Consider the following 57,671-nt stretch of genomic DNA (forward strand, 5'->3'; position numbering starts at 1 on the left):
TTTTCGGCTTATTGTAAATTTCTTTCGGCGTTCCAATTTGTTCAATATGTCCTTTATTCATAACGACAATACGATCACTCATGCTCATCGCTTCTTCTTGATCGTGCGTTACGTATATGAATGTAATTCCTAAATTACGTTGTAAGTTTTTCAATTCACGTTGCAAATCTTTTCTTAACTTAAAGTCTAACGCCCCAAGTGGCTCATCTAGTAATAATACACGCGGGTTATTTACAATCGCTCTCGCAATTGCTACACGCTGCTGCTGTCCACCAGAAAGCTTTGCAGGTTTACGATTACGGAACTCAAGTAACTGCGTTAAACGCATTGCCTCTTCAGCACGCTCTTTCTGCTCTGCTGCCGGTACTTTCTGCATTTTCATACCGAAACAAATATTTTTCTCCACATTCATATGTGGGAATAGCGCATAATGTTGGAACACTAAGTTCATATGACGCTTATATGGTGGCAAATCGTTAATCTTTTCATCATCTAATAAAAGATTCCCTTTAGTTGGCGTTTCAAAGCCTGCGATCATGCGAAGTAACGTTGTTTTCCCGCAACCACTCGGCCCTAAAATCGTTAAAAATTCCCCTTCTTTAATGTCTAAAGAAAGAGGTGGGATAATCACTTGATTTCCAAAATGTTTTTCTACTGCTTCAACTTTAATAATCTTTTTCATTTTCCCGTCCTATCTACCTTAAATTTTAATTTTTATATTCATGAATAAATATTTATGTTCTATAGACTATTTTTTGTTTCGATCCAAACAAAAATGGTTGTTTAGCGTTCTCTTCTATTCTTTATGTAGTATGTTTGATTCATTTTTGCATGATACATATGTCGAACAGAAAAACCCCTTCCATTACGAAGGGGCTATTATCATACGGCTACGCCTACTGATAAACACCATCATCATTTTAACAACTTTCGTATGAATTTTAAAGCACTTTTTGTAGAAGAGTAACGAATTTTCATATCGAATGCCGTAGATTGGGCTAAAATGCTTTTATAATGTGAAAAAGTCCGAAAACTTTCTTCCCCATGATAACTACCTAATCCACTACTTCCAACACCACCAAAAGGTAAATATGGCGTTGCAAGATGATAGACAACATCATTAATACAGCCTCCGCCATATGAAATATTACTTGTCACTTTCTTTTGTACTTCTTTATCCTCAGAAAATACATATAACGCTAATGGCTTCGGATGTTGCTGAATTGTTCCAATTACCTCTTCTATGTTGTCGTATTCTACAATTGGTAAGATCGGACCAAAAATTTCATCTTCCATAACAGTACTTTGCCATGTAACATTTGTTAACACTGTTGGTTCTATATGTAAAGTTTCTTTTTTATAGTTCCCGCCGATTACCGTTTTACCATCTTTCAAAAATGAACATAAACGTTCAAAATGACGTTCAGTCACAATTCGTACATAATTGTCATTGTTTAGTGGATCTTTTCCATACTGCTCCGCAATTTCGTGTCGTAATGCCTCGATTAACTGTTCTTTCACCGAAGCATGCACATACATATAATCAGGCGCTACACACGTTTGCCCTGCATTTAAAAACTTACCCCAAACAATTCGTCTTGCTGTTACATCTATTTTTGCATCTTTATGTACAATACATGGGCTTTTTCCCCCAAGTTCTAACGTGAGTGGCGTCAACCGTTTCGCTGCTGCTTCCATCACAACTTTTCCAACACCGACACTACCTGTAAAGAAAATATAATCAAACGGTTCCTTTAACAATTCTGTACTCTTTTCTACACCGCCTTCTACTACCGCTACAAGCTCTTCTTGGAATAATTCCTCTAACATCCTCGTAAGTACTTTGGAAACGTTTGGCGTTAACTCTGACGGCTTTAAAACAATTGTATTTCCAGCCGCCAACGCTCCTACAAGAGGTGCAATTGCTAATTGAAACGGATAGTTCCACGGTGCAATAATAAGTGTCACACCGTACGGTTCAGGAACTACTTTCCCCTTTGATCCAAAATGAGTGAGTGCTGTTCGAACCCGCTTCGGTTTACTCCACGATGAAATATGCTTCAATTGAAAGGAAATTTCTTTTAATACATATCCAACTTCCGTTGTAAACGACTCATGAACTGACTTATTTAAATCTAATTTCAATGCCTGAAATATTTCTTCTTCAAAACGCTGAATGCCTTCATAAAGCTTCTTCAAATTATTCTTTCTCACTTCTACACTTCTCGTATGGCCATTATAAAAATATGCTTTTTGTTTATTTACAATAGAAGAAACACTCATTCATTCACCTTCTCCCACTATTTTTATCCAATTCTTTCATTATTTATATAGACTTCATATATAATAAATTTCTATTCGTAAAGTTACATTATATATAATTTCTTCTTGCATATAAAATTCATTGCTCACAAAAAAACTACCGAAAGAAAATCTTTCGGTAGTTTTACTGTATTAACGATATAAACGAACAGCACCAGCAGAATTATCATCAGCTTGTCCTACTACTTCAAACTTCAGGCCAAGATTCGGTAAAATACGTCCTGCATCTGGAATCTGTTTATTAATATACGTTTTCGAATCATCAAACTTCGGTACGCCTGCTAAGCCATTATACGTATACGTTCCGCGCGTTGGAGATACAACTTTCCAAGCTGGCGTTTTATCAAATGAGAACGCCGCATCAGCGATTTGGAATCGTGTACTACTTGCTACTGTTGGTTTACCATTTAAAGTTCCAACAATTGCTTCTGGATGAGAATCAACTACGCCAAGGAAACCATGTCCTGGATGTAAACCAACCCAGTTATCTGTATAAGCTGAGTCTGCATACCATACAACCATACCTGTGTTGTATTCTGGACCGCGAGCATATTTCAATGCGTTATCCGAACCAGCATAGTTTCTCCACTCTACATAATAGTTATGTTTTTTCTTCTCTGTTCCATTAGATACAGCGAATCCATCTAATTTGAACTGCGGTGTACCTTCTGCATCATCAGAGAATACTACTTTACCGTCTACATTTAGTGATGCATTATCAAGTAGGAAACCGTTTAATGCTAAACCACCATCTGTAATGTACTCAAATGTTAATTTTACTTTCTTACCTTTGAATTGGCTTAAATCGTATGATTTGTCAATCCATTTTCCATTTGTTGAATGTGCATTTCCACTATTTGCTTTCTCACCCAGTTTTTCGATTAATGTTTGCTGACCATCTTCTGTTACAGCATGTACTTCAAGGAAATCATACTCTGCTTCAATTTCATACAATGACTTGAAATCAAATTTCGCAGTCGTTGCATTTGTTAAATCGAACAGTGGCGTCTCCATTTTTGTGTGAAGATTGTCACCTTTTGTGCTGTAGTAATACTGCTTACCAAATGCTGGAGCAATTGTTTTTATATCTTTATCTGGCAAGTTAACACGAATCATACCTGGGCGGTTAGATTTCGTAACACTTTGGTCCAAATATGTTGCTAGACCGATACCTTTATTTAATTTCTCGTAATCTACTTCTACGATATTTGCCCAGTTACCACCGATTGTTTTTTGGAAAAACTCTTTATTTTGTGGTGAGAAACTCGTTGGCGTTGTTCCTGCAATGTTACCAGCCCAGCTTCCGCCACTCATAACAGACCAAGCTTGAATTGGTTCACCGTCACCAGTATAGTCTGTATCATACTCATCTGGAAGACCTAAATCATGACCATATTCATGTGCGAATACACCAACTGCGCCATCTTCTGGTTCAATTGTGTAGTCGAATGCCGCGATCTTTCCCCCCCAATATGGAACTTTCGCTTGTGTGCCTTCAATTGGGAATGGTTTTGGTCCAACAGTCCAGCGATGTGACCAAATTGCATCGTCACCTAATTTACCACCGCCTGCTTCTTGTCCAACACCCGCATGGATAATCATTAAGTGATCAATTAAACCGTCCGGTTGTTTTTGATTTCCATCGCCATTTACATCATATTGATCGAATTGGTCAAACTCTGATAAATCAATACCGCTATCTACAGCTGCTTTTAATGCATCTTTTACTAAATCACGTGGTCCTTTTGGTCCTTTATTATCATGACCTGTCGCACCATCTGCACCGTAATCAGCAGCTTTACCAGGAACTGTTAACCATTTTGTAACTGTTCCGTCTACTGTATAACTACCGCCAGATTGCTCTTCGTAATATTGTTTAAACGTTTCGATTTTGCTGCCATCCTCTAATGCGAATGGCTCATTACCGAATAACATTTTTTCATAATGTTCTTTGTTAAAATCGTCAGTATACATATAACCAGGTTCTTTATCGATATTGTTATGTTTAAAGTCAGCGTACTCTACAAGTAAAACGAGTACTTTATCTTTACGAACTTCACCGTTATATTCTTTTCCCTTTGCTGGAGAAGTTGGTACTTTACCATTTAGACCACCCTTAACTGGGCCTGTCGCTGCAGGTGTTCCTGTTGCTGGTTTGTCTAACTTTTCTTTCGTATCAGCTTTCGCATCTTTCACTTTCTTTAAAAAGTCAGATGCTTCTTTTGTAAGTGGGTCCCCATTTGATACTTCTTTCCCAGGATTTTCACCCTTTTTGTTCTCTACGTATTTTTCGACGGCTTTCTTTGTTTCTGTCTCTGAAGCCTTCGAATCAATTACCCCACGGTTTTTTAGCGCATTTGCTAAACGTTCTTCTGGAATTAAATGATCATCGACTGGACTCGTAGCTGTCTTATTCACAGGTGTTTCAGCATATGCAGACTGGCCACCCGCCCCGAATGAAAGACCTAACACAGCTGTCAAAGCGATTGATGACAAAACTTTGAACGGTTTCTTGTTCATCCCTTATTTCCTCCCCTAATAAAAAATATGTATTACAAATTGAATTTTATTAAAAATTCAATATTTTTTCAATATTTAGTTATATTATGTAATTTTTTTAACATATTTGTAAAAATTCCATAGTTAGCATACGAATATATCACAATTCAACAATGTTTTCTGAAAATATTGAAAATATTTGTCAGAAACTTTATAATCGCCATAGAGGGAATTTAATGGGGATTTTATCTTTGTTTTATCTACAAAATATTTGATAATTCACTATATAAAACACAAAATGCGATTGCATTATCATATATTCTGTAGCAGCAGTTATGACCGATAATTAGGGAGGAATTACATTTGTACAAAGATAAGACTGACGCACTGGACCAAGAATGGATTGATTTAATACTTGAAGCTCTAGACGCTGGTATCGCCCTGCAAGATATCGAACATTTTTTAAGACGTATGAAGCCATCCAGTCAGGCTCAATAGCCTTGTTCTTTTTAACGAAGTTTATGTTATAATAATGACATCATAAGACGACTACATATTGATAGAAAGGTGCGCAAATATGATTGGAGAACGTATAAAACGCCTTCGCTTACAAAAAGGTATTTCATTAACTGAACTTGCCGAAAAAGCTGGTGTTGCTAAATCTTACATTAGTTCTATAGAGCGAAATTTACAAAAAAACCCTTCCATTCAGTTTCTTGAAAAGATCGCAGCAGTTCTACAAATTCCAGTTGATACTTTACTTCATGATGAAACAACAAAGGAAACTAACCTAGACTCCGAATGGACACAGCTTGTTAAAGACGCAATGAACTCTGGTGTCTCCAAAGAACAATTTCGTGAATTTCTTGAATTTACAAAATGGAAGCACGATCAAAAATAATAATAGAAAGAAGTGCTAACAACCAGCACTTCTTTTTCTTTATAAAAAAAAGCGGGGGATACCCGCTTTTTTATTATTTTTCTTCGCCAGCTTCTTGGTTAGCATTGAATGTCCATTCTAAATTCAATGAATCACCTTGGAAGATATTTTGGTCTTTTCCATCATCTACAAATTCAAATTGTACCCATAAATAATCCTCTGTACCAGCTTCTAATCCACCCTTTTCTCCCCACTCAGGAGCAAAGATGTCTTTAGCTAAAAGATCTGGATCAGTTTTTTGTAAATCAGCTAAAGTTGTTTCATATACAGGCTCACTTTGTTTATCCCAGTTCCAAAGGAATTTCACTTTAACGTGCTTACCAAAGTCTTCACCAGCATTATCACCTTTTGCATCTTTCACAGTATACTTTGTTGCTAGTTTAACGTCTTTAATTGTTAATGAACCGCTATTCTTTAATAAGAACTCTTTCTTAACAGAATCCCCTGGTTTTAAATCTTTAATATCTACAAGCGTTTTAGGGTCTAATGTAAGATCTAACGTCCCAGCTGCAAATGTATTATTTGATACTTCTTTATCGCTAAAGTATGCAAACGTTCCTCCACCAATTAAAGATAACCCCAGTGCCGCTGATGCAACTCCCATACCTAATTTCTTTTTCAGACTCACAATCAATTCCCCCTAGCTGTTTTTTATATTTTTCCCCCTATAATTTTTCAATAAGGGACATAAAGAAAACTATATTAGCTTAGCTAATATTCGTTCTCTTTTAAAAACCTTAAGTTCATTATAACGAACAACTCTATATAAATACAACATTTTTTTATTAGTATTTTCAGTTATTTTTATTTCTCAATATCATTTTAAATTTTCGGAAATTTGTTGAGAAACAAAGAAAAACGTAATTAATTTTCACTATCTATACTAATTAGTATCTTTCACCATCATGCTGCCAACCAGTTTTCTCGTATATGACGTGTATTGTTAAAATAAAGAAGACACGCCGAATAGGTGAGTCGCAATGCTCTCTCACCTATTCGGCTTTATAACCTCTATTCGCTCTGAAAAGTTGCTGTATTTACTTGCTATCTTTATTTTTCTGTTCTTCTTGTTTCTTCTCTTCTAGTTTTTTCGCCTCTTCTTGCTTCTTACTCTCTTCTAGTTTTTTCGCTTCTTCTTGCTTCTTACTCTCTTCTAGTTTTTTCGCTTCTTCTTGCTTTTTACTCTCTTCTTGCTTTTTCGCTTCTTCTTGTTTCTTACTCTCTTCTAGTTTTTTCGCTTCTTCTTGCTTTTTACTCTCTTCTTGCTTTTTCGCTTCTTCTTGTTTCTTAGCCTCACTTACTTGTTTTGCTGTTTCCTCTACTAGTAATTTCTCAAAATCTTGAATTTGTTTATCAATCACCTGTAACTTTACCTCTTTATCAACATACTCACAATTGTCTTTCACTATATGAAAACCAGCATTCACATATGAGAATACTGGCTTATTCGATTCGCTTTTATTTCCTTTTAACTCTTCTTGCACTTGATTATAAGGACCCTCTATTGATACATATACTTTTTGTAACAATTCTCTTTCCGCAACTATTTTCTCACGCCCTTGCTTCCACGTAGCAAGCACCTGCTCTAACTCTTGAATGGAAGTAAAGGTTAATTTCAATTTCATCCCTTCATACTCACGCAAAATAACTTCCTTATGTTGCTTAGCTTGTTCTGTTAATTGATCAACTGTTTTTGGAAAAATACTTGCTGTAGAAATAGTAGCCTCAACTTTCGTTTCATGAATGAAAGCTGCTTCTGTATAAGTCATCATTTGAGAGCCTAAATAAAAAGTAATAGAACACAAACATGGCAATATAAGCATCCTTTTGAATTTGCGAGGTGGCTTCAGCATTTTAATCTCTCCTATCGAACAACTTGTTCTTTATCAAGAACTATACCTTTATTATAATAAAGTGAATTATAAAATGATATAAGAAATTATGTTTCTTTGTACATTTCACTTTTATCATAAAAAGAGACTATCATTTTTGATAGTCTCTTTTTATGATTACTTTTTCTCCACTCCATCGCCTTGTTGTGCTTCAAATGTCCATTTTAATTGCAGTTTGTCGCCTTGGAATTCATTTTGAGGTTCATTTTTATTAATAAAGTGGAATTTCACTTTAAATGAATCATTAGTTCCTGCTTTAATACCTTTCTCAGGCCATAACCAACTTACTAAATCATTTTCTGCAGCAGTCATTGTTTTACTCTTCAACTCTTTCAATGTCATTCTCTTAATTACTTCATCTTTTTTATCTATATTTTTCAAGAAAACTACTTCAATGTCTTCACCAAAGTCTTTCTTATTATCTTTCTTCACATCTTCTACATCATACTCCGTATTTAATAGTACTTTTTTAATATCTAGTGTACCTTTATTCTCCAATTTAAATTCTTTTTCAATTGTATCACCTGGTTTTAAATTATCCACTTTCACAATTGTTGATGGGTTCAGTGCTAAATCAAGTGTTCCAGACGCAAATGTATTATTTGACACTTCTTTATCGCTAAAGTATGCAAATGTTCCTCCGCCAACTAATGCAGCGCCTAATACCGCTGATGCGATACCCATTCCTAATTTTTTCTTTAAAGTCATGTCCATATCCCCTTAATATATATATATATTTGTTAACTTCCTAAACGGAAAGTATAACCAAACGAACTAGACGGATTGTTCTACTTTTTTATCTTTCTTTTCTCCGTCAATGCTACGAATAGCGCCAAAAATAGAAATTGCGGAATAGCCAAGTAAAAAGACTCCAGGAATAATGAGAAGTAATGCTGCTCCCGCTTTTGAACTCGCATAATTCAGTCCATAACCAACGTATGGAACTGTAATATCTGCATACTTTCCAATTACATTCTCTGCAAGTACTGGTGCTAAATCTGGTCCGTTGTTGTTATCCCCTTTTGTTTCATACATTACTTTTCCATTTGTATCTTTCACACCGATAATACGGTGAGTGATAATTTTGTCATCTTTCTCTTTAAACGTAATAACATCGCCTTTTTGATATTTAGAACCATCTTTCGTCGGTTCTATCGCAATGATTGATCCTGTTAAAAATGTCGGTTCCATCGATCCTGATAACACTGATTTAAATTGATATCCCATCACTGTTGGATCCCCACCGCTCGCTTTTGAAGAAATAACTACAAAAGCTAAGCAAATCATCAATGCAAATAAAACAAATGAGATAACGTTGCTAATCACCTTCCAAATTAATTTCATCGTTTCTCTCCCTCTCCGTTGTTTTATATTATTTGAAGTATGCAATATTCACTCTTGTTCTTTAACAAGAACACAAGTAAATAATATAACGAACAAAACAGAAATGCAATAATAAAATTTACAATTATTAGTTATTTTTAATATATAAAAAAAGACTGTGACAAAGTCTCTTCACAGCCTTTTAATTAGTAATTTATTTTTCTTCTGATTTCATTCTTGTTGTATTTCGGCGTAGCACTACAAATAAAATAGCTCCAAATAATAGAGCGGCACCTATCCCAATGCTTATTATTTTCACATTTGATTCGTTTACTTCAGGCGTAGCCGTATCTTTTTTAGGCATCGCAAAAGTAACATCTTCTTTAGAAAGAACATTTATCGTCGCAATTGTTTGATTATTTTTCGTGATGTCAACTGCACCAACTACCTCACCACGATGAATTCCTTTATGATACAAAGAATCTTTATCTAATGAAGCCGCACGGAAAATCGTCCTCACATTTTTACCTTCATCTTTCTTAAGCATAAGCTCTGCACTTTTTTCAAGCTCGCTATCAATATCTTTATTTAAATACGTTGCCTTTTGATGCCAGCTATGTTTATCTAATACAGTTTGCTTCACAAATTGACCGAAAGAATAGTCCGCCATCTGCTTCAAATCTTCATAAATTTCAGGTCTTTGGGAAGCCATTACTACATTTATAATGCGATTGCCATCCTTCTCATTTAATAGAACGAGTGTATTACGCGCTTCATTTGTAAAACCTGTCTTCCCGCCAATACTATATGGATTTTCAAAATAATTAGACTTATTAAAAATAGAAACTGTTTGCGTAGATGTCGTAACCGTCGTTCTTTTCGTATTCATCGCTTGTAAAATTTCAGGATACTTTTGCACACCTCTCGTAATCATGGCCATATCATATGGCGTCGTATAATGATTTGGATCATGCAATCCATTTGGCGTTACAAAGTGACTATCTGTAGCCCCTAATTGCTTTGCTTTCTCATTCATCATATGAGCGAAATTCTCAACATTTCCGCCAATACGCTCCGCAATCGCATACGACACATCATTTGCACTCAGCACCATTAAAATCATAAGCGCAGTATTTCTATTAATCGTCTCACCAGGTTGAAATTCAATTTGATAATTACTCTTCTCTTGATCTAATGCTAATTGTGAAAACGTAAATTGATCCTCTGGCTTCGTATGCTCCATAAGTAAAATCGCTGTTAACACTTTCGTCATACTAGCTGGAAATGCACGATGATGTGCGTTTTTGTTATACAAAACATCTCCAGTTTTCCCATCAATCGTAGCTGCAAACTGACTAAAAACATTTGGTCCTTCCGCAGGTGGTGGTGCCACTTGTTCTGGATTCACTCCAACATTCGTCTCAGCACGTAACGTCATAGGTGTCAAAAAAAATAAACAAATAACGGTAACAAAAGCCAAAATTTTCTTAAAGTTTACCATATGACTCTCCCTTTTCACTATACTCTCACAGCTTAAAAACTGAATCTACCAATCTATATGTGAATTGTATTAAATTGGAAGAACATTCACTGTTTTTTACTATATCATACTTTTACGATAAAGAACATAAATATACAATAAAAAATAAGAAGGAATTATTCTTTCTTATCCTTCTCATCAATCAATGAATCTATTAAATTTTGACTAGCTTCCTCGGGTGTAATCTCATCTGTCATCCCCATAAACGACCAGCCTTTAGAATCGACCCACTCAACAAACTCTTGTAAAAACTCATCATGTGTAACATCCACATCAAGAATCGAGCCATTAATCGAAATCGTTCTATTTCTAGATACGCGCATCTTGAACGTTTTCCTTACCATTACAATAATTCTCCCTCTACTACTGAATATTTATAAAGTGAAACTTTAATCAGCCTTCACCAATCGGGCTTTTACGAGCAGCCTGCCACCACCTAACTTCTTTGCTTTCGCTAAATTTTGAGGTGGGGATCTTACCGTCCGCAAATAGCGGGGTAAAATAATCTTGTATCTCTGTTATACATGATTTTAAGTAAATTGTAAAAAGGATATATTGGCCAATTTGCATATTGAAGCTGAAAATCTATCATCCTGCAAAAACATGAAACGATATGTAATTGATCATAAATGACTAAATAAATCCACATAAAAAAACAAAACAACTTACATTTTATCACACCAAATACAAATGACTTCAGTACAATAAAATGGAATATACTAGAAGAAGACTTAAAATGAGGAGGAACTCTATGGCGCGTTGTACGTATTGTAAAACGAAGTGGACAATAAAAGATGTATGGTCAATACTCGTGACATTTGAAAAAGATTGCCCGTATTGTTTTGGAAGGCAGTATCTATCAAATGACACCTTTCATCATGCTAATGCCGCTCTACCTTTATTATTCTTATGTCCTTTACTTGTTGATTTAAGCGATGAAAACCCTTTGGATAAATACATTAAATAATATGACCGCTACATTCTACTAAGTCTTCTTCTCATCATTATCCCTTCAGACACTACTCGCATAATTGCATATGATTTCCCTTTTAAAACTTACTATAAAAATATTGCAAAATTTCAGTTAATTATATATAATTGCTTTAGCATAAAGATTAAAGATGCTGTTACATACGCATTTTTGAAGATCCCGTAGCTCAGCAGGGAGAGCGCCACCTTGACAGGGTGGAGGTCGTGAGTTCGAGCCTCTCCGGGGTCATAAAAAAGAGAAACCGTATCAACCTTCTACGTGATATGGTTTCTCTTTTTTATCTAAATCAATCACTTCCCACGAAACATCTTCTCCAAAGACTTCGCATTAGCAAACAATACTTCTTTCAAGTTATCATCTGCAACGATTTTATAGTCGCCATCTTTGTTTTTCTTTAAGTTCAATGTAACTTCGCGAGTTGCCATGATTGCATCTTTATCTGATAAGTGTTTGACGATTGCTGATGTCATCGTTTTTTCGATTGCTTTTTCAGATTGCTCTTTGTCTTCGCTAAAAGCGCTAGCGAAGGCCATTGGCATAACTTCTCCCACTGCTTTTGTTACAGCAACGGATAGATCAGCAGATGTAATTTTCACTTTCACTTCTGCTTTGTCATCCTTTTTCGATACTTCTTCTAGCTTTTCAAATTTAAAGTTTTTCGTAATTGCACTCAGCATTGCTTTTGCCTCAGCATCATCTGTTTTTTCATTTAGTTTGTTAAATTCCTTGTCACTCTCAACAAATGTACGAGCCTTTTCTATATCACCTTTTTGTATCGCTGTTAAAAATTCTTCTGTCGTATCTTTCGGATTTGCACACCCTGCTAAAACACCTACTGTTAATCCTACTACCATCATTAACAGTAATAGTTTCTTTATCTTTTGCACGCTCATTCTCCTCTTATCTTTTCTAGTAAGTCAGCATTATATAATAGTATGAAACTGACATTACAAACATTTTTTAGTATAGCATTTATATGAGTCATTCGTGTCTATTTTTTCAAACGTCCCCTCTTTCCATCTCATAACGCCCACTACTCTCTATTAAAAATTTATTTCCTCATTATAAATAGCAAAATTAAAACCAGCAACTTTAAGGTTGCTGGCTTATCTCTTATTCATATTCGAAAAAACAATAACAATTGCTCCGAACACATAATGACCCGCTACCATCCACACGCTCCGATCGAGGATCATAAGTGATAACCAAAGCGATATATTAATAGCAGCAAATAATACATATAAAATGAAGTCTCTCTTTTGTAGCGCTTCTCGATTCATCAAAATATAAATTGCGCCGATTGGCGGAAGGATGAAGCAAAGGAAAAAAACAAACATTTTTCTTAACGACCATGGATAAGTTACTGTCTGCATATGAGTCCCCTTTTCACTTTATAGTACATGTAACATCGGTCTTACTACTCTATATTCGTCACTATAAGGCTCCTTTATGATTAAAGATGAGTGAGGATTTTTTTCTTCCTCTATCATTGTGAATACTTCTGTTTTTTCTTGTACTATGTTGGATTCACTGTTTTTAGTAGGTTTTTTACTTGTTTCAATTTTCTTCGTTACTTCTCCGAGCCTTTGTCCAACTTTTTCAGCTTCGGCAGGTTCATTCGTAACATAGTATTCTTGGTGCTCCCATACTAACATAGGTGGCACTTGTTCTCGTTTGTTACATATTATATAAGTAATACTAGCTATAAGTAGTAGGCATGTTAATAAAAAGAAGATAGTTTTTTTATTCATATACTATGCTCCCTGTCTATCATTTTATTAAATTATATAATATCCATTATATGTAGTAAATGGATGTCGTGGGAATTTTCGGATTTTACATCAAAAAGAAAAACCTTACTACAGTAAGGTTCCATTTTTATATTCTATAGTGATTGATTTATTAAAACGATCATTACGATAATCGCTATAAACATAACGACTAAACAGCCGATCATTTTATAAAAGCCTCTTTTCGTTAACGTCCCACCTTGAACGTCTTTTCGAATAAATAAGAATACGGCTAAAAATAATACAAGTCCAATGCCAAAAGCATACATCATTTGCATATGTTAATCTTCCTTTCTCTCTTCCATCTTAATATCTTTTCGATAAAACAACAAATGAGATAAAAACTGTACTCATCGTAAGTGCCATAAGTATGTTTAATAGTTCAACCGCAGATAGTGTAATTACGTGTAGATTTAAACCGAAAGAGAAAAGAAGGTAATATGCCGTTAGCGCAAAAAAGCTGAAGAACATTCCTTTATAACGAATAAGTTTCATTCGCTCATCTTTTTCTTTAAATTGCGGGTGTAAGTAACTTAAGCAGAAACACATAATCATCATCGTAAGTACTGTATACGTTGGAGCCGGTGGTGCGGAATGCGTCATTATGCCCGCTAATACCATGGTTCCACTCATAATAAAGAAAATAATTCCCATAATTAAAAAGTACTTTTGTGAATAATTCATCCCTATTCCCCCTCTTCTTTTCCTTCATAAATAAATACATGTTCTATCGTTGTCTGAAATGTTTTTGCTATTTCAAATGCTAACGGAAGTGATGGATCATATTTTCCCTTTTCAATTGAAATGATGGTTTGCCTGGAAACTCCAAGTTTCTCAGCCAATTTTTCTTGAGATAGTCCAAATTTTTTTCGGTATTCAACCATTTTATTTTCCAAGGAAATTTCTCCCTCCTTCCTTACAGTGAGTATATATGTAAAGCATCCTTTACGTCAAGTTTCCTTTACATGCATTTTAGTTTGTTTCACTCTATTTACATAGAAGAAACTTTTCAATTTCAGCACGTCTATTTTGAAATGAAACGCGGAACACTGTAAATAATTGTTACTATATCTTCTCCTCTCTATTTTTTAAATTTAATATCTCCCTATTTGTTTTATCCTTTTAAAATATTTCATTCATCTCTTTATTCCACGAAATGCGTTATTGGTTTTACGGTGTTTTTCGTCATATTTATAGAAACTAACTGTTTATGAAGCATTTTTTATGTTTAGCAACTTTTTTTGTAGAAATCCTTCACTTTCCTTTCAATATTTAACACTATCTAAATAAAGTTTACGATAAATTCATAATTTTTTATTTTTTATACTATATTCCGTTATATTGTTGTATAATATCAATGAAAGCGCTTATTATTTCAATATACATAATTCGAACTCATTTTTATCGAAACATTCTAATTATTATACTTATATTTACATGCAACAATTTTAGTTATTCGTGTAGGTATACCAAATATATCCACCCCATTTTTCTGTGAAATTACTTTATAACATGAAAGATTAACTTGGGTGATAAGTTATTGTGAATGTTTTTTTACAAAACAGATAAGTAATAGTGTTTGGTATTATGTAAATTATTGTAATAACATAAGAATAAAGAAAACATTTACATTGATTGTTGGTTCATCAATTATTGAAAAGAGCAAAATGCACCTTTTGTTTGGAAAAAGGATTATATGCATTGGGAGGTTTAAACAAATGACGAGGAAGAATACAACGACAAACCCTTGGGCCAAGTTCCATGGTCCGAACCTTGGTTATGTTATTGAGCAATATGATCTTTACGTAACTGGAGCAGGTTCTGTTGATCCGGAATTACAAGAGCTTTTTGAAATTTTTGGAGCTCCTTCGTTTCAAGATGATGTCGTAACAGGGGACAACACAGCAACACATTTTTCTCCTCAAAACACAGGGAACATTGAAAAAATTCTTAAAGTCGTTCAGCTTGTTGAACAAATTCGTTCATTCGGGCATACGTTGGCTCACATCAATCCGATGGAAGATGCTGCTAATGGACAATCTCTTCTTGAGAAAGCAATGAACGAACTGAGCGATGCTGACTTGAAAGCGATTCCAGCGAAAACAGTATGGCAAGATGCACCAGAAGGTATTCACACTGCACTTGATGTAATTCATAGATTAAAAGACGTTTATACAAAATCTTTAGCTTATGAATTTTCTCATATACAAGATAGTGAAGAACGCGCGTGGTTGCATCAAATGGTGGAATCAAATTCATTGCGTCAACCACTATCAAATAAAAAACGAACTGCTCTTTTAAAACGTTTAACAGCTGTTGAAGGTTTCGAGCAATTCTTGCATAAAACATTCGTTGGGCAAAAGCGTTTCTCTATCGAGGGCGTTGATATGCTTGTACCTGTTCTAGATGAAATTGTTCTCGAAGGTGCAAAGGGCGGCGTAGAAGATGTCATGATTGGTATGGCTCACCGCGGTCGTCTAAGCGTACTTGCACACGTATTAGAAAAACCATATAGTCACATGTTTGCTGAGTTCAAACATGCAAAAATAGAAGGCGCAGTGGCAAATTCTGGCTGGACTGGTGACGTGAAATACCATTTAGGTAGAGAACAAGTCGTTAGTAACGAAGAAGTTAGCACTCGCGTTACATTAGCAAATAACCCAAGTCACCTTGAGTTCGTTAACCCTGTTGTAGAAGGTTTTGCACGTGCGGCTCAAGAGAATCGTAAAAAATCTGGTCTTCCAGAACAAGATACTTCAAAATCATTCGTAATTTTAGTTCATGGTGATGCTGCATTCCCTGGTCAAGGTATTGTATCTGAAACGTTGAACTTAAGCAGATTGAACGCGTACCAAACAGGCGGAACAATTCATGTTATCGCAAACAATGCAGTTGGCTTTACGACTGATAGCTATGATTCTCGTTCTACGAAATATTCAAGTGACCTTGCAAAAGGTTTCGATATTCCGATTGTTCACGTGAACGCTGATGATCCAGAAGCTTGTCTTGCTGCTGCTAACCTTGCGATTCAATATCGTATATTGTTCAAAAAAGACTTCTTAATCGATTTAATTGGTTACCGCCGCTACGGTCATAACGAAATGGATGACCCAGCAGTTACGCAACCACAAGTGTACAAAAAGATTAAAAATCACCCAACTGTAAGAGCTATTTATGCAGATCAATTACAAGCTGCTGGTGTTCTAAATGCAGATGAGGTTGAAACAATGACTCAGTTTATACAAGAGCAATTAAAATCTGACTATGCACAAGTACCGCCAGCTGATACGAGCGCTGCAACAATTGACGTTAAAGTGCCAGATGTTGTTGCAAAAGGCATTCAGCCAATTGATACTGGTGTTGAGATTGACTCACTTCGTGCAATTAATGAAGGTCTACTATCTTGGCCAGAAGGCTTTAACGTATATCCGAAAGTAAAGAAAATTCTTGAACGCCGTAAAGACGCTCTTGAAGAGAACGGTAAAATTGAATGGGCACTTGCTGAGTCATTAGCATTCGCTTCTATTTTACAAGAAGGTACGCCAATTCGTTTAACTGGTCAAGATTCACAGCGTGGTACATTCGCGCACCGTCATATCGTATTACACGATACTGATACAAATGAAACATATTCACCATTACATCGCTTACCAAACATTAATGCATCCTTCTCTGTTCATAACAGTCCGTTATCAGAAGCTGCTGTTGTTGGTTACGAGTATGGTTATAACGTATTCGCTCCAGAAACTCTTGTTATGTGGGAAGCGCAATATGGTGACTTCTCAAATACTGCGCAAGCATTATTTGATCAATATGTTTCAGCAGGAAGAGCAAAATGGGGTCAAAAATCTGGTTTAGTTCTTCTATTACCGCACGGTTATGAAGGTCAAGGACCAGAGCATTCTAGTGCACGTCCAGAGCGATTCTTACAGTTAGCCGCTGAGAATAACTGGACAGTTGCAAACTTAACGAGCGCGGCACAATACTTCCATATTTTACGTCGTCAAGCATCTATCTTAGGAACAGACGCTGTTCGACCATTAGTATTGATGACGCCAAAGAGTTTATTACGTCACCCACTTACGCTTTCAACTGCTAGTCAGTTAAGCGAAGGACGTTTCCAACCTGCTCTAGAACAAGAAAACCTTGGCATGAAACCAACTAAAGTAAAACGTCTTGTTTTAAGCACAGGTAAAATGGCGATTGACTTAGCAGCAGAAATTGAGTCTGGTAAACATGAGTATAACTTAGATGAAGTTCATGTCGTTCGTATTGAACAGCTGTACCCATTCCCTGCTGAGAAAGTTCAATCTATTATTAAACGCTTTAAAAACTTAGAAGAAATTATTTGGGTTCAAGAAGAACCTCGTAATATGGGCGCATGGCATTACATGGCTCCAATTCTGTTTGAACTTGCTGGAGATAAAGTGAAAACAGGTTACATTGGACGCCCAGATCGCTCTAGCCCATCTGGTGGCGATCCATTCGCTCACAAAGCTGAGCAAGAACTAATTGTTGCACACGCTTTAGATGTGAAGTATAACTTCCGTCAAGATAAACAAGAAATTGAAGTTTTCAGCAACTGAAAGTAATAATGAAGGTTTCTAGCTTGCTCCCCGGACAGATATTCTGCCCGGGGGCAGGCTAACAAATGGAGATTACCGAAGACAAAAGAAGAAAAAACACACCGTTAGGCAAATAAGGGGAGGACATTTAAAATGATCGAAATTAAAGTACCTGAGCTTGCAGAATCTATTACTGAAGGAACTATCTCACAATGGCTTATCAACGTAGGCGACAAAGTTGAGAAAGGTGGCAGCGTTGTTGAGCTTGAAACTGATAAAGTCAATGTAGAAATCATTGCAGAAGATTCAGGTATTGTATCGAAGTTACTAGGCGAACCTGGGGATACAGTTGAAGTTGGTGCAACTATCGCAATTTTAGATGCAAACGGAGCACCAGTTGCAGTAAGTACACCTGCACCGGCTGCTGAACAGCCAAAACAAGAAACAACTGAAGCACCGAAAGCTGCGGCACCAAATGCTGAGCAAACTACAACTTTACAAGGTTTACCGAATACGAACCGTCCTATCGCATCACCAGCTGCTAGAAAAATGGCTCGTGAATTAGGTATCGACTTAAACGACGTACGTAGCACAGATCCACTTGGACGTGTGAGACCACACGATGTACAAGCTCATGCTGCCGCACCAAAAGAAGCACCAGCTGCTCCAAAAAGTCCAGCTCCTGCTCCAGTTGCAAAAACGGAATTCGAAAAACCAGTTGAGCGCGTGAAAATGTCCCGCCGCCGTCAAACAATTGCAAAACGCCTTGTAGAAGTTCAACAAACATCTGCAATGTTAACAACATTTAACGAAGTTGATATGACTGCAATCATGGAATTACGTAAAGAGCGTAAAGATGCTTTCGAGAAAAAACATGATGTACGTCTTGGCTTCATGTCATTCTTCACAAAAGCAGTTGTTGCAGCATTAAAACAATTCCCATTATTAAATGCTGAAATTCAAGGCGATGAGCTTATCATTAAAAAATTCTATGATATCGGTATTGCAGTAGCAGCTCCAGATGGATTAGTTGTTCCAGTTGTACGCGATGCTAACCAATTAAACTTCGCTGAAATCGAAAGCGAAATTCGTAATTTAGGTATGAAAGCACGCGATAACAAACTTTCATTAAAAGAGTTACAAGGTGGTACATTCACAATTACAAACGGTGGTGTATTCGGTTCTCTAATGTCAACACCAATCCTAAACAGCCCACAAGTAGGTATTTTAGGAATGCACAAAATCCAAGTACGTCCAGTTGCAATTGATGCAGAACGTATGGAAAACCGTCCAATGATGTACATCGCTTTATCTTACGATCACCGTATTGTTGATGGTAAAGAAGCAGTTAGCTTCCTTGTTGCTGTTAAAGATATGCTTGAAGATCCAAAATCATTATTATTAGAAGGTTGATAGATTAATAATCTATTACAGGCTGTAGAATGAATTATTCTACAGCCTTTTTTTATTGCATTCATATGGGACAAATTTCATTACATAAGCTAATAATGTATGCCTAGAACGTAAGGAGGATTAAAATGAATAACCTTCCAATTGATGCAAAACTTAAAGCAAATAAGGATACTTTTTTCCTCCCCGACTCAAACGGGGGTGTCTATTTTCGAAATAATGCCAGTTCATTTCGTATGGACGGTGATGGAATTTACAACTGGATTGAAAAATTAATGCCAATGTTTAACGGGAATTATTCTTTAGCAGAAATAACCGATGGTCTCCCTCTCCCCTATCAAAATCGTGTATTTGAAATTGGAGAGATTTTATATGAAAATGGTTTCGTTCGGGATGTAAGTCAAGATGCACCTCATGAATTAAATAGCGCATTACTTGATAGATACGCTTCACAAATTGAATTTTTAGAAGCTGATTCTCATTCAGGCGCTCTAAAATTCGAAACGTATCGCGCGGCAAACGTCCTTATAATTGGTTCTGGAGATATGCTTACTTCCTTAGTTTCTTCTTTATTAGAATCAGGATTACCTACCTTTCATTACCTTGTTACAGATTATGAGGAAACAAATTACGATCGCATTCATGAGCTAGTAGAACTTGCACATGAAGTTGATGATCATGTCCTAGTTCAGGAAATAGATACGACAATTGATCGTCCCCTGCATGAAGTGTTCGAGCCTTTCGACTGGATTTTGTATGTTTCTCAAAATGGAGATATTGAAGGCCTAAGAGCAGTTCACACGATTTGTAGAGAAGTAGGAAAGAACTTCATACCTGCCGTCTGTTTATCAGCACTTGGTATAGCCGGCCCTATCGTAACAGCTAATCGTGAAGAATGCTGGGAATCCGCATGGCATCGGCTACATGAAACGACTTTACAAAATGAACATTCATCAGCATCATTTTCACCACTTCCATCTGCAATGTTAGCAAATATAATCGTATTTGAATTACTTAAGCATGTCGCTGATGATTCTTACCGAGAAAAAGAACCACAATTCTTTTTATTAAATTACGAAACACTCGAAGGAGCATGGCATCCTTTTATAAAACATCCTCTCGCAACTGATGAAAGTTTTACAATTGATACGATAGAAAATCTTTCTGAACAACTTGAGCAGCGGTCCAACCAACATACCTCAACTGATTTATTCCGCTTTTTCGACTCATTAACTTCTAAAGAAGCTGGTTTATTCCATGTATGGGATGAACAAGATTCATATCAATTACCGTTATCACAATGCCATATTCAAGTAGCTACTCCACTATCAGATGGTCCTGCTTCCCTCCTGCCTCTTATGACTTGTGGTGGTTTAACTCATAATGAAGCGCGCCGAGAAGCTGGTTTAGCAGGAATTGAAACATATGTAGCGGAAATTATGCACCGCCTTATTCCTGAACATAATGATATCGGTATTGGCGCTGGAGAAACGATGACAGAAGGTGTATACCGGGCGCTACAACAACATTTAAATAATAAATTGTATGAGCGGCAGTCACATATGCTAGAAGAAATTACGACGATTGATTTAACTGCAATTCATGATAAACATTGTAGATTTTATTACGATGCTCTCTCTACAATTCATGAACCTCCTAAAATAGCAATGAGTGAAGAGATTCTCAGCTTTCCTGTCGTTTGGGTCGGTATAAATGATCGCTGGTACGGTGCATCTAATATTAATATGACGTTAGCCTTACGAAACGCACTACAACTATCACTACTTCATATTCAAAATGAAGAGACTCCTTACAGAGCTAATATCTTGCCTGAATCCTCTATTATTTTATATGACACGGATTCTTTTAGAGTGGAAATACAAGCGGAAGAAGAAGTTCCAGGTGTGCAATCTGTGCAGCTTGCCTTGCAACATTTAGAAGAACATAATTTTTATCCATTCGTGTTTGATTTAGCCATTGAATCATTTTTGAAAGAAAACTTAGATGGTGTGTACGGTGTATTAATTGCAAAGGAGGACAGTCTATGACTCAAAATATATTGCTTATAGGAGATGGCTTACTTGCAAACTATGTACATGATCAACTATGCAAACAATATTCTATCATTCGCCAACATAACCTTACAGAAGAACTCCCTGAAAATATTCATCTCGCTCTCGTATTACATGATGGCTCTCCTTCTACTATTCATCATGATGCCGAGCTAATGTTTCGATCGAATCATATTCCATGGCTACGTGCATTCACTTCATTTGGTGAAGGTATTATCGGTCCTTACATTCATCCTCTTGCAACTGGCTGTTCCAACTGCTCTGATGGACGCCGATTTATCGCTGGATTTGATCAACAAGAAATGTGGGCACTACAGCGGAAATATGCGTTAAAGGCAGATAATGTAACAAGGCGTGATGTACGTGCCACCCAAAATGGTATGTTACAAATGTGCCATCTTATTCGTGCAGAAACAGAGAAAATATTAACTCATAACCATTCTTCTTTAGAAAATGAACTCATTTTACTAAACTTACAAACACTGCAATGTACGCGGCATTCTTTTCTTCCCGATCCGCTCTGCCCTGTATGTAGCAATTTGCCTGATGATACGGCAGATGCAGCAGCGATTTCGTTACAACCGAGCTTAAAAACAAGCGAAGCAGCATATCGCTGTCGTTCCATTCATGAACTAAACACATTTTTAACGAGAGATTATTTAGATTATCGCGTCGGTATGTTGAACGGAAAAATGCAGCATTCTTTATTACCATTTGCTGACGTTATTATAAACATGCCATTAATGTTTGGAAATGAAGGTGTTGCAGGCCGAACTCATTCATTTGCAATGAGTGAAGCGACTGCTATTTTAGAAGGTTTAGAACGATATTGTGGTATGTCACCTCGAGGAAAAAAGACAAATGTACACGGCAGTTTTCGTGAGTTAGAGGATCATGCACTTAATCCCCTCTTGCTCGGTGTACATACAAATGAACATTATAATCGTAATAGTTTTCCGTTTAAACCGTTTGATCCTGACTATGAACAAAACTGGGTATGGGGCTACTCTTTATTACAAAACCGGCCACTTTTAGTTCCTGAATCAATTGCTTATTATAGCCTCGGTCATCGAGATGCTTTCGTGTATGAAACATCAAATGGATGTGCAATTGGTGGTAGTTTAGAAGAAGCAATTTTTCATGGCATTTTAGAAATTGTAGAGCGTGACGCCTTTTTGCTCACTTGGTATGCCGAATTACCTCTCCCTCGCCTTGATCTTAGTTCAGCAAATGATACGGAATTACAATTAATGATTCAGCGGCTGTACACGATTACTGGGTATGAATTACATGCTTTTAACGCAACGATGGAACACGGTATCCCAAGCTTATGGGTAATTGCGAAAAATACGCGTGAAAATGGAATGAACGTTGTTTGTGCGGGAGGCTCTCATTTAGACCCTGTCCGCGCTTTAAAGAGTGCCATCCATGAAATAGCAGGCATGTTACTAATAGCAGACGATGAACTCGAACAAAAAAGAGAGCACTACGAAAACTGCTTACAAGACCCTTATCTCGTAAATAAAATGGAAGACCATAGTATGCTGTACGGATTAAAAGAAGCAGAAGAACGTCTTCACTTTCTTTTACGTGACGATGCCCCGGTGCAATCGTTCCAAGAAATGAATGCATTACAATCAGTTGATCTAGATTTAACATCCGATCTTCATCAACTTTTAAACCGCCTGCAGCAATCTGGACTTGACGTAATCGTTGTAGATCAAACAGTACCTCTTATAGAAAAAAACGGATTACATTGCGTAAAAGTCATTATTCCAGGCATGTTACCGATGACGTTCGGTCACCATCTCATTCGAGTTACAGGACTGGATAGAGTATATACTGTGCCGATGACACTTGGATATACAAACGAACCTTTAACGAATGAACAATTAAATCCACATCCGCATCCGTTTCCATAGTAAAGGAGGGGATTTTATGCAGCTGGATACTTTTTTACATCATCTCCATTTTTCTATCGATGAAATTATGCCGAATCATGAAGTGGACTGGGAAGATGCACCGCTTCCTTATAAATTATACCGAAATGTACCTATCATTCCTCTCTCTTTAGAAATCCCATTATCTTTACCTAACTCTTCTACTACACCTACTTTGAAGGAGATTGGTCATTACCTTTGGTCCTCATTTGGTTTAACACAGTTATGTCAGCTAAATAGCGAAAAAATTTTATTCCGAAGATCTATCCCTTCAGGCGGCGCTTTATATCCAAATGAATTGTATATATATTTAAAGATCGATGATTATCCAGACGGTATTTACCATTACGACGCTGCGCACCACCGACTTATTTTACTTCGCGAAGGAAATTTCGATTCTTACATTACAGAAGCACTTGGCAACCGTTGTAACATACAGTCTTGTTTTGGCGCTGCATTCGTATCCACTATGTTTTGGAAAAACTACTTTAAATACAATAATTTTTCGTATCGACTTCAAGGATTAGATAGTGGTGTTCTCATCGGACAATTACTTGCATGTGCCAAACAATTCGGTTACACAAATGGCGTATACTTTCAGTTTCTAGACCGTGCAATCAATCATTTACTCGGACTGTCAGAAGGCGAAGAAAGTGTGTATGCTGTCGTTCCTTTAAGTACAGAACCGCAAACGAATTGGTTTCACAATGATTACCGTGAAAATAAAACAGTTACTTCTCATGAGTTGTTACAGCAAATTCCGCCGTTAGCACACGAACATTTCGTTCGCTCAAAACATGTAAATGAATATCCAATGTTAACAAAAATCAATGAAGCTTCTATGATTGAATCGACAGCACACTTCCAAACACTACATCATGAAGAGCACTATCAACATCATGCGCACGCTGTACAGTTGCCGCAAGTAGAACGGTTATCGTATGATTTCTTACAACTTTGTAAAGAACGGTATTCCCCTGATGCTGACTTTACTTTCACGAAATGGGATACAGCCGAGCTCGCTACTTTACTACAAGAAGCGAGTCTCTCCTTCCCTTATTACAACGACCTTGATGGTCAGTATGTAAATGAAAATGCACGGGTCTCATTATATGGATGTTTTTATAACGTAAAAGATATAGAGAACGGTGCTTATTCTTATAACAGTAAAACACATTCCATACAGCCACTTCGATATGGAGACCTTCGTTATCCCCTTCAATCCAGTATGACGATGGATAACGTAAATCTTTTTCAAGTACCGCTTTGCCTACATGTAGTCGGAAAGAAAGATTACTATACAAATGCATTAGGCTATAGAGGATACCGTATTCACCAAATGGAAGCTGGCATACTCGTTCATAAACTCGTTTTCGCCGCAACCGCGATGGGGATGGGCGGGCATCCATTACTAAGTTTTAATACAAATTCATGTGATCAGTTATACGGGATAGATACTGGAAATGAAACGTCTCTCATTCAAATTCCTGTTGGGGCGTATCGAGCGCGGAATTGGTTAAAAGGGGATTTGCGTAATTAGAAGCACGCCGGTGGACGGCGTGCTTTTTTACTAGATTAATTTAAAAATACTCTTAATTTGTCTCGCGAATAACCAATTTTTCGTACCGTAGTTATCATTTAAACTATCTAAATTGATAGATTGTCCGTTAGCAAACTTTAATTCTAACGTTGTATTTTTGTCATTTGTTTTTAAGTTGCTATGTGTAATTGCTTCATACTTTAATTTTTCGATTTCAACATATTCATCTTTTTCTTGTCCAATCACGACATGATCTTGGAAGAAGAACAATACTTCTACTTTCTTACCGAAACAAAATACATTTTTCGTATAAATTAATGTCGCATTATCAAGTCCGACGCATACTTCTTTCATTTCTTCAACAACGTTTCCAAAGTCTTCTTCTTGTCTTGCGTTTGATTCAGCAATCCATTCTTCGATTGTTTTCATGTTAATTGCCATACTGTGCCCCCTGGTTCGATCATTGCTTTATTAAAAAATAAATACTATATGAAAATATAAGCGATAAGTACTATGTTTTCAAGGGCGAACGGTATATTCGAAATAAAATGAAACTTTAATTAGTGGGGGTTTTCTTCATCCCCCACTGATTATCAGCCTTCACCAATCGGGCTTTTACGAGCAGCCCGCCCCCCACTTAGCTTCTTTGCTTTCGCTGAATTTTGAGGTGGGGGTCTTACTGCCCGTTAATGCAGGATAAAGTTAAATTTCAAATTAATCTACTAGAGGCACCGATTTCATTATATTTTAAACGTTTGAACGAGACATTCTTCATCATTGATTAACTGTGTTTTTTCATCAAATTCGATGTTTAGCTCCCTATATACTTTCTTCCAAAAAGAAACAGCTGGTACATTTTTCACAAGTTCGATAACGAAATATTGTCCTCGTTTCTCTTTTAGTACATTCTCAATAACTTGTTTACCGATTCCTTTTCCCTTGTACTGATTCAATATGAAAATGTCATTAATACAAAAGTCATTTTCTTTTTTCAAAAATGGACGTTCCAGTAGTAATAAAAATCCTACAATATCATTATTACTTTTAATAAAATACGGAGTGATTCCGTCATTTTCCCAAAACATGTACAAATCTTCGTATTCAAAAAATCCATTTGCCCCAATCTTTATATTAGGAGTGAATGTAGAGAGGTCATGAAGATATAGTGCATATAAATTACGTAATATTTCTTTTTCTGATTCTTGAACTGTTTGAAGTGTTACAAACATTTTTAATGATCCCCTTCCCYATATATAACTATTTCCAATTCGCTTCTTTCGCCAAAAATAATGATTCCCCTTTAACGAAAAAAATAGCACTTAAAAAGTGCTATTCTGCTCTCCTTGCCGCTTGCTGAATTGGATCCCAAACGCTGTTATATGGTGGTGCGTAACTTAAGTCGACATCTTCTAAATCGTGAATGCTCATTTTATTGAAAAGTGCCATTGCGATCACATCAATTCGTTTATCTACACCTTCTTCTCCAATTACTTGTCCACCTAATAATTGTTTCGTGTCAGAACGATATAATAATTTCAAGTAAAGTGGTTTCGCATTAGGATAATAGCCCGCCATATTTGTGGAGTCTACTTTGACTGTTTTATACGGAATATGTAGCCCTTTTGCTTCTTTTTCATTTAAACCTGTTCTTGCAAGCGTCAAATCCATAAATTTAATAATACCTGTACCTAACGTACCTTTAAATGCTCTTCGTTTATCAAGCATATTCAGTCCAGCAAGTCGCCCTTGTTTATTGGCAGTCGTTCCGAGCGGGATATGATCATGAATTTCCTTTATAACATGGTAATGTGTTGCGCAATCACCAGCTGCATATACGTCCTGCACATTCGTTTGCATATATGCATTTACTTCGATTGCCCCTTTATAATTTGTACGTATATTTGTTCCTTCAAGAAAATCAGTATTCGGCTTCACTCCAACCGATACTAAAACAAGATCTGCTTTATACGTACCTTTATCCGTTTCAATTTGTTCCACTCTTTCATTTCCTTTAAATGCTTTCACATTTTCATTCGTTAAAATTTCAATATTGTGTTTATCTGCTTCTTTATGTATATATTCAGCCATATCTGCATCATAAATCGTACCGATATGATCATTTCGCTCAATCATTCTTACTTTCTTACCAAGTTCGACGAATGTTTCTGCCATCTCCAGTCCAATCGCACCACCGCCAATAATGGTTACATCTTCAACTTTATTCGTTTCTAGCGTTTTTAATATACGCTCAGCATCTGGAATTGTTTTTAAAAGATGAACGCCTTGCAAATCTCGACCTTCCCACTCTGGCATAACAGGACGTACGCCAGTTGCAATTAATAAACGATCGTACGGAAATTCAAAAATATCTTTCGTCTTCGTATGCTCTGCGTACACCACTTTCTTTTCCGTATCTACTTTCGTTACTTCATGTCGTACTTTCGCATCAATTCCGTATTTATCACGAAACGTCTTCACATTACGCGCAATTAATTTTTCCGTTGAAGCGATAGCACCACTAATGACATATGGTAACCCACACTGCGCGTACGAATAAATTTCACCTTTTTCTAACGTTACAACAGTTGCATTTTCATCGTTTCTAACAATTTGCATAGCTGCGCTCATACCAGCTGCATCTCCGCCAATAATGACATAGTTCACTTTACCACTCCTTCTTTTCTACATACTCTTTACGTTTTCCATATTTTTCAGAAATAACACCTACTTCCATTGTAAAGAAAGATAATTTCATCTTCAAATTTGGTGCACAAACCTATGCCTGAATAGGTAGCCGTCGTGTCTTATAAATAACATGTTTAATATGCTATAACAGTAACTATCGAAAGTAGGTGAAACATATATGTGTGCCGGCCTTCTCGCTCAAACTCCAGAGGAACCGCAAGAACCGAAACCCGCCGTGTCACTTGACCAAGAATTTTCCATTAACGCAACATTATACAGCGCTCGCGCTTGGTTATCTAATGATGAAACCTTCGCACAAACGATTTGGAAAGGCTCTCACTTCGCTTCAGCATCACACGCTGGCAAGTCTATCTTACCAATCGGTACTGTAAAAATTTTAAACTTATCTGATGATACAATAACAGTTACTGCATCATCAGAATCAGATGATGCCCTCAAAATAGTGGTACCGCCTCATTCTGAAGGTGTGTTAACATCTAGTGCATTATCTGATGTGCAAGCAAGTACATCAGGAGGAGCAAGTAAAGTCACATTCCTCTTTCATATCTTTTTTTCAAGGGATCCTGGTTCAGCTAAAAAACCATAGAAAAGGTACAGCTATGCACTGTACCTTTTTCACATGTTTATTCTCTTGCTTTAATCAGTTCCACATTATAGGATTCAATATTGGTTAACGTTCCTGAAAAATACGGATTTTCTCTATACCAAGACTGTTTTGAAAAGTACGCTTGCATATCTTTCGTTTGAAAAATATTTCCATGTCTTGCGTATATTTCATTTCTAGCAATTTTCAACTGTTCTTTCGATAAATATGTTAATTCTGCACTCGTTAGTTTTCGAATATCACTATCCGGGAAGATGAAACCATTATATACATACCGAGTCGTAGGCGGCGGAGTAACATTGTAAACAACTGTTTTTTCCGCACTTTTCTTTTCGAATGGAAGATTATAAGACGAAAGTGCCGTTACCGTTTCTACCTTTGTCGTTTCCCTTCCACTTTCTCCATTTCGTTCTAAATAAATCGTCGCACTTCCATCAGTTGCTACAGGCCCCCATGTAATTTCTTCTCCTGCCAGCGCTGTAACTGGTTTTTGATTCACATACAATGTTGCACCAGGCACGTTCGTTTGAACCGTAATATATTGTCCTTGCAACGTTAAATCTATCGTTACGTTATTTTGACCTTGTTTCATAAGTACAACCTTTTCTTCACGTGATAGTTTCACATAATCATTTTTATATTCTGCTTGAAACACTTGAGTTCCTGGAAGAAACGGTCCATATTGCTTCTCAAACTTTTTGTCATCTGTTTTATCTATTTCTTTTCCGTTCATTTTTAAAGATGTACCTTTTTCATTTGTAAGCAATGTCGTATAATACGTCTTCGCTTTCAATTTATACCGATCAAATAAAAAGAAATACTTTCCGTCTTTCGTTAACGAAAAGTCTGCTCTTTCGATTCCGTTCCCTTGTTTTTCACCTATCCTCAACTGTTCTTTCAATTCATTCACATAAGATGAATTTTCTTTTATATACGAAAATAGTGGCATTAGACTCTCTCTCGTTACAGTAACTGATGGATCATCTGCCGTGACGATTTCAGCTAACTTCTCCCCGTTCCTCTCTTGTAAAATAGTAATGATCCGATCTACTTGTGCCGCCTGCTTATAATACGATGATCCGTACAAATACAGTCCAACAATCACTACAGCAAGTAATGTTAAAATTGTAATGCCAACCTTTGTACCGCTGCTCATTTTCTTCTTTACTGCAAGACTCTCCCTCTTCCTCCCGCAGCTTTGACAAAATTGCACACCATCTTCAAGCTGAGTCCCACACTTTGTACATACATTCATCCATTCAACCACCTTTTCTTTAGAGGCCCTTTAATCCCTGTGTAAAGGTTTGAATTATCGTGCTAATGTAAGACCACAGTACAATGAATGTTGCAATTCCAATGAAAATATTTGCGATAAAAAGAGTGTAAACAAGATCTAATCCACCGTTATCTAGTTTTACTGTAGCTACAATTATACTAATTCCCATATATGTTGTAGCCAGCCCTAATAAAATTGGTAAGAAAAAGATTAATAAAAAGCTAAACAGAAAAGAAAGCACTAATATAGCAATTACCGGAGTTGCTATCGTTCCCCATATTCCAAATACTTCAAGAAACGAAAAAGATGATTTCATCATCTTCCCACTGACAAAAATAATAAATCCGACAAATAAAGTTAAAATAAGTAAAAATAAAAAGACCGTTACAGAGTCCAAAAAGAATGTAGGAGTAGATATATCTGGTGCAAATGTTTTCGTAACAGCTGCTGCAGCACTCATCATTCTATAAAAAATACATGCCCCTAAAAAACAAATAAGAACAAGACTTACAATTCCATTTCGTACTTCAACCTTGCCACTTTTCATAATAGCTGTCGGTGCTTGTAATGCGTGTTTAAAAAACTGAAAGTAGCCACTTGCAAACCGCTTCGCTTGCTCTACCGTTTCATTTGATCGAGTTTCCTCTGCTGGTGCTACGCGTGCTTGTTGCTCACCTTCCTCCTGTGCACCACTCGCTACGGCTTCCTCCGTCAACGAATGTCCACAATTCCCGCAAAATTTTGCCTCTGCTGTATTTTCCGTATGACACGCCGGACATTTCATTATCGCATCCCCCCCCTTAAGCAGATACCATATAGGGTGTTACAAATTCAATATATGACTTTGTACATAAAACATGACTACAAGAAAAAGATTATGAAATCCTTCTTTCAAATGAAAATATATGTGCTAGCAATCTTGAAAAATAATGCTATTATGAAACAGAACAAATAACATTTTTAACAGATTGGATGACTGGTAATGGAATTAGTAAACTCAATTTTTCAAATACTCCTTACAAGCGTAATCCAATTATTTTCTTTAATTGGCGTTATCATTGTAATTGGATTTCTATTAGGTTATTTAGAATCTCTCACACGCATGTATTGGTCGAGAGCTTTCGGAAGAAAAGGATTCCTTTTAACGGCGTGGATTGGTGTTCCTATTCATGAACTTGGACATGCCATTATGTGTGTACTATTTCGTCATAAAATTGTAGCAACGCAGTTTTTCCCAACAGATACAAGCCAAGGTGCTTTAGGCTACGTACAACATCAATACAATCAAAAAAGTGTATATCAACGAATTGGGAACTTCTTCATTGGAATCGGTCCTATTATTTCCGGTATTACTGCGTTAATCCTTTTAATGCGCTATTTCGTACCAAATTCATATTTCTTATTTAATACAACCCTCGAAAAAACAATCGCTTCTACTTCTATTAATATAGAAATGGTTCAAAACATGCTTTTATCGACGTTTGTATTATTGAAAAGCTTATTTACAATAAGTAATTTATTAAATCCTTCTTTTTGGTTATTTTTATTTATCGCCATTTGTATTTCTGCACATATCGCTTTAAGTAAACCAGATATTAAAGGATCAATAGACGGTGTTATCGTCATGTTTATCGTATTATTTTTATTCAACATAATAGCAGGACTATTTCAGTACGACAGTAACCAGCTCATTGGAAAAGTGATGAAGTATAATATGTACCTCATTGCGTTTTCTAGTGTGGCTCTGCTGTTCTCTTGTATTTCTACACTTGTTAGTTTTGGGTTTTATAAAATAAGAGGAGGGCGTTCGTTTTGAACGCCCTCCTCTCATCATTTATTTCCCTTATAATCACAATGCTCAACCGGAACACGAGCATGTCCTTCTTCATCAGTACACCATGACTGTGATTGGAAGGCAAGAAAGATACCGATCCATTCTTCTTCCTTTTCAAAGTGAATAAGTATTCCCCCGTCTTGCCATATACCATTATCACCTTTCCATTTCTCTACATTCCCTTGATTCATATGAATATCGTGTATACCGTTTCCTGGCTCGAAATGAAAGTAAGAATCAGGTGTATTTTCTTCTGGTCCCCATCTTTCACCGAACGCATAAATAATTGCTTTTTCTTCTACCGCTCGTTTTATATAACGCTCTATTTTTTCATTTAAATCATTATCCACTCCTGCTTTTTCAGCTGGTAAAGGAATCATTTGCTTCGAATCAAATACATTACCTCTTACGTAGTCTAAAGCTACTTTCGGCTCATTGTTTTTAACTTCTGTAAAACCGAATGGTAATGTCGGTAAAATGTGAATCGCCTCTGACCGAATATCGGTACTCGCAAAATATAAAACCTCTGACGGATAACTTTGCGATTTCACGTTAATTGCAATACGATAATCTACTCCTGCTTCGCCTTGTAAATGAACTTGATAATGAGGTGTTTTCCCTTTTCCAATCTTTGATTGTATAACTGTACCTTTTAACACGCCGTAGTTTTTTAGGGGCATACATTTCATCTCCTATTCATTTAGTAGAAGCTTTTCATACTTAAGGCATTATCCATATAAAAAGAAAATCCTCCTTTCTCAGGAGGATTTCTTATTTTCTCAACAGATACCAAAAAATAACCTCTACCACTACAAGCAACACCGCACCAAAAATCATTAACGTCGTCTTCTTTAATAGTTCATTTTCACGATACGGTATATTACATAAATAAGCACCTAACGTAATCCGTGACGGGCAAGCGATTGTCGCTACTGATGATGCGGTGTTTTGCAGTGTTGTAACGTATTGCCAAGGGAGTGCTACGTTTTGCGCAGTTTGCATTTGTAGTTTTATGAACATCGCATTTGATCCTGCGTTACTACCTGTTAAAAAGCCACCGATTCCGCCGATAAACGGAGCAACGAAAACGAAAAATGTTCCAAATGTTTCACCAGCTGTTTTTGCCAGTAATGAATGCATGCCAGATGCACCCATTAGTTCTGAAATGGTGATAAACATTGTCGTTGTAATCGCAAAAGGAATCCATTGTTTTATCGTTTGCGAGAGTGATTGTTTAATAATATGAGATGGAATGCGGAAGAAAATAATAGTAAATAAGCAAGTCATACCGAGCCAAAATCCTGGTGAATATAGTAGCTCCAGTTTATAAGAGTATGATTTTAAATCAAGGACTGCATATGATCTGAATACATCATGTAATGCTGGTACGAGGCGAGAAAGTAAAATACAAACTGTTAGGAATATATAAGGGCTAATAATTTTTATAATAGATACTTCTCTCTCCGTTGCCGCAGCATGTTCTGTCATTAAATTTTGTTCATTTTTCCCTTTTAATTTAATGATAAGAAAGCCAAATGCAATTGTAACGATGGAACTTAATATACCTGCTAGTTCAACACTTACGTATGCGTTAGAAAGATAGATTCCGAGAGAAAATAATAGAAAGAAACCGAATCCTTCTTTCCACTTTTCAATAACAGCCTGCCAACCACCAACAACGTGTAAAGAAAGGATGACGAAATAAGCAAACATCGGAATGCTTAGTAGTGCCGTATTTGTGCCAAGTGTTGTAAGCGGCATATTTATAAGCTGCGAACCGATAATCGTACCAGTTGCCATTGCGCCCCATGAACTAGCTAGTAAACCAATAAATGAAAGTAGTACAGCTTGAAACGGTTTATAGCCTAATGATAGAAAGATAGGTGCTGCAACCATGAAGCCAATTCCGAATCCACTTACTGATTCGATTAGCGGACAAATACCAAAACACATAAGGAGCATTTGTAATAAACGATCGTGCGTCACTTCTTCTAGAAAACGTGCTACTTGATCGATGTACCCCATTTTGTTCATGAGGTGAAATAAAAAAATACCGAAAAACAACACGTACCCGACAATAAAACAAATTAACCAACCTTTAATCGTTGCGTGCACAGTTTCACTTATCCCTAGTTGAAACGTTGGCGAGAGTAAAACGATTCCAACAGACACAACGTAAGCAATTAAAGAGGACCTTAATGACGTTTGTTTAAATAAAAATAAACAAATGAAAATCATCATAATTGGGATAAGTGCCAACAATACGGCCATGTTATCATCTCTTTTCATTAAAAATACAATTTTTAACTATTATATAACAGATATCATAATTTTCAATTGTTTTTACTACAGATTCAAAAAAGGAGCCATTTAGCTCCTTTTTTGAATCACTCCCATTTTCTTTTATCCTGAAAAACGCTCTGCTGTCCAACTATTTTGTCTAATACAACAAACACAATATAAGCACATATTACTTGCAATACAACATTTCCAAATTTCATTAATTCAAATGAATGGATCCAGCGAAATAATTCGTTTAATAATACAATCGAAACGATACTAAATAGTTCTATACTAATCGAAAATATACATATTTCTAAAATAGATTGCTCTTGAATGCGATTTAAGTTGGAAAAGATGAATACATATCCTAAAAATAGAGCCATCACCTCTATTTTCGTCATGCTAATGAGCCAAGCGTATAATGGTACAGTTAGAAGAAGATATAGTAGTTTCCGTCTTAGCATGCTTTCTCACCCTCTAAGTTATATGTATTTTCTGTATATTTTAACATTTATTACGTAAAACAAAAAGAAGAGACTTATGCCTCTTCTTTTTGTTTTGTTGCCTGTATTAATTCACATATTTCTTCTCGTTTTTCATTTTCTAACAGCTCGATAACTTTACTTCCAACGACTACTCCATCACATATTGTAATCATTTCTTCTACATGTTCCTTCGTTGAAATACCGAACCCTGCCACTACCGGTAAATGTGTATGTGATTTTACTTTTTCTAAGTAACTATGAATCTCACCTTTAAAGTTTTGACGTACTCCTGTTACGCCCGCTACTGTAACAGCGTAAACGAACCCTTCTGATTCACTCGTAATTTTTTCAATTCGCTCAATTGGGCTCGTTACTGTAACGAGTGGAATTAGCGCAATGTTTGCCTCTCGAAGTAACGGGGCAATAATATTTTGTTCTTCATACGGTAAATCCGGAACGATCATACCGTCTACACCTGCTTCTATACAGTTTTCGATGAATCGTTCTTTTCCGAATGCGAGTACTGGATTTAAATATGTCATGAGTACAAACGGAATTTGTACTTTTTTCCTTACCTCTATTAATGCTTGAAAAATGCCTTTTAATGTTACACCGCTATCTAGCGCTCGTTTCCCTGCTCTTTGAATCGTTGGACCGTCTGCGACTGGATCTGAAAACGGAATACCGATTTCAACGATACTTGCTCCTGCTTCGTCTAGAAAACAAATTCTTTCTTTTAATTTTTCAAGGCCACCATCTCCGCCCATTACGTACGGAATAAATGCTTTCTTACCATTTTCAAACGCTGCTTTAATTTTTTCTACTCCCATTTTTTACACCTCTTCCATATAACGTTTTATACTCTCTACATCTTTATCCCCGCGGCCAGATAAACAAATGACAAGCCCTTCGTCTTTCTTCATTTGCGGCGCTAATTTTAATGCGTATGCGACAGCATGTGAGCTTTCTAACGCCGGAATAATCCCTTCTTTTTTCGTTAATAATTGAAATGCTTCTAACGCTTCTTCGTCTGTTATTGAATTATAAGAAACGCGTCCAATATCTTTTAGCAAGCTATGTTCTGGCCCAACACCTGGATAATCGAGTCCCGCTGAAATAGAATGTGCTTCTTGAATTTGTCCTTCTTCATTTTGCAGAAGGTACATCATCGATCCGTGTAAAACACCAACGCTTCCTTTCGTTAAAGTAGCTGCGTGCTTTTCTGTATGAACACCTTTCCCAGCTGCTTCTACGCCGTAAAGAGCGACTTCTTCATCGTGTACGAACGGATAAAACATGCCCATCGCATTACTACCACCACCAATACATGCAACGACTGCCTCTGGTAATTTCCCTTCTAACGCTTCATATTGTTTTTTCGTTTCTTTCCCAATTACACTTTGGAAATCACGAACAATTTGCGGGAATGGATGTGGTCCAAGAACGGATCCCATAATGTAGTGTGTATCGTGTACATGTGAAACCCAGTAGCGAAGCGCCTCGTTTACCGCATCTTTTAATGTGCCGCTACCTGCCGCTACGCTTTCTACTTTCGCTCCGAGTAATTCCATTCGGAACACATTTAATTTTTGACGTCTCACATCTTCTTCTCCCATAAAGATGACGCATTCTAATCCGAGTAGGGCACATACAGTAGCTGTTGCAACTCCGTGTTGTCCTGCTCCTGTTTCAGCGACAACTTTTTTCTTGCCCATTCGTACTGCAAGTAGTGCCTGACCGATTGTATTGTTAATTTTATGAGCTCCTGTATGGTTCAAATCTTCACGTTTTAAATAAATCTTTGCACCGCCGCAATACTTCGTCATATTTTCAGCGAAATAAAGCGGTGTTTCTCTTCCGACGTACGTTTTTAAATAATGATTTAATTCCTTTTGAAACCCTTCATCTTGCATTGCTTCTTTATATGTTTCTTCTAGTTCTAATACAGATTGCATTAACGTTTCTGGAACGTATCGTCCTCCGTATATACCGTAGTGACCTTTTTCATCTGGATATGCGTAATTCATTTGGAACACTCCTTCGCTTTTATAATAAATTGTTTTATTTTCTCTACATCTTTCTTTCCTTCTGTCTCCACTCCGCTACTTACATCGACCATGTATGGCTGAATAGTTCGAATCGCTTCTTCTATATTAAGAGCGTTTAACCCACCAGCTAATATCGTTTTCTCTCGCAATTTTTTTGACATATGTGCGAGTAACTCCCATGAAAATTTCTTTCCATTTCCCCCGTGAAACTTTTCTTTCGGACTATCAAACAATATATAATCCGTTTCATATGTTTGAGCATTTTTCATATCACTCTCTGAAGTTACCCCAAGTGATTTTATAGACGGAATATTCAATCTTCTGATTTGATGATTGTCTTCATCTCCATGTAGTTGCACATGTGTTAACCCGCAATCATCTGCAATTTTCTCGATTACTTCTACTGATTCATTTACGAAAACACCAACCTTTAACACGTTTGTTGGAAGCTCCTGAATGATTTCTTTCGCTAGCACTGGAGTGATTTTCCGCTTACTTTCTGCAAAAACAAATCCGAGTGCATCAGCTCCGTATTCGCAAGCACGTTTTGCCGTTTCAACATCAGTGATACCGCAAATTTTCACTTTCATATGTTCACCTTACAATCTTCAAAAAAGGTATGAATAGAAGATGATGTCATAAGTGCTTCTCCAACTAATACACCTTTCGCTCCAGCTTTTTTAACACGGATAATATCTTCCTTTGAATGAATCCCACTTTCACTAACCCAAAGTAATTTCTCCTCGTTTAATCGTTTTCCAAGCTTTTCTGTTTGGCTTAAATCGACTTCGAATGTTTTTAAATTACGGTTGTTAATACCGATAACGTGCGGATTTAATTGAATTGCAATTTCTAATTCCTGCTCATCATGAACTTCAACAATTGCCTCTAATCCTTTTTCTAGTACGTAGCTGTACAGCTCTTTTAATTTTTCTTTCGTTAACGCCGCTACAATTAATAAAATAATATCTGCTCCAGCTTCATACGCCCTATCAATTTGAATCTTATCAATTATGAAATCTTTACATAAAAGCGGAATGTTACTTTCTGCTCTTGCCGTTTGTAAATCGTGAAACGACCCTTTAAAAAATTGACCGTCTGTTAAAACAGATACTGCTCCTGCGCCGCATTCTTCATATATTTTCACTTGTTTTCGTACATCAACGTGTAAATTAATATCTCCTTTTGATGGTGATGCTCGCTTTACTTCTGCAATGACAGTAAACTGCTGTAATGCTTCTACAAGTGAAAGTGTCTTTCTACTTTCTTTTAATGGCGTATACGTTTCATATAATGCCGCAACTTCCTTTTTCTTTTGGTCTACAATTTTATCTAAAATCGTCCCCACGTTAATTCACCCTTTCTAATTTTTCATTACTTGCTGCAATTAATAAGTTTAGTTTGGCTAATGCTTTTCCAGAGTCAATGCTATATGCCGCTAGTGTAATTCCTTCTTCAATCGTTTCTGCTTTTCCATTTGCAAAAAGGGCTAGACCTGCATTTAATAAAACTGTATCGCGGTAAACATTCTTTTCTCCGCTTAATACTCCGAGCGTAATCTTTGCATTTTCTTTCGAATCCCCGCCTCTAATCTCTTCGTTTTTCACTATTGAGAAACCATATTTCTTAGGTTCAATACTCGTTTCTACTATTTCATTATCTTTCAAAATGACAACATAATTCTCTCCTTGTAATGATGCTTCATCTAAAAATCCACTTCCGTTTACGACAAGCGCTTGTTTTCTGCCTAGTTTCTGTAATACTTGCGCAACTGGTAGTAACATATCTCGTTTATAAATGCCGACAAATTGTGTTTCTAAATTTACCGGATTTGTTAAAGGACCAATTAAGTTAAAAATCGTCGGCACATTCAATTCTTTTCTTATTTTCATAATACGTCTTAATGCTGGATGCATCGCTGGTGCAAATAAAAATGCGATGCCGACATGCTCTAATAAATGATCAATTTCGTTTGGCGTACTGCTAATATTTACACCGAGTTCTTCTAATAAATCTGCACTTCCTGTTTTACTAGAAACAGCTCGATTACCATGTTTTGCAACCTTTACGCCAGCTCCTGCCAGTACAAATGCCGATGTTGTACTAATATTAAACGTTTGGGCACCGTCACCACCCGTCCCACAATTGTCCATCGCTCCTTGTATATGGTTCGAAAACGGTAATGCCTTTTCACGAAGAGCTCGAACAAGGCCATATATTTCTTCTGCTGTTTCACCTTTCGCTTTCAGTAATACTAAGAAAGCTGCAATTTCACTCTCCAATATGTTTTCATTTAATAAAAGAAGCCCTGCTCTATACATCTCCTCTTCTGTTAAATGTTGTCCCTCCACTAATTTACGAAGATAGTTATTCATACTCTTTCCTCCTCCTTCACTTCTGTTAAAAAGGCACGTATTAACTTTCCACCTTCTTCTGTCGCGATTGATTCCGGATGAAACTGTAATCCGAATAGCGGATAATAATTGTGACGAACTGCCATAATTTCTCCATCGTCCATCGCTGTCGCTAGTATGTCAAAACACTCTGGCAAGCTCGTTTGCGCTGCAACAAGGGAATGGTAGCGCATCGCCGTTAATGGCTGTGTTACATATGAAAAGATTGAAGTTCCATTATGTTTTACACGTGATGTTTTACCGTGTTTAATGCGTCCTGCTCTTACAATGTCTCCTCCAAATGCTGATATAATTGCTTGATGACCAAGGCAAATACCTAATATGGGAACGTTCTTATAAAAATGACGAATCACTTCGATACAAATGCCAGCATCCTCTGGTTTTCCTGGTCCTGGTGATAGCACAATTCCTGTTGGATTCATCCCTTCTAACTGTTCTATCGTTATTTGATCATTTCTTACGACAACAATTTCTTCCTCGCATTCACCTAACAGTTGATACAAGTTATATGTGAATGAATCGTAATTATCAATTAGTACAATCATTTCATTACCTCCAATAGTGCTCTCGCTTTATTTAACGTTTCTTCATATTCAGCTACTGGGTCTGAATCATAAACAATTCCCGCTCCTGCCTGAACGTATGCTTTTTCATCCTTTACGACCATTGTTCGAATGGCGAGCGCCATATCAAGATTCCCTGAAAAACTAACGTATCCAACTGCACCTGCGTATACATTTCTTTTTTCATTCTCTAGCTCATTTATAATTTCCATCGCTCTAATTTTCGGAGCTCCCGACACTGTTCCTGCTGGTAGGCAATACGCTAATGCATCAAATCCACTCATTCTTTTTCGCAATATTCCGTAAACTTCAGATACAATGTGCATAACGTGAGAGTATTTTTCTACTTTCATATATTTATCTATCGTCACGGATCCAATTTCACTTACTCTGCCAATATCATTTCGCCCAAGATCTACAAGCATCATATGCTCCGCTCGTTCTTTCTCATTTTCTAACAGTTCTTTTTCAATTTCCGCATCTTGCTCCTTCGTTTTCCCTCTCGGCCTCGTACCCGCAATTGGATTCGTCATCACCTTATCTTCTCTAACTGATAACAAGCTTTCCGGCGAAGAACCGAGTACAACATAATCTTGAAAATCGATATAGAACATATATGGTGACGGATTGGCAATTCGAAGTTTTCGGTATAACGCGAATGGATCCCCAATACATTCACTTTGCAAACGCTGTGACAGTACGACTTGGAATATGTCCCCGGCTCTTATATGTTCTTTCGCCGTTTCTACCATCGCGCAAAATTCTTTTTCTGTTATAGAAGAAGTGAATGATAATGTTGATTTTATTTCAGTTACTTCCGCTTCTTCTCCCCTCAGCACTTCCTCTTTGTATACTTGCAATCTTTCATATACTTCTTCATAATCTGCTGAATCATCTTCCCTGCATACATATACAAATGATAATTTTTGACGTAAATGGTCATACACGATAAACTCACGATATAGTAAAAGGTGTACTTCTGGAATATTTAGTGGATCGTGTAAATCTGCTCCAATGTTTTCATATTGCCGAATGACGTCATAGCCAATATAACCAACTGCTCCTCCGCAAAATGGGAATGGACTGTCTACTTGAGCTGACGCGATTTCTTCTTCTAACACTTGTAGTACGTTACCTTGCAACTCTTCTGCCCGGCCGTAAATCGTTCGTTCTACTTCCGTACCAACACTTTTCACTTCACCATATGGATTACATCCTAAGTAAGAATAGCGTCCTTTATCTTGATGAAGCTGCGAACTTTCTAATAAAAACTTTTTCTTTCCCTTCATACGTCTATATAAAGAAATTGGCGTAATGCTATCTCCTTCTTCTTCAGCGATTACTAAAAATGCTCTTCCCTGTTCTTTTTGCTTCATAAATTCCTCTTTTGTCATCATGCCTTTCACCTCAATCTGAAAAATAAAAAAGTCCCCTACATATCGAAAATATGTAGAGGACGATAAATTTACCGTGGTACCACCTCATGTTGGACGCAAAAGCATCCCGCTTTATTCAGGTACAAAATATATACCTTATCCTTGTAACGGCGGAACCCGGGTTGCCTACTGAAAATAATTGTTCAGCATACCTCTCGTAAGCCCATTCCGTATATGGCACCGCACCGGGCTCCCACCTATCCCCGGTTCTCTGTAACGTCTCCAATATACGTACTCTTCTTACTTCAACGATTTCATTTATTTAATTTTTTGTACACAAAAAGGGAGTACTCATCCTATAGAAAGGACGGGTACTCCCGTGGTGCCACCTTAATTCGTTACGAATGTAACGCACTTTACCGTATCAAAAACAATACGTGTCTCTTGTATCGATGAGATCATGTCGCCAAAGCCTACTTCTTTCGTTTCGGTTTGGAAGCTCCGAAGCCCATTCCACATCAATTCCATACTGATTCGCACCAACCATCAGCTCTCTGACATGTTCATCATGTGTACTCTTCTTCATCAACGCTTGCATTTTTTTAAGTTGCACTCATTATAGACCTTACTTTTTTCATAAGTCAATACTTTTTAAAAAATTTTATTTTTCTCTCCTTTCAATATTATATTGACAAAACAACCTCTTTTTATGTAAATATAATAAATACTCTATTAAAAATAAGGTTTTTTGTATGAATATTATATATTAAAAAAGTAAAATGATATCAAAAAACGCTTACATTTCTGAAAATTCATATTTCTGTATGGATTTTTCAGAATAATCATGATAGATTATAAATATGCATAACGCATCAAAAGACATGACAAAAGGAAGGGGAACTTCATGAGTACGCAGATGTTAACTTTAACTTCAATCTCTATTTACATGCTCGGGATGTTAGTCATTGGCTATTTCGCCTATAAACGAACGTCCAACTTAACAGATTATATGCTTGGCGGGCGTACACTAGGCCCCGCAGTAACAGCATTAAGTGCTGGAGCATCCGATATGAGTGGTTGGCTTTTAATGGGCTTACCCGGTGCAATGTTTAGCGTTGGATTGAGTAGTAGTTGGATTGCGATCGGCCTAACACTAGGCGCATACGCAAACTGGCTTTATGTCGCTCCTCGCTTACGTACCTACTCTGAAATTGCAAACAACTCTATTACTATCCCAGAATTTTTGGAACACCGCTTCCACGACAAATCTCACATGCTACGCTTAGTATCCGGACTTGTTATTATGATTTTCTTTACTTTTTATGTAGCTTCAGGATTAGTTTCAGGCGCTGTATTATTTGAAAATTCATTTGGTATGAACTACCACTTTGGGTTATTCATTGTTGCTGGCGTTGTTGTCGCTTACACATTATTTGGTGGTTTCTTAGCCGTAAGTTGGACAGACTTCGTACAAGGAATCATTATGGTAATTGCTCTTATTCTTGTTCCTATCGTAACAATTATGAATTCGAACGGACTTGGGCCTGCATTTGATACAATTCGTTCTGTAGATCCAACACGTCTAGATATTTTTAAAGGTGCCTCTACTTTAGGAATGATTTCCTTATTCGCATGGGGCCTTGGTTATGTTGGACAACCTCATATTATCGTACGCTTTATGGCGATTTCTTCTGTAAAAGAGATTAAAAGCGCACGAAGAATTGGTATGAGCTGGATGATTTTCTCTGTTGTTGGAGCTATGTTTACTGGTCTTATCGGTATCRCTTACTACTCACAACAAGAGTTAACATTATCTAATCCAGAAACAATTTTCCTTGAACTAGGAAAAATTTTATTCCACCCACTTATTACTGGATTTTTATTAGCAGCTATTTTAGCAGCTATTATGAGTACAATTTCATCTCAATTACTCGTTACTTCTAGTGCTATAACCGAAGACTTATATCGTACCTTCTTTAAACGCTCTGCTTCTGATAAAGAGCTTGTATTTGTCGGTCGTATGGCTGTACTTGTTATTGCATTAGTTGGGTGCGCATTAGCGTTTAAACAAAATGATACGATTTTAGCTCTTGTTGGATACGCTTGGGCTGGTTTCGGTTCTTCATTCGGACCTGCTATTTTATTAAGCTTATATTGGAAACGTATGACGAAGTGGGGCGCACTTGCTGGTATGATTTCTGGTGCCGCTACTGTTATTATATGGACTCAATTCGAATTCTTAAAAGATTTCTTATATGAAATGATTCCAGGTTTCGCTATTAGTTTACTAGCCATCGTAATTGTTAGTTTACTAACACAACCTTCAAAAGAAGTTGAAGAGCAATTTGAGAATTTCGAAAAACAACATAGTCATAATCTATAAAGGAAAAGCTCTGCTGTTATCGTATCAGCAGAGCTTTCTTTTTATGAAAGTTCGACAACCTTCTACTCGAATTTAACAATTTCTTTATGTTTCGTTAAATTAAACATAACACTAGTCCTTTATAGTAGTACTATCAGCACTTATACAGGAAGGGGACTCCAACATGTTAGCAGCTTTCCAGCAACAACAAACACGAAAATTTTCACCTATTACAAATACTTCTGCGTCTCGTTTGAACATACAACCTAATCCACCTAAAATTTCAATCGCTCCTTCTGTTATTTCAGTCATTGGTGTTCATATGGAAAAAAATAAGTTGAAAGTAAGAACTGGACAAAGCACTGAGTTATCAGCCTCCGTTTTACCAGTGCAAGCAACGAATAAAGAACTTATTTGGACAAATATGAATGCTGATGTTATCACAATGTATCCAAAAGGTGATACGGTAACGATTACTGGAAAAAGTGCCGGAAGAGCAGTCGTAATTGTCACAACTACTGAAGGAAAGTTCCGTGACCTATGTATTATTCATGTACAACCTTATATGACAAATCCAAAGTAAAAGAGTGGCTTCCTAGCCACTCTTTTACTTGATTTCAATGTGTGAATTTTTACTTGTAACAAGGTTGATGAATTGGTCTTTATCTTTAGGAGAAATAACTTCTGTTTTATGTGCGCCGTGAACAATTTCAAGTCGATCCAATGACAATGCATGAGCAGCTATTGGATTTTTCGTATTTGAAATTTGTTTTATATCTCGTATAAATATGCTTTTTTTAACGAGACCTGATCTAATTGTAATTGTTTCTTCTCCGACGATGTATTTTGTCGAAAACCAACTCCACATAAATAATATTGCTAACGGAATTGTAAAAAATAAAAGAAAATACTCTTTTCCTGCAAATAGAGGAGCAAAACACGCTCCAATGACAACGAAAAAAATCGGATATAACCATATATCTTTTTTTGATGGAAATTCCATTAAACTTCCCTTCCTCCCCTATATTTCTGTAAAACAAAAAGAGAAGTATCACAACTTCTCTTTTCTCCTCTAACATTATAATTCCTGTGTATACGCCGGCTCATTTACTACATTTTTTGCTGTTCGTTTTTGTTGCTGTAGTAAGAAAACAGATACACCAAACAATACGAGCATGCTACCGATAATTTGCATGGCATTTAGTCTTTCACCGAGTAAGAAGAACGCTAATATAGATGCTCCAACTGGTTCACCTAAAATACTCATTGAAATTGTTGTTGCATTTACGTAGTTTAATAACCAATTATTAATGACGTGTGACACTGTCGGCACGACCGCAAGTAAAAGAAAAACGGTCCAATCCCACTTCGTATAACCTGTAAAAGGCACTTGCAATACTATATTATAAATCCCCATAAAAATACCTGCGAATGCAAAGACTGTAAAGCTGTAAATCCAATGTGATACTTTCTTTACCGTCGTTTGTCCGATAAATAAATAACCGACAACTGCTATTACACTTAAAAAGGATAATATATCTCCATAAATTGCTTGTTCACTTAATCCTAAATCTCCCCACCCAATACACATTACGCCTAGTATCGCTATTCCCATTGTCGCAATGGCTGAGTATGTTGTTCTTTCTTTAAATAAGAAAAAACCTCCAACTAAAGATACGATTGGTTGAAGTGCTAAAATAATCGTCGAACTAGCAACTGTCGTATGCTTTAAAGATTCAAACCACAAAAGAAAATGAAGCGCTAAAAAGAAACCAGATCCAATTAAAAATCCCCAATCTTTTATTTGAATCTTACTAAACTCCTCCTTTTTTTTCCAAACGATAGGCAGCATAATAAGTACGATAATCCATAATCGATACATACTTAATATTGAAGATGGTGCTGAGGACATCTTTACAAAAACTGCTGCGAATGAAATGGCTATAATGGAAATTGCTAATGGTAGTGCGATTGATCTTTCTTGTTTCAAATTCCGTCTCCCCTCTCACCTGTCAAAAATCCCACTTCATTATATCCGTTTTCTTTTATAACTTAAATACTAATTTTTTAGATTCTTCGTACCATTATGGTAAAATAGAAACGAAAGCACCTATTAGTGAATATTTCTTTCTTTTTCACTACAAGCGTCGCTCTTACAATCATTACAGTAAATTTTTATTTAGGGGGATCCACATGAATCAAACAATAGGGAGAATTGAAGAAATTTCATTTTATAGCGCATCACTTCAAGAAGATGTTACACTTCTCGTTTACTTACCAGTAAATTACACACCACTACACAAACATACAGTTGTAATTGCACAAGATGGTAGAGATTATTTTCAGCTTGGTAAAGCGCACCGTGTAATTGAGCGCCTTCGTGAAACTGAAGAAATTGACCGTACAATTATTGTCGGTATTCCATATAAAAATGTACACGATCGTAAAGAAAAATATTTCCCAAATGAAGTGAAAAACGCTGCGTATATTCGTTTCCTTGCTCATGAACTTGCACCATATATCGATGAAAATTATCCAACGTACCAAATCGGAAAAGGTCGTGTGTTAATTGGTGATTCTCTTGGCGGAACAGTTTCCTTTATGACTGCACTTATGTATCCGCATACATTCGGTAAAGTCGTTATGCAATCACCATTTGTCGATGACACAGTGATGAATTTGGCAAAAGACTTTAAAAATCCGGAGGCGCTAGACCTTTATCACGTCATTGGGACAGAAGAAACAGCTGTAAAACGCACTGATGGACAAGTATCCGATTTCGTTGGGCCGAACCGTGAACTCAATACGCTTCTGACAGATAGAAATTTCATCACGCATTACGAAGAATTTGAAGGTAACCACACGTGGAAATATTGGCAAACTGATTTACCGAAAGCTTTCTCTCATATTCTATCAATGAAATAATAGAGAGCAGTATTCAGAATAATTTGATATAATAGATTAAGAGAGTTATTTTCTCAAAATCTAACTAGACTTACAAAGGGAGGAATTGGAACATGAAATTAGGCATTGTAATTTTTCCATCTAAAATGATTCAAGATAAAGCGAACGGATTGCGTAAACGTTATGATCCGCACTACGCATTAGTCCCGCCACATATTACATTGAAAACACCCTTTGAGACGCAAGATGAACAATTAGAATCGATTGTAAAAGAGTTACATACAATCGCAAGTAAAACGAACCCTTTCACCCTTCATGTCGGAAAAGTTGGTTCATTCGCACCTGTTAATAATGTTCTTTATTTTAAAGTAGAAAAAACACCTGAACTTACTTTCTTAAATGAGGAAATGCATAGCGAATTCTTTATACAAGAACGCGAGTACGCTTTCGTACCTCATTTAACAATCGGACAAGGCTTATCCGATGCAGAGCATGCTGATGTATTAGGTCGATTACGTATGAAAGATTTCTATTATGAACAACCAATTGATCGCTTCCATCTTCTATATCAATTAGAAAACGGAACGTGGACTGTATACGAAACATTCCACCTTGGAAAGGGGAACAACTAATTTGCACGCACAGATCGTACAAACGGACGAACAACTAAGAGATGCATTCTCTGTACGTAAGCAAGTATTTGTGAATGAGCAACAAGTTTCTGCTGACGAAGAGTATGATGAGTTTGAAGAAACTTCAACACACGTTGTTATATATGATAATGATGTTCCAGTTGGTGCTGGTCGTTTTCGCATACTGGATGGAATAGGAAAAATGGAACGCATTTGCGTACTAGCTTCCCATCGTAAAAAAGGCATTGGAAAAATTGTTATGGATGCACTTGAAGCGTATGCGAATGAAAACTCGCTACCAAAATTAAAGCTGCATGCCCAAACACATGCTGAAGATTTCTATAAGAAACTTGGATATGTAACGCATTCTGATGTATTCATGGAAGCAAATATTCCTCACATCGTTATGATAAAAGAATTGTAATTTGAAAACAGGAGGTATCCCCTCCTGTTTTTTACATTGCTATTTTCTTTTTCTTCCGCTAAAGTTAAATGTTGATGCTATAGTTTTGAAGGTGAATATATGACACAAGAAAAATTTTCACAAAAATCATTAACGCACGCTGACATTCCGCGTGCAACATATCATATTCCGAAAACATCTACCCATTTAATTATGGAAGAAGATGCAGATGCGGCGTATTTTCGCGCTCTCGAACAACAAAATGTTTTTTTAAATGAAAAACAATTAGAGGCTGTGCGAACGACAGAAGGCCCTGTCCTTACATTGGCTGGTGCCGGAAGCGGGAAAACATCTGTTTTAACAACCCGCGTAGGTTATTTAGTAAATGTAAAACAAGTTCATCCACGAAATATTTTATTGCTTACATTTACACAAAAAGCAGCTGAAGAAATCCGAAACCGTGTAGCGAATTTACCAGGTATGAATCGCGCCGCAAGTAGCTACGTTGTTGCTGGTACGTTCCACTCTGTCTTTTTAAAATTACTTCGTAGTCAAGGATATAATCAGCAAATTTTAGCAAACGAAAAACATAAACAAATTATGATAAAGAAAATTTTAAAAGAATTACGTTTAAAAGACGATTATGATGCTGAAACAATGCTCGCGATGATTTCACTTGAGAAAAACAAATTGAATCGTCCGAAAGATGTACAAGCAAAAACACCCGTTGAACAAGAATTTAAAGAAGTATACGAACGTTTTGAAGAAGTGAAACAACGATATAATTATATTGATTTCGATGACATCCTATTAGAAACATATTATATGTTAGAAAATAACGCTCCTTTGCTTACCCAATTACAACAACGTTTCCACTATATTGAAGTAGATGAGTTTCAAGATACATCGTATGCACAATATGAAATTGTAAAATTGTTAGCCACGCCAAGAAATAATTTATTTATCGCGGGTGATGACGACCAGGCGATATATGGCTGGCGAGGAGCAAGTCACCAAATTATTTTATCTTTTCCAAAAGAATTTGATAACACTACGATTATCGCACTTAATACGAATTATCGATCCAATCCTTTTATCGTCGGACTTGGAAATGAAGTTATCAAACTAAATCAAGAACGTTTTGATAAAGAGCTATATTCTGTGCGTGAAGAAGGTGTACAACCTTTTTACGCAAGACCTGCTACGACTCTTGATGAAGCAAATCAAATTTTGCAGCTCATTCAAGAAAAAGTAGATAGCGGCGAACGCAACTATAAAGATTTTTGTTTACTGTATCGCACACATTCTGTAAGCCGTTCGTTACTTGATCAGCTTACAATTCACAAAATCCCATTTATTAAGCACGGGGCGAGTCAATCATTTTATGAACATTCTTTAATTAAGCCTGTATTAGATCATTTAAGACTGGTGATTGAACCGTTTCGACTAGAATCACTTTCAAATATATTGCCAACTATGTATATCGGGCGTGATGATTGTATTTCATTTATTGAACGTGAACAATGGAAATATGGTGAGGGGCGGTTCCCTTCTCTTCTTCATTTCTTATTATTAAATCCGAGCTTAAAACCTTTTCAAGTAAAAAAGGTAAATGAGCGTATCGATTTTATTAAATTTATAAAAGAATTAGAACCGAAAAAAGCATTAAAAGAAATTATTCATGGTAAAGGAAAGTATTTAGAGTACTTACAAAGTAACGATCGTTCTTCCTTTACGATGCATAAAGATATACAAGAAGAAATGTTAGAAGAATTAATGGAGTCCGCAACTCGTTTTACCGATATTCCAGCTTATTTACAATTTATTGATGAAGCAATTCAAGGTCAAAAAGAAATGGAAGCATTAAAAACAATGCCGGAAAAAAATGCTGTTTCGCTTATGTCTATTCATAACGCAAAAGGCCTTGAATTTCCATGCGTCTTTTTACTTGGAGCGAGCGATGGTATTCTTCCCCATACTTCTTCTTTAAAAGATGCAAATGATCGTGTTACAGAGACTTCTGAAGCTTTAGAAGAAGAACGTCGACTACTTTATGTCGCAATTACACGTGCGAAAGAAGAACTTTACATTTCCTCTCCGCAATTTTTTAGAGGAAAAAAATTAGATATATCTCGTTTTTTATATACTGCGCGAAAAGATTTACCTGAAAAGACATCCACTAAATAAGGATGTCTTTTTTTATATTGCATTATGTACATCCCTACTATATAAATTCCCTGCTTTTATCGTAAGAATTAACGTAATATCAACCATATCTCATTCATATTGTAATAGTGTATGTCAGAACTCACGATAAGGAGTGAACATAATGAGCTGCAATTGTAACGAAGACCATCATCACCATGATTGTGATTTCAACTGTGTATCGAATGTCGTTCGTTTTATACATGAATTACAAGAATGCGCAACTACAACATGTGGATCCGGTTGCGAAGTTCCATTTTTAGGTGCACATAACAATGCATCAGTAGCGAATACACGTCCTTTTATTTTATACACAAAGACTGGAGAACCTTTTGAAGCATTTGCACCATCTTCAAGCCTTACTAGCTGCCGATCTCCAATCTTTCGCGTAGAAAGTATAGATGATGATGACTGTGCTGTATTACGTGTATTAACTGTAGTTTTAGGTGATGGTACCTCTGTACCACCTGGTGATGACCCAATCTGTACGTTTTTAGCTGTACCAAATGCAAGGTTAGTATCGACATCTACTTGTATTACTGTTGATTTAAGTTGTTTCTGCGCTATTCAATGCTTACGTGATGTTTCTATATAAAACTAAATATTAATTTAAGCATGGATTGGGTGGCAGAGTTTTCTGCCACCCAATCCATGCTTAAAAGCTATTATTATGTATTTTTCATAAAATTGGGAACTTGTCTAGAACATAGAACCTGTCCTTTTCATTAACTGAAAGTAGAAACAGATAAAGGAGTGAAAAACATGTTCTCTTCTGATTGCGAATTTACTAAAATCGATTGCGAGGCGAAACCAGCTAGTACACTACCTGCCTTCGGTTTTGCTTTCAACGCGTCTGCACCTCAGTTTGCTTCACTATTCACACCATTACTATTACCTAGCGTAAGTCCAAACCCAAATATTACTGTTCCTGTAATAAATGATACAGTAAGTGTCGGAGATGGTATTCGAATTCTACGAGCTGGTATTTATCAAATCAGTTATACATTAACAATTAGTCTTGATAACTCACCTGTTGCACCAGAAGCTGGTCGTTTCTTCTTATCATTAGGTACGCCAGCTAACATTATTCCTGGATCAGGTACAGCAGTTCGTTCTAACGTTATTGGTACTGGTGAAGTAGACGTATCCAGTGGTGTTATTCTTATTAACTTAAACCCTGGTGATTTAATTCAAATTGTACCAGTTGAGTTAATTGGAACTGTGGACATCCGTGCTGCAGCATTAACAGTTGCACAAATTAGCTAGTAAAAAGCGGTATTTCTTCATTAGAAATACCGCTTTTTATATTTATAATAAAAAACACTCACAGTAATATGAGTGTTTCATTCTTCATAATGTTTTATTGTGTTCTTCTTTTTCCCGCAATTACATCCCTTTTTCTTCACAAATCCTTGTTGTTGTAATTGTTCTTGGTATGCCTGTTGTTGTGCTTGGTGTTGTTGCTGTATATGATACCATTGCTGCAGGTCATATGAATTTTGCCTTGGACTATTACTCACAGCAAACATCTCCTCTACTGTCAATTCTGTCTATTTACTATATGAACAACTCTTTATTTCCGTTCCCTCATTCCTTTAAACTCCGCTTTTTCTCGTATTATGAAAATATATTATTCTCCCATAAAATATCCTGTAATCGTTTCAATGATTGCCGCTGCTCCTGCAATAGCTAATAATGCAAGTAAAGGCTCTGCAACGATAGGAATCCAATTATATAAAACTAATAAAAAAGCACTAACCCATACACCTGTACACCAATAACAGCTTAATAATTCGCCAACCCACTTTCTTAATCCTTTACCTTTTACTTTTGTAAAAGTTGATACACTTCCATCTGGCTCTGTAATCTCTAACTCATCAATAAACGGTCTTCGCAAAAAGGCTGTAATTTTATCATAAACAATTAAACGAGTGAGCCTAAAGGCAGCTAACGCAAAAATAAAAAATAAAAGCCAGCTTGTAAACAGCATGATTCCACCTTCCCTTATCTTCTTTCGCCTATTTAAAAAAAAAGGTCTTGAGATTGTGACCAAATCTCCTCGACTCCAATATCTTATTAATGTAAATACAAACAAGAAGATAAGGAGTGACATTAATGAGTTGTAACGAAAATAAACACCATAGCTCTTCTCATTGTGTAGTTGACGTTGTAAAATTCATCAATGAATTACAAGATTGTTCTACAACAACGTGTGGATCTGGTTGTGAAATTCCATTTTTAGGTGCACACAACACTGCATCAGTAGCAAATACACGCCCTTTTATTTTATACACAAAAGCTGGCACACCATTTGAAGCATTTGCACCATCTGCAAGCCTTACTAGCTGCCGATCTCCAATTTTCCGTGTGGAAAGTGTAGATGACGATAGCTGTGCTGTCTTACGTGTGTTAACTGTAGTATTAGGTGACGGTTCTCCTGTACCGCCTGGTGACGATCCAATTTGTACGTTTTTAGCTGTACCAAATGCAAGATTAATCTCGACATCTACTTGTATCACTGTAGATTTAAGCTGTTTCTGTGCGATTCAGTGCTTACGCGACGTTTCTATCTAATAAGTTAAGTAAACTAAAAAACTATTGGGGTGGTAGAAGATTTGCTACCACCTTTACATATTTAAAAGCCCGCCATACTAATCGATTGGATATCATCTATAGACAACTTAATATCTCGCATACTATTTGGCGGCATAATAGCTACAATTCCATTACGATACGATATGATTGATCCAACATATGAGACTGTAGCTGTTTTTATTCTGCACCTTATTTTCGGAATATAATGAGGGCGGTTTAATAAAAAATGAATCTTCTCTTCATTATTCATATCCTTAAATGATTTATTATACGGGACAGTTCTCACTGGTTCTTGTTGTTCTTGTTGCTCTTGTACTTGTTCCGCTTCTTCCATTTTTTCTTCTACTTGTTCCTCTTCTTGTTGCTCTATTACCTCTTCCACAGCACTACTTACAATGTTTTCGTTTCTATTACTTTCCTCTTTTCGATCTTCATTTTCAAAGTTTGTTAAGATAATTCTTTTTATTTTCGGTGCAGCAAGTTCCAAATTTACTTGCGCAATATATAACAACGGTTTTCCAACTGTTGAACTTTTATTTTTATTCTTCACACTCGTCCCTCCCACTTCCATACGTAGCTGAATAAATTGTGTACTATTATAGTTATATTCATAACGTGGTAAGAACTTTCGTTAAAAATTGTTCTTTCTAAGAACAAATAAAAAGGACAATCTCAACATTTAGAGATTGTCCTTTAAAAATTAATATTATATTTATCCTAGGATATGATACCCTGAATCAACGTGAATGTTTTCTCCTGTTACGCCGCGTGCTAAATCACTGAATAAGAATACTGCTGTATCCCCAACTTCTTCTGGAGTTGTTGTACGACGAAGTGGTGCGCGCTCCTCAATTTCTCTTAAAATTGAGTTAAAGTCGCCTACGCCTTTTGCAGATAACGTACGAATTGGTCCTGCAGAAATAGCGTTAACGCGAATGCCGTGTTGGCCTAAATCGTTAGCTAAATATTTTACGCTCGCTTCTAATGAAGCTTTCGCAACACCCATAACGTTATAGTTTTTCACAACGCGCTCGCCGCCAAGGTATGTTAACGTTAAAATATTTCCGCCTTCTGTCATTACTTTCTTCGCTTCTCTTGCTACAGCTGTTAAAGAGAATGCACTAATATTTTGTGCAAGTAAAAATCCATCGCGAGAAGTATCTACAAATTCACCTTTTAAATCATCACGATTTGCAAAAGCAATACAGTGTGCAACACCGTGAATTGTACCAACCTCTTGCTTGATTGTTTCAAAGCAAGCTGTAAGTTCTTCATCATTTGTTACATCACAAGGTAATACAAGTGATTCTTGTCCTTCTAATGTGTCCGCTAATTCACGAACGTTTCTTTCTAAACGTTCTCCTGCATATGTGAATATTAATTTTGCACCTGCATTATGCAAAGAGCGAGCAATTCCCCACGCAATACTTCTTTGGTTCGCAACGCCCATAACAACAAATGTTTTCCCTTGTAATAGTTCCATGATATATCCTCCCAGAATTACTTATACTTGTTATTAGTACCTGATACTATAATTATAGTACCATAAAACCTCTTAAAGGCAAACAAAAAAGTCATTAACTTAAATTTTGTTAATGACTTTTTGTTTCTATAAAAAACCGCTCTAATCCTTCTTCCCAAGAAGGCATTTGTGAAAAACCATTTAATCGTAGCATGTTATGTTGGAAAACAGAATATTTCGGTCTAGCTGCCGCCGATCCAAATTCTTCGGTTGAAACAGGTAATACATTCACTTTCATATTTGCATCCGAGAATATTTTTTTGGCAAATTCAAACCAAGAACATGAGCCTCTATTTGATACATGATACGTACCGTATAAAGAAGTGTGAATGAGCTTATTAATCATCACATTTAAATCCGCCACATAAGTAGGAGAACCAATTTGATCCGCTACAACAGATAATTCTGCTCTTTCTTTTCCTAACCGCATCATCGTTTTCACAAAATTGTTTCCATACTTACCATATAACCACGATGTTCGAACGATAAAATATTTATTATGTAACTCTTTGACAAACTGCTCTCCCGCATACTTAGAAGCCCCGTATACATTTATCGGTGATGGATTATGAAACTCATGATAGCCATCTGGTCTGTCACCTTGAAATACATAATCGGTACTAATATAAACTAATTTCGCCCCTACTAATTGTGAAGCAACCGCTACATTTCGAGCTCCTATTGCATTTATTACATAAGCAAGGTCTTGTTCTTTCTCAGCATGATCAACCTTCGTATACGCTGCACAATGAATAATTATATGTGGCCTTATTTCTTGTACCACTTGCTGCATTCGGGATATATTTGTTATATCTAGTAACTTTTTATCAAATGGATATATGTCATATTCTTCAGCATTTAACTCTTCTTGTAGTTGCTTTCCCAATTGACCATTTGCTCCCGTTATGATAATCCGTTCTTTCATTTATATGCCCCTTATTTTTCTTTTAGTGGTTTCCACCATTCTATATGATTTTCATACCATTCCACCGTTTCTTTTAGCCCCTGTTCAAACGTATACTGTGGTTCCCACCCGAGCTCATTCTTCATCTTTTGTGCATCAATCGCATAACGACGATCATGCCCTAAACGGTCTGTAACATACGCAATATCTTCTTTCGTTTTTCCTAAGAGAGAGATAATTTGTTCCACAACATCTACATTGTTTTTTTCATTATTTCCACCTATATTATATACTTCTCCTATACGTCCCTTATGCAGAATAACGTCAATCGCACTACAATGATCCGTTACATGTAACCAATCTCTTACATTTAATCCATCGCCATATAACGGTAGTTTTTTTCCTTCCAGCGCATTCGTAACCATTAACGGAATTAACTTTTCAGGATATTGATACGGCCCATAGTTATTGGAGCAACGCGTTACTATAACTGGTAATTGATATGTTTTATAATAAGATAAAGCTATCATGTCGGCGCTCGCTTTGCTTGAAGAATATGGACTATTTGGAGCTAACGGGGTTTTCTCGGTAAATCTACCTATCTTACCTAACGAGCCGTACACCTCATCTGTTGATACTTGCACGAGTTTAATATGTGGATATTTTTTTACTAATTCTAATAAGGTGACTGTCCCAATTACATTTGTATCATAAAAAGGGATCGGATTCTCAATACTACGGTCCACATGTGATTCAGCTGCGAAATTGACAATTACTTGCACATCACGTTCCTTAATAACATGCTCCAGCAGCTCTCCATTTTGAATTTCACCTTTTACAAAATAGTAATTCGGATGATCTTGAATAGACTTTACATTATTTAAGTTTCCACTATATGTTAATGCATCGAAATTAATAATTTTATATGTTTCATAGCTTTGTAACATATAATGCACAAAATTACTTCCAATAAATCCGGCCCCACCTGTTACTAATATATTCATACACAACTCTCCTACTCAAAAACTATCTTCATATTCCTGAAGTAACGGTAATATTCGATCTTTATCAGACAAAATAGGGCTTGTTACCGGCCATGGAATTGCTAAGTCTTTATCGTCCCAAAGTACCCCTGAGTCATGATTAGCACTATAATACTCATCTACTTTATACATAACAATAGTATGCGGGACAAGTGTACAAAAACCATGTGCAAATCCTTTTGGCACTAATAATTGCCGATGATTATCCGCGCTTAAAATATATCCTCTCCACTGTTTAAACGTTGGTGAATTTTTTCGCAAATCAACGATAACATCATAAATTGCTCCTTGCATAACTTGAATAAGTTTCGTTTGTGCTTTCGGATTTTTTTGAAAGTGTAATCCCCGAATCGTTCCCGCTTCTGCCGAATACGAAACATTATCCTGTACAAATGAATACGTAACTCCCAATGTTTCTAGCACCTTCTTATTATAACTTTCAGTAAAAAAGCCACGCTCATCTCCAAATAACCTCGGTTCTAACAATTTCGCGTCGGTAAAGTTTGTTTCTATAACTTTCATATTCTCACCTATTCTCCGTTAAACTGTTTACCAAAGTTTATATCCCGCGCTAACGTATTCGCCCTTTGAAGAGAAACATGAGTTCCTGCATCAGTCCACCAACCGCTCATTTCATTATAAGTAAGTACCCCTCGTTTTAAATACCAATTATTGATATCTGTAATTTCAAGCTCTCCCCTTGCGGAAGGTTTTAATTCTTTTATATAAGAAAAGACTTTCGGGTCATATAAATAAATTCCTGTGACTGCATAGGAACTTTGCGGCTCTTTCGGCTTTTCTTCAATTTCAATTATTTTACGATTTTGAATATTTGCTACGCCAAATCTCTCAGGATCATCTACAGATTGCAGCAGTACTTTCGCACCTTCTTTTTGATTTGCAAACTCTTCAACATACGGACGAATATCATCCGAAAAAATGTTATCGCCTAATATAACTACCATGCGATCATTCCCAACAAAATCTTCACAAAGCCCTAATGCTTGTGCAATTCCGCCAGCCTTATCTTGCACACGATACGTAAAGGACACGCCAAACTCTTGACCGCTTCCTAAAAAACTAACAACATCTCCCATATGCTCTTTACCTGTAATAATCATAATATCTGTAATCTCACATTGTTTCAGCTTATATACTGCATGATAAATCATTGGGTAACGTCCAACAGGAAGCAAATGTTTATTCGTTACTTTCGTTATTGGATATAGCCTCGATCCAGTACCACCTGCTAAAATAATCCCTTTCACTCTGCATCTCTCCCTTATGATGGAGATAAAATATCTTTATACTGTTCTACAAACACTTTTCGATCTTTCTCATATGTATCCGCATCAAATTCATCTCCGTTATAATGAATACACCATAAATTTGATTGATTTGGGATACCAATTAAATAACCAGCCCTTTGAAACTCTAAAGACTGTGATACATCATAAAAGTGGAACCCTTGAAACAAATCTTCTCGCCACGGAATATCATACTGCGTTGCCATGAATAAGCCATCAATTGCCTGCACCGACATAAAAGATTGGCTTCCATAAAACCCCTGATCTAAATTTAATAATTGATAATTCCGTCTTCTATACTCAATCACTTTCCCTACTAAATTTTTCCCTTCCCACCATATCCCGTTACTCGGTAAAAATTGGGCTCCAGCTACTCCAATTAAGCCGAGCTTTTCATTATCTTTAAAAAGGGAAATAATTGTATAGAACATCTCTCGATTAATAAGATAAGTATCCTGATGTATATAAACCTTATACTTCGCGGGATATGAAAGTGCTCGGTTATATGCGCTTGCCATACTTTTCGCATCTCGTATCGGAAAAATTTGTACGACATAATCAGGGGGAACAAAAAGGTTTCTTATTTGTCTCTCGCATTGTTCAAATAGCTCTTCATTATTTACACAAACAACAACTAATATTGTACGATCCTTCATTTTGTAGCCCCTCTATTCGTCTTGATTTACATCTGACATATAGTTCTCCACAAATATCTTTCTATACTTGTCATAGTTGGTCATATTCACATCAATATGATAGTGAATGCACCACGCATCACGCTGTACAGGAACCCCAACTGTATAGCCAGCTTTTCTAAATTCAAACGACTGAGATACATCATAATAGTCAAACCCATCAAACAAGTCTTCTCGCCAGGGAATATCGTATTGCGTTGCCATCAATAAACCGTCGATACATTCCACAGGCATAAATGTTTTTGACTCATGGTACGGCTGTTCTTGAGTTGCCATATAAAATAAATCGTTCATATAACCAATTACTTTCCCAATAACTCCCTTGCCTTCATTCCATATCCCGTTTGGAGGAACATATTGGGCTCCAATCATTCCAATCATTCCAAGATGTTCATGTTCGTTAAATAATTGAAGTAATCCATATAAAAATGCCACATTCATAATGAAAACATCTTGGTGTATATATACTTTATATTTCGCTGGATGCGAAATCGCTTGATTATATCCGCTCGTCATACTTTTCGCATTCCGAATTGGCATAAATTGTACAGTATACCCTGGAGGCACTGCTAAGCTCAATATATGTCGTACACACTGTGCATACATTTTCCGATCATTTATACATGTAACAAATAATATTGTTTTTTCAGCAGCACTCATAGCTGTGATTTTTCTGCTTCAATAAT

The 57,671-nt window shown here is 36.5% G+C and carries 62 protein-coding genes, 1 tRNA gene and 2 other annotated features (2 of these 65 cut by a window edge); of the genes, 20 read left to right on the top strand and 43 right to left on the bottom strand.

The window, feature by feature from the left end; all coding sequences use genetic code 11:
• From potA to inhA1, 3 genes are all read right to left on the bottom strand, one after another.
• Positions 1-682, bottom strand: partial view of a spermidine/putrescine ABC transporter ATP-binding protein PotA gene (gene potA, locus AC1DMU_RS09575; protein ID WP_000720323.1) — the 5' portion only. It extends 302 nt beyond the left edge of the window; only the first 682 of its 984 coding nucleotides appear in the window; its start codon is at positions 680-682; its stop codon lies beyond the left edge, outside the window.
• Between the two features lie 233 nt (positions 683-915).
• Complete coding sequence (locus AC1DMU_RS09580) at positions 916-2,283, bottom strand: aldehyde dehydrogenase (protein ID WP_060489442.1); 1,368 nt, start codon at positions 2,281-2,283, stop codon at positions 916-918.
• Positions 2,284-2,454: 171 nt separating this feature from the next.
• Complete coding sequence (gene inhA1 / locus AC1DMU_RS09585; RefSeq protein ID WP_001035922.1) at positions 2,455-4,842, bottom strand: M6 family metalloprotease immune inhibitor InhA1; 2,388 nt, start codon at positions 4,840-4,842, stop codon at positions 2,455-2,457.
• Positions 4,843-5,184: 342 nt separating this feature from the next.
• On the opposite strand from inhA1, the gene AC1DMU_RS09590 reads away from it, so the two are divergent.
• A complete protein-coding gene (locus tag AC1DMU_RS09590; RefSeq protein ID WP_088062551.1) occupies positions 5,185-5,319 on the top strand; it encodes an anti-repressor SinI family protein in 135 nt (44 codons plus the stop codon).
• A 79-nt stretch (positions 5,320-5,398) separates the two neighbouring features.
• A complete protein-coding gene (locus tag AC1DMU_RS09595; RefSeq protein WP_088062549.1) occupies positions 5,399-5,722 on the top strand; it encodes a helix-turn-helix domain-containing protein in 324 nt (107 codons plus the stop codon).
• A gap of 73 nt (positions 5,723-5,795) precedes the next feature.
• On the opposite strand, the gene calY is transcribed toward AC1DMU_RS09595, so the two are convergent.
• From calY to AC1DMU_RS09625, 6 genes are all read right to left on the bottom strand, one after another.
• A complete protein-coding gene (calY, locus tag AC1DMU_RS09600; protein ID WP_000053730.1) occupies positions 5,796-6,389 on the bottom strand; it encodes a biofilm matrix protein CalY in 594 nt (197 codons plus the stop codon).
• Positions 6,390-6,798: 409 nt separating this feature from the next.
• Entirely contained in the window at positions 6,799-7,614 is an 816-nt protein-coding gene (locus tag AC1DMU_RS09605; RefSeq protein WP_088062547.1) for a DUF4047 domain-containing protein, read from the bottom strand.
• Positions 7,615-7,770: 156 nt separating this feature from the next.
• Entirely contained in the window at positions 7,771-8,361 is a 591-nt protein-coding gene (locus AC1DMU_RS09610; protein ID WP_088062545.1) for a TasA family protein, read from the bottom strand.
• A gap of 66 nt (positions 8,362-8,427) precedes the next feature.
• Positions 8,428-8,997, bottom strand: coding sequence for a signal peptidase I SipW (gene sipW / locus AC1DMU_RS09615; RefSeq protein ID WP_088062543.1), 570 nt, complete (start codon positions 8,995-8,997; stop codon positions 8,428-8,430).
• Positions 8,998-9,190: 193 nt separating this feature from the next.
• Positions 9,191-10,477, bottom strand: a complete 1,287-nt coding sequence (locus AC1DMU_RS09620; protein ID WP_088062541.1) for a D-alanyl-D-alanine carboxypeptidase family protein — start codon at positions 10,475-10,477, stop codon at positions 9,191-9,193.
• A gap of 155 nt (positions 10,478-10,632) precedes the next feature.
• On the bottom strand, positions 10,633-10,860 hold the full coding sequence (locus AC1DMU_RS09625; protein WP_000251865.1) for a hypothetical protein: 228 nt from the start codon (positions 10,858-10,860) through the stop codon (positions 10,633-10,635).
• A gap of 407 nt (positions 10,861-11,267) precedes the next feature.
• On the opposite strand from AC1DMU_RS09625, the gene AC1DMU_RS09630 reads away from it, so the two are divergent.
• Both AC1DMU_RS09630 and AC1DMU_RS09635 read left to right on the top strand, forming a co-directional pair.
• The gene (locus AC1DMU_RS09630; protein ID WP_048526759.1) at positions 11,268-11,483 is read left to right on the top strand and encodes a hypothetical protein; all 216 of its coding nucleotides are present in this window, start codon (positions 11,268-11,270) and stop codon (positions 11,481-11,483) included.
• Between the two features lie 179 nt (positions 11,484-11,662).
• Positions 11,663-11,735, top strand: a tRNA-Val gene (locus AC1DMU_RS09635).
• Between the two features lie 62 nt (positions 11,736-11,797).
• Here AC1DMU_RS09635 and AC1DMU_RS09640 read toward each other — a convergent pair.
• The 6 genes from AC1DMU_RS09640 to AC1DMU_RS09665 all read right to left on the bottom strand — a co-directional run bounded on the left by AC1DMU_RS09640 (position 11,798) and on the right by AC1DMU_RS09665 (position 14,193).
• Complete coding sequence (locus AC1DMU_RS09640) at positions 11,798-12,394, bottom strand: hypothetical protein (RefSeq protein WP_141542783.1); 597 nt, start codon at positions 12,392-12,394, stop codon at positions 11,798-11,800.
• Between the two features lie 219 nt (positions 12,395-12,613).
• Positions 12,614-12,880, bottom strand: coding sequence for a hypothetical protein (locus AC1DMU_RS09645; RefSeq protein ID WP_142291692.1), 267 nt, complete (start codon positions 12,878-12,880; stop codon positions 12,614-12,616).
• An 18-nt stretch (positions 12,881-12,898) separates the two neighbouring features.
• The gene (locus AC1DMU_RS09650; RefSeq protein WP_088062537.1) at positions 12,899-13,258 is read right to left on the bottom strand and encodes a hypothetical protein; all 360 of its coding nucleotides are present in this window, start codon (positions 13,256-13,258) and stop codon (positions 12,899-12,901) included.
• A 134-nt stretch (positions 13,259-13,392) separates the two neighbouring features.
• A complete protein-coding gene (locus tag AC1DMU_RS09655; protein ID WP_001178300.1) occupies positions 13,393-13,575 on the bottom strand; it encodes a DUF3976 domain-containing protein in 183 nt (60 codons plus the stop codon).
• 28 nt (positions 13,576-13,603) lie between these two features.
• Complete coding sequence (locus AC1DMU_RS09660) at positions 13,604-13,981, bottom strand: permease (RefSeq protein WP_088062535.1); 378 nt, start codon at positions 13,979-13,981, stop codon at positions 13,604-13,606.
• Between the two features lie 2 nt (positions 13,982-13,983).
• Positions 13,984-14,193: a helix-turn-helix transcriptional regulator gene (locus tag AC1DMU_RS09665; RefSeq protein ID WP_000428506.1), complete on the bottom strand. Its 210-nt coding sequence runs from the start codon at positions 14,191-14,193 to the stop codon at positions 13,984-13,986.
• 822 nt (positions 14,194-15,015) lie between these two features.
• Between AC1DMU_RS09665 and odhA the strand changes: the two genes are divergently transcribed.
• The 5 genes from odhA (at position 15,016) to AC1DMU_RS09690 (ending at position 24,824) form a co-directional block, all read left to right on the top strand.
• The gene (gene odhA, locus AC1DMU_RS09670) at positions 15,016-17,883 is read left to right on the top strand and encodes a 2-oxoglutarate dehydrogenase E1 component (RefSeq protein WP_088062533.1); all 2,868 of its coding nucleotides are present in this window, start codon (positions 15,016-15,018) and stop codon (positions 17,881-17,883) included.
• 132 nt (positions 17,884-18,015) lie between these two features.
• The gene (gene odhB, locus AC1DMU_RS09675; protein WP_000569906.1) at positions 18,016-19,275 is read left to right on the top strand and encodes a 2-oxoglutarate dehydrogenase complex dihydrolipoyllysine-residue succinyltransferase; all 1,260 of its coding nucleotides are present in this window, start codon (positions 18,016-18,018) and stop codon (positions 19,273-19,275) included.
• Between the two features lie 125 nt (positions 19,276-19,400).
• Positions 19,401-21,320, top strand: a complete 1,920-nt coding sequence (locus tag AC1DMU_RS09680; RefSeq protein ID WP_088062531.1) for a putative thiazole-containing bacteriocin maturation protein — start codon at positions 19,401-19,403, stop codon at positions 21,318-21,320.
• Positions 21,317-23,266 (top strand): TOMM precursor leader peptide-binding protein, encoded by a 1,950-nt coding sequence (locus AC1DMU_RS09685; protein ID WP_087984771.1) that lies wholly within the window; start codon positions 21,317-21,319, stop codon positions 23,264-23,266. The genes AC1DMU_RS09680 and AC1DMU_RS09685 overlap by 4 nt, the downstream gene beginning before the upstream one ends.
• 16 nt (positions 23,267-23,282) lie before the next feature.
• Positions 23,283-24,824, top strand: coding sequence for a SagB family peptide dehydrogenase (locus AC1DMU_RS09690; RefSeq protein WP_088062529.1), 1,542 nt, complete (start codon positions 23,283-23,285; stop codon positions 24,822-24,824).
• Between the two features lie 30 nt (positions 24,825-24,854).
• Here AC1DMU_RS09690 and AC1DMU_RS09695 read toward each other — a convergent pair whose 3' ends face one another.
• The 3 genes from AC1DMU_RS09695 to AC1DMU_RS09705 all read right to left on the bottom strand — a co-directional run bounded on the left by AC1DMU_RS09695 (position 24,855) and on the right by AC1DMU_RS09705 (position 27,488).
• Complete coding sequence (locus AC1DMU_RS09695; protein WP_000996802.1) at positions 24,855-25,265, bottom strand: DUF3908 family protein; 411 nt, start codon at positions 25,263-25,265, stop codon at positions 24,855-24,857.
• A gap of 299 nt (positions 25,266-25,564) precedes the next feature.
• Entirely contained in the window at positions 25,565-26,053 is a 489-nt protein-coding gene (locus AC1DMU_RS09700) for a GNAT family N-acetyltransferase (RefSeq protein ID WP_088062528.1), read from the bottom strand.
• A 100-nt stretch (positions 26,054-26,153) separates the two neighbouring features.
• The gene (locus AC1DMU_RS09705; protein ID WP_079245213.1) at positions 26,154-27,488 is read right to left on the bottom strand and encodes an FAD-dependent oxidoreductase; all 1,335 of its coding nucleotides are present in this window, start codon (positions 27,486-27,488) and stop codon (positions 26,154-26,156) included.
• A 199-nt stretch (positions 27,489-27,687) separates the two neighbouring features.
• On the opposite strand from AC1DMU_RS09705, the gene AC1DMU_RS09710 reads away from it, so the two are divergent.
• On the top strand, positions 27,688-28,116 hold the full coding sequence (locus AC1DMU_RS09710) for a hypothetical protein (protein ID WP_088062526.1): 429 nt from the start codon (positions 27,688-27,690) through the stop codon (positions 28,114-28,116).
• A 37-nt stretch (positions 28,117-28,153) separates the two neighbouring features.
• On the opposite strand, the gene AC1DMU_RS09715 is transcribed toward AC1DMU_RS09710, so the two are convergent.
• Entirely contained in the window at positions 28,154-29,389 is a 1,236-nt protein-coding gene (locus AC1DMU_RS09715; protein WP_088062524.1) for a TcaA 3rd/4th domain-containing protein, read from the bottom strand.
• 19 nt (positions 29,390-29,408) lie between these two features.
• On the bottom strand, positions 29,409-30,194 hold the full coding sequence (locus AC1DMU_RS09720; RefSeq protein ID WP_088062522.1) for a zinc ribbon domain-containing protein: 786 nt from the start codon (positions 30,192-30,194) through the stop codon (positions 29,409-29,411).
• Positions 30,195-30,392: 198 nt separating this feature from the next.
• On the opposite strand from AC1DMU_RS09720, the gene AC1DMU_RS09725 reads away from it, so the two are divergent.
• Positions 30,393-31,226 (top strand): hypothetical protein, encoded by an 834-nt coding sequence (locus tag AC1DMU_RS09725; protein WP_046958289.1) that lies wholly within the window; start codon positions 30,393-30,395, stop codon positions 31,224-31,226.
• Positions 31,227-31,240: 14 nt separating this feature from the next.
• Here AC1DMU_RS09725 and AC1DMU_RS09730 read toward each other — a convergent pair whose 3' ends face one another.
• The 10 genes from AC1DMU_RS09730 to trpE form a co-directional block, all read right to left on the bottom strand.
• Entirely contained in the window at positions 31,241-31,924 is a 684-nt protein-coding gene (locus AC1DMU_RS09730) for a DUF2278 family protein (RefSeq protein ID WP_088062520.1), read from the bottom strand.
• A 91-nt stretch (positions 31,925-32,015) separates the two neighbouring features.
• Positions 32,016-33,515 carry an L-lactate permease gene (locus tag AC1DMU_RS09735; RefSeq protein ID WP_088062518.1) on the bottom strand — a complete coding sequence of 500 codons (1,500 nt, stop codon included), beginning with the start codon at positions 33,513-33,515 and terminating at the stop codon, positions 32,016-32,018.
• 116 nt (positions 33,516-33,631) lie between these two features.
• Complete coding sequence (locus tag AC1DMU_RS09740) at positions 33,632-33,991, bottom strand: DUF4029 domain-containing protein (RefSeq protein ID WP_087984759.1); 360 nt, start codon at positions 33,989-33,991, stop codon at positions 33,632-33,634.
• A gap of 74 nt (positions 33,992-34,065) precedes the next feature.
• Complete coding sequence (gene trpA, locus AC1DMU_RS09745; RefSeq protein ID WP_048545100.1) at positions 34,066-34,842, bottom strand: tryptophan synthase subunit alpha; 777 nt, start codon at positions 34,840-34,842, stop codon at positions 34,066-34,068.
• A gap of 3 nt (positions 34,843-34,845) precedes the next feature.
• Complete coding sequence (gene trpB / locus AC1DMU_RS09750) at positions 34,846-36,039, bottom strand: tryptophan synthase subunit beta (RefSeq protein WP_088062516.1); 1,194 nt, start codon at positions 36,037-36,039, stop codon at positions 34,846-34,848.
• Entirely contained in the window at positions 36,036-36,650 is a 615-nt protein-coding gene (locus AC1DMU_RS09755) for a phosphoribosylanthranilate isomerase (RefSeq protein WP_088062514.1), read from the bottom strand. Before AC1DMU_RS09755 ends, trpB begins: the two co-directional genes overlap by 4 nt.
• Positions 36,647-37,408 (bottom strand): indole-3-glycerol phosphate synthase TrpC, encoded by a 762-nt coding sequence (gene trpC / locus AC1DMU_RS09760; protein WP_088062512.1) that lies wholly within the window; start codon positions 37,406-37,408, stop codon positions 36,647-36,649. Before trpC ends, AC1DMU_RS09755 begins: the two co-directional genes overlap by 4 nt.
• Position 37,409: 1 nt before the next feature.
• Complete coding sequence (trpD, locus tag AC1DMU_RS09765) at positions 37,410-38,435, bottom strand: anthranilate phosphoribosyltransferase (RefSeq protein WP_088062510.1); 1,026 nt, start codon at positions 38,433-38,435, stop codon at positions 37,410-37,412.
• Positions 38,432-39,019 carry an aminodeoxychorismate/anthranilate synthase component II gene (locus tag AC1DMU_RS09770; protein ID WP_000636313.1) on the bottom strand — a complete coding sequence of 196 codons (588 nt, stop codon included), beginning with the start codon at positions 39,017-39,019 and terminating at the stop codon, positions 38,432-38,434. Before AC1DMU_RS09770 ends, trpD begins: the two co-directional genes overlap by 4 nt.
• The gene (trpE, locus tag AC1DMU_RS09775) at positions 39,016-40,434 is read right to left on the bottom strand and encodes an anthranilate synthase component I (RefSeq protein ID WP_141542785.1); all 1,419 of its coding nucleotides are present in this window, start codon (positions 40,432-40,434) and stop codon (positions 39,016-39,018) included. The genes AC1DMU_RS09770 and trpE overlap by 4 nt, the downstream gene beginning before the upstream one ends.
• Positions 40,435-40,486: 52 nt before the next feature.
• Positions 40,487-40,731, bottom strand: a binding site (T-box leader).
• A gap of 42 nt (positions 40,732-40,773) precedes the next feature.
• Positions 40,774-41,011: a binding site (T-box leader), on the bottom strand.
• Positions 41,012-41,317: 306 nt separating this feature from the next.
• Between trpE and putP the strand changes: the two genes are divergently transcribed.
• Complete coding sequence (putP, locus tag AC1DMU_RS09780; RefSeq protein ID WP_476941494.1) at positions 41,318-42,796, top strand: sodium/proline symporter PutP; 1,479 nt, start codon at positions 41,318-41,320, stop codon at positions 42,794-42,796.
• Between the two features lie 163 nt (positions 42,797-42,959).
• Complete coding sequence (locus AC1DMU_RS09785) at positions 42,960-43,358, top strand: Ig-like domain-containing protein (protein ID WP_046958298.1); 399 nt, start codon at positions 42,960-42,962, stop codon at positions 43,356-43,358.
• 24 nt (positions 43,359-43,382) lie between these two features.
• Here AC1DMU_RS09785 and AC1DMU_RS09790 read toward each other — a convergent pair whose 3' ends face one another.
• Both AC1DMU_RS09790 and AC1DMU_RS09795 read right to left on the bottom strand, forming a co-directional pair.
• A complete protein-coding gene (locus tag AC1DMU_RS09790) occupies positions 43,383-43,778 on the bottom strand; it encodes a PH domain-containing protein (RefSeq protein WP_088062507.1) in 396 nt (131 codons plus the stop codon).
• Positions 43,779-43,853: 75 nt separating this feature from the next.
• A complete protein-coding gene (locus AC1DMU_RS09795) occupies positions 43,854-44,765 on the bottom strand; it encodes a DMT family transporter (RefSeq protein ID WP_088062505.1) in 912 nt (303 codons plus the stop codon).
• A gap of 203 nt (positions 44,766-44,968) precedes the next feature.
• On the opposite strand from AC1DMU_RS09795, the gene AC1DMU_RS09800 reads away from it, so the two are divergent.
• The 6 genes from AC1DMU_RS09800 to exsF all read left to right on the top strand — a co-directional run bounded on the left by AC1DMU_RS09800 (position 44,969) and on the right by exsF (position 50,185).
• Entirely contained in the window at positions 44,969-45,700 is a 732-nt protein-coding gene (locus tag AC1DMU_RS09800; protein WP_088062503.1) for an alpha/beta hydrolase, read from the top strand.
• Positions 45,701-45,792: 92 nt separating this feature from the next.
• Positions 45,793-46,311 (top strand): YjcG family protein, encoded by a 519-nt coding sequence (locus AC1DMU_RS09805; RefSeq protein WP_000765870.1) that lies wholly within the window; start codon positions 45,793-45,795, stop codon positions 46,309-46,311.
• A 1-nt stretch (position 46,312) separates the two neighbouring features.
• Positions 46,313-46,735: a GNAT family N-acetyltransferase gene (locus tag AC1DMU_RS09810; RefSeq protein WP_046957039.1), complete on the top strand. Its 423-nt coding sequence runs from the start codon at positions 46,313-46,315 to the stop codon at positions 46,733-46,735.
• A 99-nt stretch (positions 46,736-46,834) separates the two neighbouring features.
• Positions 46,835-48,901, top strand: coding sequence for an ATP-dependent helicase (locus AC1DMU_RS09815; RefSeq protein ID WP_088062501.1), 2,067 nt, complete (start codon positions 46,835-46,837; stop codon positions 48,899-48,901).
• A gap of 142 nt (positions 48,902-49,043) precedes the next feature.
• Positions 49,044-49,514, top strand: a complete 471-nt coding sequence (cotY, locus tag AC1DMU_RS09820; RefSeq protein WP_001277699.1) for a spore coat protein CotY — start codon at positions 49,044-49,046, stop codon at positions 49,512-49,514.
• Positions 49,515-49,681: 167 nt separating this feature from the next.
• On the top strand, positions 49,682-50,185 hold the full coding sequence (exsF, locus tag AC1DMU_RS09825; protein WP_000492937.1) for an exosporium protein ExsF: 504 nt from the start codon (positions 49,682-49,684) through the stop codon (positions 50,183-50,185).
• 77 nt (positions 50,186-50,262) lie between these two features.
• Here the strand turns inward: exsF and AC1DMU_RS09830 are convergent, their stop codons facing one another.
• Both AC1DMU_RS09830 and AC1DMU_RS09835 read right to left on the bottom strand, forming a co-directional pair.
• Positions 50,263-50,448, bottom strand: coding sequence for a hypothetical protein (locus tag AC1DMU_RS09830; protein WP_033657682.1), 186 nt, complete (start codon positions 50,446-50,448; stop codon positions 50,263-50,265).
• 101 nt (positions 50,449-50,549) lie between these two features.
• The gene (locus AC1DMU_RS09835) at positions 50,550-50,909 is read right to left on the bottom strand and encodes a DUF1360 domain-containing protein (protein WP_000899663.1); all 360 of its coding nucleotides are present in this window, start codon (positions 50,907-50,909) and stop codon (positions 50,550-50,552) included.
• Between the two features lie 125 nt (positions 50,910-51,034).
• Here AC1DMU_RS09835 and exsY point away from each other — a divergent pair, with 125 nt between their 5' ends.
• Positions 51,035-51,493: an exosporium assembly protein ExsY gene (gene exsY, locus AC1DMU_RS09840; RefSeq protein WP_088062499.1), complete on the top strand. Its 459-nt coding sequence runs from the start codon at positions 51,035-51,037 to the stop codon at positions 51,491-51,493.
• Between the two features lie 61 nt (positions 51,494-51,554).
• On the opposite strand, the gene AC1DMU_RS09845 is transcribed toward exsY, so the two are convergent.
• From AC1DMU_RS09845 to AC1DMU_RS09885, 9 genes are all read right to left on the bottom strand, one after another.
• Entirely contained in the window at positions 51,555-52,085 is a 531-nt protein-coding gene (locus AC1DMU_RS09845) for a spore coat CotO family protein (protein ID WP_088062497.1), read from the bottom strand.
• A 141-nt stretch (positions 52,086-52,226) separates the two neighbouring features.
• Complete coding sequence (gene fabI, locus AC1DMU_RS09850) at positions 52,227-52,997, bottom strand: enoyl-ACP reductase FabI (protein WP_000421885.1); 771 nt, start codon at positions 52,995-52,997, stop codon at positions 52,227-52,229.
• A gap of 109 nt (positions 52,998-53,106) precedes the next feature.
• Positions 53,107-53,961 carry a dTDP-4-dehydrorhamnose reductase gene (gene rfbD, locus AC1DMU_RS09855; protein WP_046958302.1) on the bottom strand — a complete coding sequence of 285 codons (855 nt, stop codon included), beginning with the start codon at positions 53,959-53,961 and terminating at the stop codon, positions 53,107-53,109.
• Between the two features lie 11 nt (positions 53,962-53,972).
• Complete coding sequence (gene rfbB, locus AC1DMU_RS09860) at positions 53,973-54,944, bottom strand: dTDP-glucose 4,6-dehydratase (RefSeq protein WP_088062495.1); 972 nt, start codon at positions 54,942-54,944, stop codon at positions 53,973-53,975.
• Between the two features lie 15 nt (positions 54,945-54,959).
• On the bottom strand, positions 54,960-55,505 hold the full coding sequence (rfbC, locus tag AC1DMU_RS09865; RefSeq protein WP_088062494.1) for a dTDP-4-dehydrorhamnose 3,5-epimerase: 546 nt from the start codon (positions 55,503-55,505) through the stop codon (positions 54,960-54,962).
• Between the two features lie 8 nt (positions 55,506-55,513).
• On the bottom strand, positions 55,514-56,251 hold the full coding sequence (locus tag AC1DMU_RS09870; protein WP_088062492.1) for a sugar phosphate nucleotidyltransferase: 738 nt from the start codon (positions 56,249-56,251) through the stop codon (positions 55,514-55,516).
• A 14-nt stretch (positions 56,252-56,265) separates the two neighbouring features.
• Complete coding sequence (locus AC1DMU_RS09875; RefSeq protein WP_088062490.1) at positions 56,266-56,946, bottom strand: glycosyltransferase family protein; 681 nt, start codon at positions 56,944-56,946, stop codon at positions 56,266-56,268.
• A gap of 12 nt (positions 56,947-56,958) precedes the next feature.
• Positions 56,959-57,645, bottom strand: coding sequence for a glycosyltransferase family protein (locus AC1DMU_RS09880; protein ID WP_088062488.1), 687 nt, complete (start codon positions 57,643-57,645; stop codon positions 56,959-56,961).
• Positions 57,642-57,671, bottom strand: partial view of a class I SAM-dependent methyltransferase gene (locus AC1DMU_RS09885; RefSeq protein WP_088062486.1) — the 3' portion only. Its footprint extends 660 nt past the window's final position; 30 of the gene's 690 nt are visible here — the last part of the coding sequence; its start codon lies beyond the right edge, outside the window — the gene reads right to left on this strand; its stop codon occupies positions 57,642-57,644. Before AC1DMU_RS09885 ends, AC1DMU_RS09880 begins: the two co-directional genes overlap by 4 nt.

Source organism: Bacillus sp. 01N45 (genome assembly GCF_056399205.1).

Excerpts from the sequence above, each read along its gene's own strand:
- AC1DMU_RS09580 (WP_060489442.1), bottom strand. The coding sequence starts at position 2,283 with ATGAGTGTTTCTTCTATTGTAAATAAACAAAAAGCATATTTTTATAAT.
- inhA1 (WP_001035922.1), bottom strand. The coding sequence starts at position 4,842 with ATGAACAAGAAACCGTTCAAAGTTTTGTCATCAATCGCTTTGACAGCT.
- AC1DMU_RS09595 (WP_088062549.1), top strand. The coding sequence starts at position 5,399 with ATGATTGGAGAACGTATAAAACGCCTTCGCTTACAAAAAGGTATTTCA.
- AC1DMU_RS09605 (WP_088062547.1), bottom strand. The coding sequence starts at position 7,614 with ATGCTGAAGCCACCTCGCAAATTCAAAAGGATGCTTATATTGCCATGT.
- AC1DMU_RS09610 (WP_088062545.1), bottom strand. The coding sequence starts at position 8,361 with ATGACTTTAAAGAAAAAATTAGGAATGGGTATCGCATCAGCGGTATTA.
- sipW (WP_088062543.1), bottom strand. The coding sequence starts at position 8,997 with ATGAAATTAATTTGGAAGGTGATTAGCAACGTTATCTCATTTGTTTTA.
- AC1DMU_RS09620 (WP_088062541.1), bottom strand. The coding sequence starts at position 10,477 with ATGGTAAACTTTAAGAAAATTTTGGCTTTTGTTACCGTTATTTGTTTA.
- AC1DMU_RS09625 (WP_000251865.1), bottom strand. The coding sequence starts at position 10,860 with ATGGTAAGGAAAACGTTCAAGATGCGCGTATCTAGAAATAGAACGATT.
- AC1DMU_RS09630 (WP_048526759.1), top strand. The coding sequence starts at position 11,268 with ATGGCGCGTTGTACGTATTGTAAAACGAAGTGGACAATAAAAGATGTA.
- AC1DMU_RS09645 (WP_142291692.1), bottom strand. The coding sequence starts at position 12,880 with ATGCAGACAGTAACTTATCCATGGTCGTTAAGAAAAATGTTTGTTTTT.
- AC1DMU_RS09650 (WP_088062537.1), bottom strand. The coding sequence starts at position 13,258 with ATGAATAAAAAAACTATCTTCTTTTTATTAACATGCCTACTACTTATA.
- AC1DMU_RS09655 (WP_001178300.1), bottom strand. The coding sequence starts at position 13,575 with ATGCAAATGATGTATGCTTTTGGCATTGGACTTGTATTATTTTTAGCC.
- AC1DMU_RS09660 (WP_088062535.1), bottom strand. The coding sequence starts at position 13,981 with ATGAATTATTCACAAAAGTACTTTTTAATTATGGGAATTATTTTCTTT.
- odhA (WP_088062533.1), top strand. The coding sequence starts at position 15,016 with ATGACGAGGAAGAATACAACGACAAACCCTTGGGCCAAGTTCCATGGT.
- odhB (WP_000569906.1), top strand. The coding sequence starts at position 18,016 with ATGATCGAAATTAAAGTACCTGAGCTTGCAGAATCTATTACTGAAGGA.
- AC1DMU_RS09680 (WP_088062531.1), top strand. The coding sequence starts at position 19,401 with ATGAATAACCTTCCAATTGATGCAAAACTTAAAGCAAATAAGGATACT.
- AC1DMU_RS09685 (WP_087984771.1), top strand. The coding sequence starts at position 21,317 with ATGACTCAAAATATATTGCTTATAGGAGATGGCTTACTTGCAAACTAT.
- AC1DMU_RS09690 (WP_088062529.1), top strand. The coding sequence starts at position 23,283 with ATGCAGCTGGATACTTTTTTACATCATCTCCATTTTTCTATCGATGAA.
- AC1DMU_RS09695 (WP_000996802.1), bottom strand. The coding sequence starts at position 25,265 with ATGGCAATTAACATGAAAACAATCGAAGAATGGATTGCTGAATCAAAC.
- AC1DMU_RS09700 (WP_088062528.1), bottom strand. The coding sequence starts at position 26,053 with ATGTTTGTAACACTTCAAACAGTTCAAGAATCAGAAAAAGAAATATTA.
- AC1DMU_RS09710 (WP_088062526.1), top strand. The coding sequence starts at position 27,688 with ATGTGTGCCGGCCTTCTCGCTCAAACTCCAGAGGAACCGCAAGAACCG.
- AC1DMU_RS09715 (WP_088062524.1), bottom strand. The coding sequence starts at position 29,389 with ATGAATGTATGTACAAAGTGTGGGACTCAGCTTGAAGATGGTGTGCAA.
- AC1DMU_RS09720 (WP_088062522.1), bottom strand. The coding sequence starts at position 30,194 with ATGAAATGTCCGGCGTGTCATACGGAAAATACAGCAGAGGCAAAATTT.
- AC1DMU_RS09725 (WP_046958289.1), top strand. The coding sequence starts at position 30,393 with ATGGAATTAGTAAACTCAATTTTTCAAATACTCCTTACAAGCGTAATC.
- AC1DMU_RS09730 (WP_088062520.1), bottom strand. The coding sequence starts at position 31,924 with ATGCCCCTAAAAAACTACGGCGTGTTAAAAGGTACAGTTATACAATCA.
- AC1DMU_RS09735 (WP_088062518.1), bottom strand. The coding sequence starts at position 33,515 with ATGGCCGTATTGTTGGCACTTATCCCAATTATGATGATTTTCATTTGT.
- AC1DMU_RS09740 (WP_087984759.1), bottom strand. The coding sequence starts at position 33,991 with ATGCTAAGACGGAAACTACTATATCTTCTTCTAACTGTACCATTATAC.
- trpA (WP_048545100.1), bottom strand. The coding sequence starts at position 34,842 with ATGGGAGTAGAAAAAATTAAAGCAGCGTTTGAAAATGGTAAGAAAGCA.
- trpB (WP_088062516.1), bottom strand. The coding sequence starts at position 36,039 with ATGAATTACGCATATCCAGATGAAAAAGGTCACTACGGTATATACGGA.
- AC1DMU_RS09755 (WP_088062514.1), bottom strand. The coding sequence starts at position 36,650 with ATGAAAGTGAAAATTTGCGGTATCACTGATGTTGAAACGGCAAAACGT.
- trpD (WP_088062510.1), bottom strand. The coding sequence starts at position 38,435 with ATGAATAACTATCTTCGTAAATTAGTGGAGGGACAACATTTAACAGAA.
- AC1DMU_RS09770 (WP_000636313.1), bottom strand. The coding sequence starts at position 39,019 with ATGATTGTACTAATTGATAATTACGATTCATTCACATATAACTTGTAT.
- trpE (WP_141542785.1), bottom strand. The coding sequence starts at position 40,434 with ATGATGACAAAAGAGGAATTTATGAAGCAAAAAGAACAGGGAAGAGCA.
- AC1DMU_RS09785 (WP_046958298.1), top strand. The coding sequence starts at position 42,960 with ATGTTAGCAGCTTTCCAGCAACAACAAACACGAAAATTTTCACCTATT.
- AC1DMU_RS09790 (WP_088062507.1), bottom strand. The coding sequence starts at position 43,778 with ATGGAATTTCCATCAAAAAAAGATATATGGTTATATCCGATTTTTTTC.
- AC1DMU_RS09800 (WP_088062503.1), top strand. The coding sequence starts at position 44,969 with ATGAATCAAACAATAGGGAGAATTGAAGAAATTTCATTTTATAGCGCA.
- AC1DMU_RS09805 (WP_000765870.1), top strand. The coding sequence starts at position 45,793 with ATGAAATTAGGCATTGTAATTTTTCCATCTAAAATGATTCAAGATAAA.
- AC1DMU_RS09815 (WP_088062501.1), top strand. The coding sequence starts at position 46,835 with ATGACACAAGAAAAATTTTCACAAAAATCATTAACGCACGCTGACATT.
- cotY (WP_001277699.1), top strand. The coding sequence starts at position 49,044 with ATGAGCTGCAATTGTAACGAAGACCATCATCACCATGATTGTGATTTC.
- exsF (WP_000492937.1), top strand. The coding sequence starts at position 49,682 with ATGTTCTCTTCTGATTGCGAATTTACTAAAATCGATTGCGAGGCGAAA.
- AC1DMU_RS09830 (WP_033657682.1), bottom strand. The coding sequence starts at position 50,448 with ATGTTTGCTGTGAGTAATAGTCCAAGGCAAAATTCATATGACCTGCAG.
- AC1DMU_RS09835 (WP_000899663.1), bottom strand. The coding sequence starts at position 50,909 with ATGCTGTTTACAAGCTGGCTTTTATTTTTTATTTTTGCGTTAGCTGCC.
- exsY (WP_088062499.1), top strand. The coding sequence starts at position 51,035 with ATGAGTTGTAACGAAAATAAACACCATAGCTCTTCTCATTGTGTAGTT.
- AC1DMU_RS09845 (WP_088062497.1), bottom strand. The coding sequence starts at position 52,085 with ATGGAAGTGGGAGGGACGAGTGTGAAGAATAAAAATAAAAGTTCAACA.
- fabI (WP_000421885.1), bottom strand. The coding sequence starts at position 52,997 with ATGGAACTATTACAAGGGAAAACATTTGTTGTTATGGGCGTTGCGAAC.
- rfbD (WP_046958302.1), bottom strand. The coding sequence starts at position 53,961 with ATGAAAGAACGGATTATCATAACGGGAGCAAATGGTCAATTGGGAAAG.
- rfbB (WP_088062495.1), bottom strand. The coding sequence starts at position 54,944 with ATGAATATATTAGTAACAGGTGGGGCCGGATTTATTGGAAGTAATTTT.
- rfbC (WP_088062494.1), bottom strand. The coding sequence starts at position 55,505 with ATGAAAGTTATAGAAACAAACTTTACCGACGCGAAATTGTTAGAACCG.
- AC1DMU_RS09875 (WP_088062490.1), bottom strand. The coding sequence starts at position 56,946 with ATGAAGGATCGTACAATATTAGTTGTTGTTTGTGTAAATAATGAAGAG.
- AC1DMU_RS09880 (WP_088062488.1), bottom strand. The coding sequence starts at position 57,645 with ATGAGTGCTGCTGAAAAAACAATATTATTTGTTACATGTATAAATGAT.